Origin of the sequence: Burkholderia perseverans (assembly GCF_022870505.1) — a bacterium.
Classification (GTDB): Bacteria; Pseudomonadota; Gammaproteobacteria; order Burkholderiales; family Burkholderiaceae; genus Burkholderia; species Burkholderia plantarii.
This window is the reverse complement of the sequence record NZ_CP045093.1, coordinates 1,093,710-1,151,380: the sequence shown is the minus strand read 5'-3', so window position 1 is coordinate 1,151,380 and position 57,671 is coordinate 1,093,710. Positions and strand designations below refer to the sequence as shown.

The window sequence follows — 57,671 nt, the reverse complement described above, 5'->3', positions numbered from 1 at the left end:
GCGACGCCCGAGGAAGGTGCCGAGGCGAGCAGCCTGGCCTGGTCGGTCCGGCCGATGCTGGCCGCGGCGGTGGAGTGCGCGGCACGGCGCGGGGCGCGCCAGCTGATCGGCGTCACGTTCTGCAGCATCGAGCGGCTGTTCCGCCGGATCGGCGTGCATGCCCACCGGGCCGGGGCACCGGTGTCGATCGACGGGCGCATGGTGGTGGCGTGCTGGATCGACATCGACGCGCAGACGCTGGCCGCGCTCGACCTCGACCCGGCGCTCTGCGCGTCGCAACCCGAGGCGGCCTGAGGTTGCACGAGCGGCGCCGGGATGACCAGCCGCCGCGCCCGTCGCGTGGTCAGCGCAGTGCCGGCAGCATCAGGTCGAGATTCTGCACGGCCGCGCCCGATGCGCCCTTGCCGAGATTGTCGAACACGGCGGTCAGCAGCACCTGGCCGTATTCGTCGTTGACGAACACGCCGAACTCGATGTCGTTGGTGCCGTTCAGCGCCTGCGGGTCCAGCTGCGCGATCTCGCGGCTCGCCGCGAGCGGCAGCACGCGCGCATGACGCGCCCCCTCGTAGTGATGCGCGAGGCACGCATGCAGCCGCGCGCCGTCGACGCCGGCCGGCAGCAGCCGCGTCTCGAGCGGCACGCTCAGCACGATGCCCTGCCGATACGCGCCGTAGGCCGGTACGAACAGCGGCCGGTGCGCGAGCCCGGCATGCGCGCGGATCTCGGGCGGATGCTTGTGCGCGAGGCCAAGCCCGTAGAGGCGAAACGCCGGCGCCGTGCCGTCGGGCGCCTCGTGGGCCTCCACCGCCGCGCGGCCGCCGCCCGAATAGCCGGACACCGCGTGGATCGCAACCGGATAGTCGGCCGGCAGCAACCCGTGTTCGGTCAGCGGGCGCAACAGCCCGATCGCGCCGGTCGGGTAGCAGCCCGGATTGGTCACGCGGCGCGCGCCGGCGATCCGCGCCGGCTGCCCCTCCGTCATTTCCGGAAAGCCGTAGACCCAGGCCGGATCGGTGCGGTGCGCCGAACTGGCGTCGATCACGCGCACCGCGGGATGGCGGATGAAGCCGACCGCCTCGCGCGCGGCCGCGTCGGGCAGGCAGAGGATCGCGACGTCGCAGGCGTTGATCGCCTCCGCGCGCCGCGCGGGGTCCTTGCGCTCGTCCGCGGCCAGCGTCGCGAGCCGCAGATCGGTCCGGCCGCGCAGCCGTTCGTGGATCTGCAGGCCGGTCGTGCCCTGATCGCCGTCAATGAATACGATGGGTTGGCTCATGTTCGTCACGCTCCGAGAAAGGGCCCGCCGTCCGATCGACGGGATGCGCGATCATCGCCCGCACGCTAAACTTATAAAAGTTGAATTTCATCAACATGAGCTTCATTTTTTCTGAACGAAAAAATTCTTCGATGCGCGAAATCAGTCTTGATCGCCTGCGCACGCTAATCGCGATCGCCGATCTCGGATCGTTCGCCGCCGCCGCACAATCGCTGCATCTGGCGCCGCCCACCGTCAGCCTGCATGTCTCGGAACTGGAGGCGCGGATCGGCGCGCCGCTGCTGTCTCGCACGCGCGGCAACGTGCGGCCGTCGGCGATCGGCGAGGTGCTGATCGAGCGCGCGCGGCGGCTGCTCGCCGACGTCGAGGCCACGCTCGACGACGTGGAGCGGCAGGTGCAGGGGCTGGCCGGACGGGTGCGGCTGGGCGCGTCCACCGGCGCGTTCGCGCATTTGCTGCCGCAGGTGCTCGCGCGGCTGCGCCGCGACCATCCCGACATCGACGTGCAGATCGCGGTACTGACCTCGCGCGACACGCTCGAGCGGCTCACGCACGGCGCGCTCGACATCGGGCTGGTGGCGCTGCCGCAAGCCGCCGTGGCCGGGCTGACGATCGCGCCGTGGCGACGCGATCCGGTGGTGGCGTTCCTGCCGGCCGACTGGAGCGTGCCGCCCAGCGTGAGCCCGGCCTGGCTCGCCGCGCAGCCGCTGATCCTCAACGACGCCACCACGCGCCTGTCGCGGCAGACCGCCGAATGGTTCGCGGCCGGCGGCCACCAGCCGGCGCCGCGCATCGAACTGAACTTCAACGATGCGATCAAGAGCCTGGTGGCGGCCGGCTACGGGGCGACGCTGCTGCCGCACGAGGCCGGCGCGCCGCCGCCGGACGCGCGCATCGCGATGCGCCAGCTGCGCCCGGCGCTGTGGCGCGAACTCGGCATCGCGCATCGCACCGGCGCGGCCGAGCTGGCGACGCAGCATGTGCTCGACGCGCTGTGGGCGCTGCGGGCGGTTTGAGCGGCGGGATACCGGGCGTTCTTCATTCCATCGACCGGCTGACGCGACCCGCCTCCCTGCCGGCCGCCGCCCGCGAAGCGCCATGCCCGCGTGACTCATCCGGAGCCCGGCGCCGGCTCCGTCGAACCTCGACGACCAACCATCCGGCCCACGAAGCGCCACCCCGCGCACCAACCCGAACCATCCGCACCAATCCCGGTCGGCGTGCCGCGCCAACGGCGTGCATCGGCGGCGCCCCCGTTCGTGCCTTGCCGCCGCTTTGCCTCAGCCGGCAAGGCCGTCGCCCGACACCCCGCGCATGGCACGAGTCTTGATTGCTCTCTCATAACTTGTACACAAGAGGGAATACGAGATGCGTGGCTGGACGATTTCGGATTGGCTCGCCGCTTACCGCGATGGCGCCCGGCCCGCCGAGCTGCTCGGCGATCTGCTGGCCACGCTGCGCGACGACGACGCGGCCTGGATCTCGCGCGCGGCACCGGAGGTGCTGGCGCAGCAGCTTCAGCGGCTCGACGGCCTGCTCGCCGACGCGGGCGGCGACATCGGCCGCCTGCCGCTGTATGGCGTGCCGTTCGCCGCCAAGGACAACATCGACGTCGTCGGCTTCGAGACCACGGCGGGCTGCCCGGCATTCGCCTACCGGCCCGGCGCGCACGCCACGGTGGTCGAGCGGCTGGTGGCGGCCGGCGCGATCGCGATCGGCAAGACCAATCTCGATCAGTTCGCGGCCGGCCTGGTCGGCGTGCGCTCGCCCTACGGCATCCCGCCCAACGCGTTCGATCCGCAATACATTTCGGGAGGATCGAGTTCGGGCTCCGCCACGGTGGTGGCGCGCGGCCTCGTGCCGTTTTCGCTCGGCACCGATACGGCCGGCTCCGGCCGCGTGCCGGCCGGGCTCAACAACATCGTCGGCCTCAAGCCGACGCGCGGCGCGCTCAGCAACGTCGGCGTGGTCCCGGCCTGCCGCACGCTCGATTGCGTGTCGGTGTTCGCCACCACGGTGGACGACGCGCTGCGCGTGTACGACCTCACCGCGGCGCCCGACGTCCACGACGGCCTGTCGCGCACGGCGCCGGCCGACGCGCACGCGTGGCAGCTGCCGGCCGCGCCGCGCTTCGGGATTCCCGCCGAGCCGGAATTCTTCGGCGACGCGCTGGCCGAACGCGCCTTCCACGCGGCCATCGCGCAGCTGCAGGCGCGCGGCGCGAGCTGCGTGCCGCTCGATTTCTCGGTGTTCGACCGCGTCACGGCGCTGCTCTATCACGGCCCGTGGATCGCCGAACGCTACGCGGCGATCCGCGGGTTCGCGAAGGACCACGAGGCGCAGATCCACGCAGTCGTGCGCGACATCATCTTCAAGGCGCGCGACTTCTCCGCCGCCGACGCGTTCGACGGCATCTACCGGCTCGCCGACCTGAAGCGCGAAGCCAATGCGATGCTGGCGCGGTGCGACGCGCTGGTGGTGCCCACCGCCCCGACCCATTACCGGATCGCGGACCTGCTCGCCGATCCGGTCCGGCTCAACAGCAATCTCGGCAAGTACACGAACTTCGTCAACCTGCTCGACCTGAGCGCGATCTCGGTGCCGGCCAACCTGCGCGAGGACGGCCTGCCGTCCGGCATCACGCTGATCGGCGACGCGTGGCGCGAGCGCGCGCTGGCCGGCTTCGCGCAGGCGTGGCACCAGGACACCGGCCTGGCGCGGGGCGCCACCGGCCTGCCGATCGTCGCGGCCACCGCGCCCACCCACCCCGCCGCCGCGCCGGACACCGGCATGGTGCGCGTCGCGGTGGTGGGCGCGCACCTGCGCGGGATGCCGCTCAACCACGAGCTGACCTCGCGCCACGCGCGCTTCGTCGAGGCCACCGCCACCTCGCCCGACTATCGCCTCTACGCGCTCGCCGGCACCACGCCGCCGAAGCCGGGCCTCGCGCGCTCGCGCGGCGGCGCGTCGATCCAGGTCGAACTCTGGGATCTGTCGATCGCCGGCTTCGGCAGCTTCGTCGCCGGGATTCCCACGCCGCTCGGCATCGGCACGCTGACGCTCGCGGACGGGCGCCAGGTGAAGGGCTTCATCTGCGAGCCGCACGCGCTCGCCGATGCGCGCGACATCACCGAGTTCGGCGGCTGGGCCAGCTATCTCGCCAGCCAGTCCGGCGCGCCAGCCGCATCACGTTTCTGAGGCCGACGCATCATGTTCGATACCGTCCTGATCGCCAATCGCGGCGAAATCGCCTGCCGGATCGCACGCACGCTGAAGCGCATGGGCATCCGCTCCGTCGCCGTCCATTCCGACGCGGACCGCAACAGCCTGCACGTGAGCGCGGCCGACGTGGCGGTCCCGCTGGGCGGCAACACGGCCGCCGAAAGCTATCTGCGCATCGAATCGATCCTCGCCGCGGCGAAGCACACGGGCGCGCAGGCCATCATCCCCGGCTACGGTTTCCTGTCCGAGCATGCCGGCTTCGCGGCGCGCTGCGAGGCCGAGGGCATCGCGTTCATCGGCCCGACGCCGCGCCAGATCGAACAGTTCGGCCTGAAGCACGCGGCCCGCGAGCTGGCCGCGCTGGCGGGCGTGCCGCTCACGCCCGGCTCCGGGCTGCTGGCCGACGCGCGCGGCGCTCGCGAGGCCGCGGCGGCCATCGGCTACCCGGTGATGTTGAAAAGCACGGCGGGCGGCGGCGGCATCGGCCTGACCCGCTGCAACGACGAAGCGGAGCTGCTCGCCGCGTTCGACTCGGTGCAGCGGCTCGGGCAGGCGTTCTTCGCGAACGGCGGCGTGTTCGTGGAGCGCTTCGTCGATCACGCGCGACACATCGAGGTGCAGATCTTCGGCGACGGCCGCGGCAAGGTGGTGGCGCTCGGCGAACGCGACTGCTCGCTGCAGCGGCGCAATCAGAAGGTGGTCGAGGAAACCCCGGCCCCGAACCTGCCCGCGCGCGTGCGCGAGGCCTTGCTGGCCGCGGCCGAAAACCTGGGCCGCTCGGTGGCCTACCGCTCGGCCGGCACGGTCGAGTTCATCTACGACGCCGCGCGGCAGGCGTTCTACTTCCTCGAGGTCAACGCGCGCCTGCAGGTCGAACACGCGATCACCGAGAGCGTGACCGGCATCGATCTGGTCGAATGGATGGTCCGCACCGCGGCGGGCGAGCCGCCCGCGCTCGATCGCGCCGTCACGCCGCGAGGCGCCTCGATCGAGGTGCGGCTCTACGCGGAAAGCCCGCTGCGCAACTTCGCGCCGAGCCCGGGCACGCTCACCGAGGTCTCGTTTCCGGACGACGTGCGGGTGGACGGCTGGGTCGAGACCGGCACCGAGGTCGGCGCCCACTACGACCCGATGCTCGCCAAGCTGATCGTGCACGGCGAGGACCGCGCCGCGGCGATCGCCGCGATGGCGCGCGCGCTCGACGCCACGCGCCTGTCGGGCATCGCCACCAATCTCGACTATCTGCGCAGGATCGTCGCCAGCGACGGCTTCCGCGCGGGCGAGGTGTCGACGCGCCATCTGGACGCGTTCGACTACCGCCCCGCCGCGGTCGAGGTCATCGAGGCCGGCACCTATACGACGATCCAGGACTATCCGGGCCGCACCGGCTACTGGGACGTCGGCGTGCCGCCGTCGGGGCCGATGGACGACTGGGCGTTCCGGCTCGCCAACCGCATCGTCGGCAACCCCGAGCATGCGGCCGGCATCGAAACCACCGTACTCGGGCCCACGCTGAAATTCCACGGCGACACGCTCATCGCGCTGACCGGCGCGCCGACCCCGGCCACGCTCGACGGGCTGCCGGTCGCGTTCTGGACGCCCGTCACGGTGCGCGCGGGCCAGTTGCTGCGGATCGGCAAGGCGATCAGTGGCTGCCGCACCTATCTCGCGGTTCGCCACGGCTTCGACGTGCCGGTCTATCTGGGCAGCCGCGCCACCTTCGCGCTCGGGCAGTTCGGCGGCCACGCGGGCCGCACGCTGCGCCCCACGGACGTGCTGCCGATCGCCGATCCCGGCCTGCCCGCCACGGCCGATCTCGCCGCGATTCATGCGCCCCGCGCGCTGCCGGCCGAACACGTCCCCACCTACGGCGGCAGCTGGGAGATCGGCGTGCTGCACGGCCCGCACGGCGCGCCCGACTTCCTCACCGCCGAATCGATCGACACGTTCTTCGCCAGCGAGTGGGAGGTGCATTACAACTCGAACCGGCTCGGCATCCGGCTGAACGGGCCGAAGCCACGCTGGACCCGCTCGGACGGCGGCGAGGCGGGCCTGCATCCGTCGAACATCCACGATTGCGAATACGCGATCGGCAGCATCAATTTCACGGGCGACATGCCGGTGATCCTCACGCGCGACGGCCCGAGCCTCGGCGGCTTCGTCTGCCCGGTCACGATCGCCAAGGCGGAGCTGTGGAAGGTGGGCCAGGCGAAGCCCGGCGACCGGATCCGTTTCCGCGAGATGTCGTTCGACGAGGCGCTCGCGCTCGAGCAGCATCAGGATGCGATCGTACGCAGCGGTGGTGACGAACCAGCGATTGCGCCGGCGATCGCGCCAGCCGTCGCGCGCGGCTCGCCGATCCTGTTCGAGGCCGCGGCCGACGCCGAACGGCCCAAGACCGTGTTCCGCCAGGCCGGCGACAAGTACGTGCTCGTCGAGTACGGCGAGAACGTGCTCGACCTGAACCTGCGGTTCCGCGTGCATGCGCTGATGGAGGCGCTGCGGGCCGAGGCGTCGGCCGGCATTCACGAACTCGCGCCGGGCGTGCGCTCGCTGCAGGTGCGCTACGACAGCCGCGTGCTGGCCCAGCACGACCTCGTGGCGATCCTGGCGCGGACCGACGCAACGCTGCGCGACGTCAGTACGATGCGGGTGCGAAGCCGCATCGTTCATCTGCCGATGGCCTACGAGGATTCGGCCACGCTCGACGCGGTGGCGCGCTACCGGCAATCGGTACGCGATACGGCGCCCTGGCTGCCCAGCAACACCGGCTTCATCCAGCGCATCAACGGCCTCGACTCGGCCGAGGCGCTGCGCGACAGCCTCTATCGCGCCAGCTACATGGTGCTCGGCCTCGGCGACGTCTACCTGGGCGCGCCGTGCGCCGTGCCGGTCGATCCGCGCGACCGCCTGCTGACCTCGAAATACAATCCGGCGCGCACCTATACCGCCGAGGGCACGGTCGGCATCGGCGGCGTCTACATGTGCGTCTACGGCATGGATTCGCCGGGCGGCTACCAGCTCGTGGGGCGCACGCTGCCGATCTGGAACAGGTTCCCGAAGAACCGCATGTTCGTCGACGGCAAGCCGTGGCTGCTGCGCTTCTTCGACCAGATCCGTTTTTATCCCGTCACCGAGCGCGAACTCGACGCGCTGCGCGCCGATTTCCGCGAGGGCCGCGAGCCGGTGCGCATCGAGGAGGACGTCTTCGATCTCGGCGCGTACAACGCGTTCCTGCAGCGCATCGAGCCGGAGTTGCGGACGTTTCGCGCGGCGCAGCGGCAGGCGTTCGACGCCGAGGTCGCCCGCTGGGCGCGCAGCGCCGACGGCACCGACGCCGCCGATGACGCACCGGCCGCCGCCGCTCGCGACCGCGGCCATGACGCCGGGGCCGACACCGATGCCAACGCCGATGCCAATCTCGACGCGATTCAGGCCGACATCAGCGGCAACGTCTGGAAGCTGACGGCCGCGCCCGGCGACACGGTATCGGCCGGCGACACCTTGATGATCCTGGAGGCGATGAAGATGGAATTCCCGATCGTCGCGCCGCGCGACGGGACGATCAAGGACTTCCACTGCCGGCCGGGTATGATGGTCCACGCGGGTGCCCCGCTGGTATCGCTCGAGTAAACTTTCCCTTCTGCAATCGCCCAGGAACCAGACATGGTGGACAACCGCGCACCGGACGGACCGGTCAAGCACGCGAACAATCTGGCCGTGCAGATCTACACGCAGCTGAAGGCCGACATCTTCGACTTTCGCCTGCTGCCCGGCGACAAGTTCAGCGAAGGCGATATCGCGTCGCGCATGCAGGTGAGCCGCACGCCGGTTCGCCAGGCGCTGTTCTGGCTGCAGCGCGAGGGCTACGTCGACGTCTACTTCAAGAGCGGCTGGCAGGTTCGCGCGTTCGATTTCAAGTACTTCGAAGACCTCTACGAAATCCGCGTGATGATGGAGACCAACGCGATCGCGCGCATCGTCGACGAAGGGCTGGTGAGCCAGCTCGATCCGCTGCGGGCGATCTGGTGCGTGTCGGCGCGCAAGCGCGAGCAGGACGGCGTGAAGGTCGCCGCGTTCGACGAAGGCTTCCATGCCGGCATCGTCGCCGCGGTCGGCAACCACGAGCTGTCGCGCATGCATGCCGACGTCACCGAACGCATCCGCATCATCCGCCGGCTCGATTTCACCAAGGCGCCGCGGATCGCCGCCACCTACCAGGAACACGCGGCGATCCTCGACGCGATCACGGCCGGCAGCAGCGCCGCGGCGCAGAAGATGATCCGCTCGCACATCGCCGAGAGCCAGGCGGAAGTGAAGCGCATCACGCTCTACATGATGCAGACGGCGCGCGAGCGCTACAACGCGCGAGAGGAAGCGTGACGCTCACCGCAAACGGGCGCGCCGCACCATTTTGAAGTGAGCGCGCACCGAAGCGGCATCGCAACGGGTCCCGGCGGACCCGTTTATTTTTTTATTTCCGCGCCCGCGCTCGAATCTTCCTTCGTGGCACGAAAGCTGCTTCTTGCATCACGTCTTGTATCCAAGACCAGATACAACTTTCCACCACGAGGGACAATCCATGAAGAAGCGCGAGTTCTTGAAGGTCGCATCGGCAGTCGGGATGGCGGGGATGGCGGCCAAGGTGCCGTCGGCATTTGCCGAGAGCAGCGACAAAGGTCCGATCAAGGTCGGCATCCTGCATTCGCTGTCGGGCACGATGGCGATCTCCGAGACCTCGCTGAAGGACACCGCGCTGATGACGATCGCGCAGATCAACCAAGCCGGCGGCGTGATGGGGCGCCAGCTCCAGCCGGTGGTGGTCGATCCCGCCTCGAACTGGCCGCTGTTCGCCGAGAAGGCCCGCGGCCTCCTCACCCAGGACAAGGTCGCCGTCGTGTTCGGCTGCTGGACCTCGGTCTCGCGCAAGTCCGTGCTGCCCGTGTTCGAGGAACTGAACGGCCTGCTGTTCTATCCCGTCCAGTACGAAGGCGAGGAGATGTCGCGCAACGTGTTCTACACGGGCGCCGCGCCGAACCAGCAGGCGATCCCCGCCACCGAGTACCTGATGAGCGCCGAGGGCGGCGCCGCCAAGCGCTTCTTCCTGCTCGGCACCGACTACGTCTACCCGCGCACCACCAACAAGATCCTGCGCGCGTTCCTGAAGTCCAAGGGCGTGCAGGACGCCGACATCCAGGAGGTCTACACCCCGTTCGGCCACAGCGACTACCAGACCATCGTCTCGAACATCCGCACCTTCTCCCAGGGCGGCAAGACCTGCGTGATCTCCACCATCAACGGCGACTCCAACGTGCCGTTCTACAAGGAACTCGGCAACCAGGGCCTCAAGGCCACCGACGTGCCGGTGGTGGCGTTCTCGGTCGGCGAGGAGGAGCTGCGCGGCATCGACACCAAGCCGCTGGTCGGCAACCTCGCCGCCTGGAACTACTTCATGTCGCTGCGCAACCCGGAAAATACGACGTTCAAGGCGATGTTCGCGGACTGGGTGAAGAAGAACAACCTGCCCGGCGGCGCCAAGCGCGTCACCAACGACCCGATGGAGGCCACCTATGTCGGTATCCACATGTGGAAGCAGGCCGTCGAGAAGGCCAAAAGCGTCGACGTCGACAAGGTGCGCACGGCGATGGTCGGCCAGAAGTTCAACGCACCGTCGGGCTTCGTGCTGGAGATGGACGGCAACCACCACCTGCACAAGCCGGTGATGATCGGCGAGATCCGCGCCGACGGCCAGTTCAACGTGGTCTGGCGCACCAAGACCACGATCCGCGCGCAACCGTGGAGCCCGTACATCCCCGGTAACGCCGGCAAGCCCGACGTGGTCAGCTCGATCGGCGACTTCCTGCGCCGCCGCCGCGCCGCCGCGCTCGCGTAAAGCGCTCGCGAACGCACTGTCCCGGGGCCGCGCTGCATGCCTCCGCACGCCGCCGGTCCCGCGATGTCCTCGCTCGACGGATCCCTCCCATGACTCTGCGCTCCTTCACGCGCATGCTGCTGGTTTGCGCGGCATGCGCCCTCGGCAGCCCCGCCGCCTTCGCGCTCGAGGCCGCCGACACGGCCGCGCTGGCCGGCGACGACTTCGACGCGAAACTCGCCGCGATCGACCACCTCGCCGCGGCCGGCGACGCGCCCTCGGTCGCGCTGCTGCACGCGCTGGCCGACGGCGCCGCGCTCGCCACCGACAGCGGCAAGCTCCTGCTGCAGGCCGACGACGGCAGCACCCGCGACGCGCTCTCGGGCGCCGTGGTGCCGCCCGGCGACGCCCAGCCCGTCACGCTCAACAACCTGCTGCGCAGCAAGGTCGCCAACGCGCTGTCCGGCCTCGACCTCGCCTCGCCCGACCTCGCCACGCGCACGGCTGCCGTCGACGCGCTGCTGAAGAATCCCGACGCCTCCGACAAGCCGCTGATCGACCGCGCCCGCGCCAAGGAAACCGACTCGACGCTCAAGCGCCGGCTCGACGCGCTGTGGGCCATCGCCGCGCTGCACGACGCCGATCCCGCCAAACGCCTCGAAGCGGTGCAGCTGGTGGCCGCGCGCCACGACCTCGACATGATCGAGCAGTTGCGCCCGCTGGTGGCCAAGCAGGCCAACGGCGCCTATGCCGAACCCGATGCACGCGTGCGCGACGCGGCCCAGCAGGGGCTCGACGCGCTGCATGCGCTGCAGGAGCGCGGCGAGATCGCCAGCACGCTGTTCGCGGGGCTCTCGCTCGGCAGCGTGCTGCTGCTCGCCGCGCTGGGCCTGGCCATCACCTATGGCCTGATCGGCGTGATCAACATGGCGCACGGCGAATTCCTGATGATCGGCGCCTACGCCACCTACGTGGTGCAGACGCTGTTCCAGCGCTACGCGCCCGGCGCCTTCGACTGGTATCCGCTGGTGGCCGTGCCGGCCTCGTTCGCGGCCGCGGCCCTCATCGGCATCGTGCTCGAACGCACGGTGCTCCGGCACCTCTATGGCCGCCCGCTCGAGACGCTGCTCGCCACCTTCGGCGTGAGCCTGATCCTGATCCAGGCCACCCGCATGATCTTCGGCGCGCAGAACGTGCAGGTGGCCAACCCCGCCTGGATGAGCGGCGGCGTGACGGTGATGCAGAACCTGATCCTGCCGTACAACCGGATCGTGATCCTGGCGTTCTCGCTCGCCGTGGTGGCCGTCGCCTGGGGCGTATTGACGAAGACGCGGCTCGGCCTGTTCGTGCGCGCCGTTACGCAGAACCGCCGGATGGCGGCCTGCGTCGGCGTGAAGACCGCGCGCGTCGATTCCTACGCGTTCGCGTTCGGCGCCGGCATCGCCGGCCTGGGCGGCTGCGCGCTCTCGCAGATCGGCAATGTCGGCCCCGACCTCGGCCAGAACTACATCATCGATTCGTTCATGGCGGTGGTGCTCGGCGGGGTCGGCCAGATCGCCGGCACGGTGGTGGGCGGCTTCGGCCTCGGCCTGGTCAGCAAGGCGATCGAACCGTTCTGGGGCGCCGTGCTGGCCAAGATCGTCGTGCTCGTGATGATCGTGCTGTTCATCCAGAAACGCCCGCAGGGCATGTTCGCCCTGAAGGGCCGCAGCGCGGAGGCTTGACCTGATGACTTCGATCACCTCTTCCTCCCTTGCGCCGGCCACGGTGCCCACGCCCTCGCCCGCCGGCGCGCCCGGCTTCGCGCTCGGCCTGCCGCCGCGCGCGGCGCTGCTCTCGCGCCGCGCCTGGCTCGCGCTCGTCGCGCTGTGCCTCGCGATCGGCATCGGCGTGCCGCTCGCGGCGCTCGTCGCGCCCGAGTCGAGCGCGTTCCACCTCTCGGCCTACGCGATGACGATCGCCGGCAAGTTCATGTGCTACGCGATCGGCGCGCTCGCGCTCGATCTCGTGTGGGGCTACTGCGGGATTCTGAGCCTCGGCCACGGCCTGTTCTTCGCGCTCGGCGGCTACGCGATCGGCATGTACCTGATGCGCGAGATCGGCCACGACGGCGTGTACGGCAGCAACCTGCCCGACTTCATGGTGTTCCTGAACTGGAAGCAGCTGCCGTGGTACTGGAGCGGCTCCGATCATCTGATCGTCGCGCTCGCGCTGGTGGTGCTCGTGCCCGCCGTGGTCGCCTGGGTGTTCGGCTTCTTCACGTTCCGCTCGCGCGTGAAGGGCGTGTACCTGTCGATCATCACGCAGGCCATGACGTTCGCCGCGATGCTGCTGTTCTACCGCAACGAGACCGGCTTCGGCGGCAATAACGGCTTCACCGACTTCAAGCGCCTCGCCGGCTTCGGCATCACCACGCCCGGCACGCGCACGGTGTTGCTGCTGCTGACGTTCGCCACGCTGGTGCTCGCGTTCGTGGCCGCGCGCGCGATCGTCACCTCGAAGCTCGGCCGCGTGGTCACCGCCGTGCGCGACGGCGAAACGCGCCTGATGTTCCTCGGCTACAGCCCGCTCGCCTACAAGCTGTTCGTGTGGACCGTGTCGGCCGTGCTGTGCGGCATCGCCGGCGCGCTCTACGTGCCGCAGGTCGGCATCATCAATCCCGGCGAGATGTCGCCGGGCAACTCGATCGAGATGGCGATCTGGGTGGCCGTGGGCGGGCGCGGCACGCTGATCGGGCCGATCCTCGGCGCGTTCGCCGTGAACGGCGCCAAGAGCTTCTTCACCGCCTACTTCGCCGAATACTGGCTGTTCTTCCTCGGCCTGATCTTCGTGCTGGTGCCGCTCCTGATGCCGCGCGGCATCGTCGGGCTGGTCGAGTCCCTTCTGAAACGCGGAGCGCGCCGATGAGCCATAACGTGGCAACGCAGGATGACGCTGACCGTGAGCGGCGTGGCCTCGATGGGGCGCGTGGTCGAGCCGGGCACGATCGACACCTCGCACGGCACGATCCTCTATCTGGAAGACATCGAGGTCAGCTTCGACGGCTTTCGCGCGCTCAGGAAGCTGTCGCTGGCGATCGACGCGGGCGAGCTGCGCTGCGTGATCGGCCCGAACGGCGCCGGCAAGACCACCATGATGGACGTGATCACCGGCAAGACCAAACCCGACTCGGGCAAGGTGTTCCTCGGCCAGACCATCGATCTCGCGCGGATGAACGAGCCCGAGATCGCGCGCATCGGCATCGGCCGCAAGTTCCAGAAGCCGACCGTGTTCGAGGCGCACCCGGTGTGGGAAAACCTCGAACTGGCGATGAAGGCCGACAAGGGCTGGCTCGCCTCGCTGCGCGCGCGGCTCGATCGCGCGGCGCAGGCCCGCATCGAGGCCACGCTCGAACTGATCAAGCTCGAGGACAGCGCCTATCGGCTCGCCGGCGAACTCTCGCACGGCCAGAAGCAGCGGCTCGAGATCGGCATGCTGCTGATGCAGCAGCCCGCGCTGCTGCTGCTCGACGAGCCGGCCGCCGGCATGACCGATCACGAGACGATGGAACTCGCGCAGCTGCTCAACACGCTGCGCGGCACCTGCTCGATGATGGTGGTGGAGCACGACATGGAGTTCGTCGCGGCGCTGGCCGGCGAGACCGGGCGCGTGACCGTGATGGCCGAGGGCGCGGTGCTCGCGCAGGGCACGCTCGAGCAAGTCAAGCGCGACGAGGCCGTGATCGAGTCGTACCTCGGACGCTGAGACGCGCCATGCTGAAGATCGAATCGCTGAACCAGTACTACGGCGGCAGCCACATCCTGCGCGACGTGAACCTGAGCGCCGAGGCCGGCAAGCTGACCGTGCTGCTCGGGCGCAACGGCGTGGGCAAGACCACGCTGCTGCGCTGCCTGATGGGCGTGGTGGCCGCCAAGCGCGGCACCATTGCCTGGCAAGGCCGCACGCTCGACGCGCTCGCCCCGCATGCGCGCGTGGCGGCCGGCCTCGCCTACGTGCCGCAGGGCCGCGATATCTTTCCGCGCCTGACCGTGGAAGAGAACCTGCTGGTGGGCGCGGCCAGCCGCAAGGCGCCGTCGAAGGTGCCGGAGCGGATCTACCAGCTGTTTCCGGTGCTGAAGGACATGCGCGCGCGGCGCGGCGGCGACCTGTCGGGCGGCCAGCAGCAGCAACTCGCGATCGGCCGCGCGCTGATGAGCGAGCCGCAGCTGCTGATCCTCGACGAGCCGACCGAGGGCATCCAGCCGTCGATCATCCAGGACATCGGCCGCACGCTGCGGCAGCTCGTTGACGAGACCGGGATGACGGTGCTGCTGGTGGAGCAGTACTACGATTTCGCACGCTCGATCGCCGATCATTACTGGGTGATGAGCCGTGGCGAGATCGTGGCGGGCGGTGCCGGCAGCGAAATGGAGCAGCACGGCGTGCGCGAGATGATTGCGGTCTGAGCCGATCGCGGCCCGGCGCGCGTGCCGGGCTCCCCGCCCCCGGCACGATACCGAGGGCGGAGCGCATCCCGTTCAATGACCGCGCACGGTGCCGAACAGGTTCACGATCGTGATCCCCACGATGATCATGGCGATCCCGCCGACCGAGGCGAGGTTCGGCATCTGCTGATACCGGAACGCGGCGACGATCGTCACCAGCGTGATGCCGAGGCCCGACCACGCCGACGAGATCAGCGACATGGGCAGGCCCTTTTGCGCGTTGGCGAGGCAGGTGATCGCCACCCCGTAGCCGAGCACCACCAGCACGAGCGGCCAGGGCTTGGCGAAACCATCGCTCTCCTTGAGCGCCAGGGTGGCCGTGGCCTCGGCGACGATGCCGAGCACCAGGACGAAATACGCGGACATGACAGGACTCCGTTCGGTTGGCGGGTGAAGGCTCAGCGGCTCACGTCGACGATCTCGTCGGCATAGAAGCCGTTGAACCGCGCCCGCAGCGACACCGAATACGCCCCGACCGACTGGAACTCCAGCCAGTCGCCCTCGTTGATGTCGGCCGGCAGCGAGTACGGAAACGCGAGCCGGTCCATGCTGTCGCAAGTCGGGCCGAACAGCTGGAACGTGCCCTGTTCGCCGCCCTCATACGGTTCGCCATGGCGCCACACGCGCAGCGGGAACTGCAGCCATTGTTGCGCGGACAACAATCCACCGAAGATGCCGGCGCCGCAGAACACGTCCGCGTCGCGCCGCAGCAGCACGCGCGCGAACAGGGACATGCCGCCATACACGAGGCCGCGCCCCGCCTCGCAGATCAGGTCGAGCTGGCGCAATGCCGGCGACGCCTCGATCCGCGCGTTGATCGACGCGAGCAGCGCCGCCGTATCGCTGCGGCTGTTCAGGTAGACGCCGGGGAAACCGCCGCCGACGTCGAGGCTGCGCACGCGCGCGCCCACGCCGTCGGCGATGCGCTCGGCGTCCTGCAGCGCCGTCAGATACGGCGCCGATTCGACGGCCTGCGAGCCGACATGGAACGACAGCCCGACGCCCCAGCGCGTCGAGGCGCCGATCGTCTCGACCAGCGCCGCCGCGTCGCCCACGGCCGCGCCGTACTTCCCGCGCAGGTCGAACACCGCTCCCGATTCGGACGGCGCGTAGCGGACGTACATCATGATGTCGGCGTCGGACGACGGCAGCACGTCGCGCACCTTGCGCAGCTCGGTCTCGCTGTCCACCACGAACGCGCGCACGCCGTGGTTGCGGTAGGCCACGTCGATCGCATGGCGCGACTTGACGGGATTCATCAGGTATTGCGTCGCGCCGGGTACGGCGCGCGCGACCTGCGAGACTTCCTCGAGCGACGCGACGTCGAAGTGCGTGACGCCGCCGCGCGCGAGCGCGTCGAGCACCTCCGGCAGCGGGTTCGCCTTGACCGCGTAGAGGACCCGGCCGGCGAACTGCTCGCCGAAGAGCCGGGCGTTGCGGGTGATCCAGTCCCGATCGATCGTATAGAACGTATCGGGAGCATCCGTGCTGAAGTATTTGCCGAGATTCATCGCGCTGGCCCCAGGAATTGGAATTGGAATGTTTTCAACAGCAAGCTTCATGCCATTTTCCCGATTCCATGAAACCACCATTGAATCAAATCCAATATGGAATTCTTGTACACATGATGGAATCCCAAGTTGGGTGCAAAAATGGATTGACTGCCAATAAAGCGTGCAATACCGCACACGCTTGGTGCCATGTTTCAGTTCATTACTGTTCGTCAGGCTTGGTAATTAGCGAACCCAAGTGAATGATTGATGTCCCACACGACGTCTCGAAGTGATCCTCAAAACAAGCAAGAAGTTATCCTAACTACATGAATATTTAACAATTTGTGGCAATGCGCGGCCCGCATCGGCGGCCACCCCTCGCTGCCATGCGGCAGCTTCCGGTCCGGCGCGCAAGGCTCCCGGCCCTTTCCTGGCACACGCTTTGCTCTCAATGATTTCGATTGCGACGGACGATGCCTGACACGATCCATCGCACCGGCTGAACCTTGAGAGATCGAAAATGAGCAAAAATAATTTTTGCCGTTGTCCCGGCGCATTCCGGCCGTTCCTCACTGCGCACCACCCTCCCCCGACACTCGCCTCGACCGAATAGCGCATCGCTTCCGCGCATTCGTTCGCATTGGCATTCAGTAATCCGGCCCGCGTTTTCGCGTGTGGCCGCGGTTAATCTATTGACTCGACGAGATTCAGGTCATGGACTATTGCGCTTTTCATTCCGGGAATGCCGAGGCATTTCTCGACTCTCGAAATCTGTCATTCGCTTCATTGGAATCCGTCGCGAAACTCCAATACGACGACGTGAAATGCACGCTGGTCACCAGTTCGCCGGTGCATGGCGTGGCCAATGCCGCCAGCGACATCGACCTGATCTGCATTACCGCAGCCGACGACGATCGCGGCGCGATGGCCTCGCAGATCTATCACGACGGCCAGCACCTCGAAACCGTGGCATTCGCGACCGGCGACGTCGAGACCGCGATGCGCGCGCTCGCCGACTGCCGCGCCGCCGGCCCGCTCGACACCTTGCTGGCCTACCGGCGCTGGGACGCCACGCAGGCCGTATCGCGCAAGTATCTGGAGCGGATCGTGAGCGGCGTGGCGACCGATCGCGGCGTGCCGTACCTCGGCTCGCACACGGCGCTCGGCGGCATGTGGGCGGTGGCCGCCTTCGATGCGTTCCGCCAGTCCGCCGGCTTCGCGCTGCTCGCGCTGCGCTGCGGCGAGACGCGCGGCGCCGGCGCCTACGCCGCCAACGCACTGCTGCATCTGATGAACGCCATGCTGTCCCGGCGCGGCTGGACCGTATCGAACAAGAAGTGGACGCGGCTACGCTGGCGCCGCGCGGCCGGCTCGCTGCTGGCCGACGACGACACCGCCGCCATCGAGGCCATCGACACGCTGTGGCGCGACATGCTGCCGGCCTGCACGGCCGGCCTCGGCGAAGCCGACGCGGCGCGGCTCGTCGCGCTGGTCGAGCTTGCCGACGCCGATTTCGGCTTCGACGAAGCCTACGCCACGCTGCGCCCGACACTGCGCCAGCCGGAGCGCGCGCCGTTCCTCCCCGGCAGCCACGTGGTGCTGCGGCAGGACGGCCGCGCCGCCCTGCTGCCCGGCTTCGAGACGCCCGCATCGCTGACGGCGCAGGCCCGCGATCTGGCCGCGGTGTCGCCCGAGCTGGCCCGACATCTGCTGGCGGGCGCGCGCGCCGGCGTGATCGGTTTTTCGCTGACGGACTCCCTTTCCTGAGTGGATCGCCATGACTGCCATGCCCCCCGCCTCCCCGCCGATCCGCTGGTTTCCGAAGCTGGCCGCCGGCCAGCTCCGCCCCGGCGCGCCCCTTGCCGAAACGCTCGCCTCGGTCGCCTGGCTGCTGATGACCGAGCTGCAGGCCTACATCGAGGACCTGGAAGGCGCCGCCGACACGCCCGACGTCGTCGACGTGCTGCGCATCAAGATCGCCGAGCTGCTGCTCGACATCGACTACCGCCTGTCCGGCGCCATCGCGCCGGACGAACTGCACGCGTTCGCGCTGTGCGCCGAATACGGCCTCTCCGACGTCGCGATGCTGCCCGGCGCCGAGGCCGTGCGCCGGCTCGGCGGCGGCGCGGCAGACGAGGTGCATGACGAGCACGATGGCCACGGCGCGGCGGCACTGATCGACACGCTGCGGGCCGCACTCGCCGCGTTCCCGGGCGAACTGTTCAACCCGCTGCTGCCGGGTACGCAAGGCCAGGTGCTGCGCACGCTGCGCGCCTGGGACAAGCTGTGCCGGCTCACCGGCCAGGACGCCTCGTTCCTCGCCCCGCTGATGAGGTCGCTATGAACGGCCCCGCCGATCTCCCGCGCGCCGCCGCGCTCGCGCGCAAGACCTCGTTCACCGAGCGCTACGGCGCGCTGTTCGGCCGCGAGCAGGGGCTGATGCTGCGCATGGCCGGCCTGACCGCGGCCGAGCACTCGGCCGACGGCGCCTGGATCACCGACGACACCGGGCGCCGCTGGCTCGATTTCGGTTCGTTCGGGCTGCATCTGCTCGGCCATCGCCACCCGGTCGTGGTCGAGGCGCTCGGCGCGCAGCTCGGCCGGATCGGCCTGTCGAGCCGCATCCTCGCCAACGAGCAGGCGATCCGCGCCGGCGAGGCACTGGTGGCCGGCGTGGGCCGCCCCGGCAACGGCGTGCTGTTCGCGAACAGCGGCTCGGAGGCGATCGAGGCCGCGCTGAAGCTCGCGCGCATGCAGACCGGCCGGCGCAGGATCCTCGCCCTCACCCATGCCTATCACGGCCGCACCGCCGGCGCGCTCGCGATCAGCTACGGCTATCGCGGCCACGACGCGCTGATGCATGGCGAGGACGCCGTGTTCGTCGACGCGGGCGATCTCGACGCCGCCGAGGCCGCGCTCGCGAACGGCGACATCGCCGCCGCGATCTGCGAGCCGGTGCAGGGCGAAGGCGGCATCCGCCCGGTGGATGCCGGCTTCCTCGATGCGCTGGCGGCGCTGTGCCGCCGCCACGACACGCTCGTGATCCACGACGAGATCCAGTCGGGCCTCGGCCGCGCCGGCGTGCTGTGCTGCGGCTCGCCGGCCGACATCGTGGTGTTCGGCAAGACGCTCGGCGGCGGCCTGTACCCGGTGGCCGCGGCCGTCTACGACACCAGCCGGTTCGGCGCGCCGGCCCGCGACCCGGTCGTGCATGCCTCGTCGTATGCGGGCAGCGCGCTGGCCGGCGCCGTGGTCCAGGCCGTGCTGTCGGTGGTCGCCGACGCGGCGTTCCTGGCTCGCGTCGAACAGCTCGGCGCGCTCGCGCTCGGGATCCTGCGCAAGCGGCTGGCCGGTTGCCCCGCCGTCGTCGAGATCCGCGGCCGCGGGCTGATGCTCGGCGTCGAGTTCGACTCCAGCCGCCCGGTCGCGCAGACGCTGATCGAGGCGGCCCACCGCGACGTGCTGATCGCGTTCTGCCTGAGCGCGACCAACGTGCTGCGCGTGTATCCGAGCGCGCTCACCGCCCCCGACGAACTGGTGGCCGGCCTGCAGCGCTTCTGCGATGCCGTCGAGGCCGCCGTTCGCCTGACCCATTCCTGACGGAGCGACCCATGCCCCAAGTTCTCAACAGCGTGTTCCTCGGCCGCTTCGAGCGCGCCGACGTGTGGCCGATCCTCGCCGATTTCGCGCGCTATCCCGACTTCATGCCGGACGTGCTCGAGGTCCAGGTGCCGCCCGCGGCCGGCAGCGAGATGCACAGCACCTGGCGCGTGCTGCTCAACGGCAGCGAACTGACCTGGACCGAGGCCGACCGGCTGGTCGAGCACGAGCGGATCGAATTCCACCAGACCGACGGCGACCTCGAGACCTGGTACGGCGAATGGGTGCTGGTCGAGCGCGACGACGGCCTGCACGTGGACCTGAGCGTGACGTTCGATATCGGCATCCCGTCGCTGGCCGACGTGCTGCATCCGATCGGCGAGCGCGCGATCCGCGCCAACAGCCAGCAGATGCTGGCCGGCATCCGCGATCGCCTCCACGCCCGGCACGCGGCGGCCCTCGATGCGCAGCGCTGAGATGGAGACGCTGATCGTGACGGGCGCGAGCGGCGCGCTCGGCCAACGCTTCGTGGGCGACTGGCTGCACGCGCATCCCGACGGCCGCGCAATCGTGCTGGTCCGCTCCGAGGCCGCGGCGCGCGCCTGCGAGGCCGCCTGGCCGCCGGCACGGCGCGGCGCGGTGTGCTTCGTGCAGGGCGACCTGCTCGACGCGGCCTCGATGCGCGAGGCCGCCGATTCGCTGGCGCCGGTCGGGCGCGCGGTGGCGGTCCATCTCGCGGCGGACGTCGCCTGGCACAAGTCCTTCGACGAGATGCGCGAGATGAACGTGGAAGGCACGCTGCGCTTCGCCGGCTTCGTCGAGCGCGTCGCGCGCGAGCCCCACTTCGTCTACGTCTCGACCGCGTTCACGCGCCTGCACGACTGGGTCTATCGCAACGGCTACGAGGAAAGCAAGGCGGCCGGCGAGCGGGCGCTGCGCGAGCGCTTCGCGGCGACCATGCCGATCTCGCTGTTCAGCTGCAGCCTCGTGGTCGGCGACAGCGTCGACGGCGCGATCGGCCGCTTCCACGGCCTGTATCCGCTGATCCGCTTCATCGCCTCGCTGGCGCCGCCGTTCCTGGTCGGCAATCGCGACGGCCTGATGGATATCGTGCCGATCGACTGGGTGGCGAGCGAGCTCGTGCAGCTGACGCTGCGCTGCGCGGCCGGCGCGGCGCCGGCGGACGTGGTCGCGGCGGCCGGCGACGCGCGGCTCTCCTACGAGCGGATCGTCCGGCTCATCGAGTCGCGCCTCGACGTTGCGCGCCACGCCGCCGGCCTGCCCGCGCTCGCGCCGGTGCCGATCCTGCGCATGCGGCAGTGGGCATTCCTCAAGCGTTCGCTCTCGACCTGGCGCCCCGAGGGCATTTCGACGGGCGACTTCCGCTACTTCGAGCGGCTGCTGCAGATCTACGGCGTCTACGCGGAGAGCGAGACGGTGCGCGCGCCGCTGAACACCACCTGCGCCGCGCCGGACGGCGAACGGTTCCTGCCGCTCGCCGTCGATTACTGGCTCGCGCACGCGTCCGACGCGCAGGCCGGCCTGAAACGCCAGCTCGCCGCCGGCGTGGCCTGAGCACGGCCGCCATGCATTCCATGGGAGAACCCTCGATGAACCAGTCGCACCCGGCGTCCTCGCCGGACGCCACCGCCGCCGCTGCCCGCCCCGCGCGACGCGGCACGCTCGCGGCCGCCGGCGCGCATCTCGCCGCCGACCTGAAGGCGCTCGCGCCGCTGCACTGCGCGCGGCAGATCGCCTGGCAGTGGATCGTCACCGGCGCCGCGATCGCGATCGCCGAGCGGGCCGGCTCGATCCCCGTCACGGTGCTCGCGCTGATCGTCATCGCCACGCGCCAGCACGCGCTGCTGGTGCTGATGCACGACGCCTCGCACTACCTGCTGAGCCGCGACAAGCGCCGCAACGACCTCATCGCGAGCCTGCTGCTGACGTTTCCGCTCACCATCAGCACCTCGCGTTACCGCGCGCATCACCTGGCCCATCACCGCCATCTGAACACGCCCGACGATCCCGACTACGCCGACGCGTTCGCGCCGCCCAGCCGCGCGCATCTGTGGCGCGCGCTGCTGCGCGACGTGACGGGCCTGTCCACGCTCCAGTCGCTGCGCAGCATGGACAGCTTCGGCGTGTTCGGCCTGTTCGGCCGGCACGACCGGACCAGCCGGATCGAGCGGCGCGCCTTCATCGCGTTCGCGGTGGTGGTGGCCGGCCTCGCCACGCTCGCGCATGCGTGGCTCGGCATCGTGCTGTACTGGCTCGCGCCGATGGTGTTCTTCCTGCCGCCGATCCTGCGCATCCGCAGCCTGTCGGAGCATGCCGGGCTCGCCGCGCGGCCGGTGCAGAACGATGCGCGCAGCGTCGCGCCGGGGCTGCTCGAACGAATGCTGTTCGCGCCGTGCAGCATCAACTGCCACTGGGAACACCATCTGTTCCCGCAGGTGCCGAGCTACCGGCTGCGCGCGCTGCAAACGCGGCTGGCGGCGCAGTTCCCCGACTCCGCCGCCGCGCGCCGCACGCACGGCTACCTGCTGGGCCGGGCATCGATGCTGGCGGAGCTGTACCCGTCGCCGTCCGTCGTCCGCCGTTTTCCCTGACACGGAGCGCGTCCGCCATGATCCTGACCGGCCCCGAAATCCATCGCATGCTCGACACCGGAAGCCTGGTGATCGAGCCGTTCGATGCGCGCCATCTCGAAGTCAATTCGTATGGCTGCCATCTCGGCCCCACCCTGCTCGAATACCGCGATTCGCGCATCGATCCGCACGGTCCGCTCGACGTGATCGAGCACACGATCCCCGACGAGGGCTTCGTGCTGCAGCCGAACAGCTTCTATCTCGGCGCCACCGCCGAGCGGATCGGCGGCGTCGATTTCGCCAGCGAGCTGTACGCCAACCTCTCGACCGCGCTGTGCGGCATGTTCATTCAAACCAGCGCCCCGCTCGGCCATACCGGCGCGGTGATCTGCTGGACGCTCGAAATCGTCGTCACCCAGCCGGTGCGCGTCTATGCCGGCACCAAGGTCGCGAAGGTGTGCTTCTGGTCCAACCTGGGCGTGTCCACGCCCTACACGGGGCGTTATCGGGGTTCCGATAACGTCGTTGCATCGAAAATCATTCAGGATCACAAATGATATTGACCGGTACCGAGATCGAACAGCGCGTGCAGGCGGGCGACATCGTCATCCATCCGTTCCTGCCGGACAACGTGAACCCCAACAGCTACAACTTCCGCCTGCACGAACGGATGAAGGTGTACGAGGACGGCGTGATCGACGTGCGCGAGGAGGCCCCGACGCGAGAGATCGTGATCGGCCCGCAGGGCTACGAGCTGGAGCCGCGCAAGCTGTACCTGGCCGCGACCGTCGAGACCATGGGCAGCACGCGCTTCGTGCCGACCTACGCGGCGCGCTCGTCGATCGCGCGGCTCGGCATGTTCATCAACCTGTCGGCGCCGCTCGGCGACATCGGCTTCGTCGGGCGCTGGACCATCCAGCTGTTCGCGTTGAACCGGATCCGCGTCTACGCCGGCATGAACATCGGACAGATGATGTTCTGGCGCGTGCAGGGCGAGATCAAGCTCTACACGGGCAAGTACCAGGGCGCGACCGAGGCGTTCGCGTCGCGGATCTTCCTCGATTACCGGCAGGCCGCGTCGGCCTCGCCGGTCCCGCCAGCCGCGGCGCCCGAGCTCGAGCCCGACGAGGCGGCCCACGCCGCGCACGCCGCCACCGGCCTGCCGGCCTGAGCCGCGCCGGCGCCCCTTCACCCGATCCTGCCAGCCTCATGACCAGCAAATACGACACCCTGAACGCGCTCGGCCGGCACCTGCCGGTGCCCACCCTGACCGCGCTGTCCGACGCCGATTTCCGGATGCTCTGGCGCGACTACGACGAGCGCGCGGCCGCCATCGCCGAGCTGCTGCGCACCGTGCAGGTGACCGCGGCGGCCTTCCTCGACCAGCACATCGCGCGCATCGAGGCGCTCGCCGAACTCGAATGGAACGAGCACGCCGACCACCACCTGCGCCGGCGCCTCGACGAGGCCGGGCTCGCGAGCGACACGCGGCTCGCCGTGCGTTCCTCGGCCAGCGTGGAGGACGGCGCGCACCACAGCTTCGCCGGCATCTTCTCGACCCGGCTCGACGTGCGGGGCCTCGACGCGCTGAAGGCCGCGATCCTCGAGGTCTGGCGCTCGGGCGTCTCGCGCGCGGCGATCGTCGAGCGCGTGCGCGCCGGCAACGCCGGCATGCGGATCGGCATGACCGTGATCCTGCAGCGCATGGTCGAGGCGCGCGTGGCCGGCGTCGCGTTCAGCGCCGACCCCGTGACCGGGAAGCCGGAGACCTGGATCGAGCTGGTCGAATCGCTCGGCGACGCGATGGTGTCCGGCGCCGAAAAGGGCCGCGCCGCCCGGCTCACCGAGGACGGCCAGCTCCACGCGGCCGGCCTCGAGGCGCACCATCCGCTGCTGCTGGAGGTGGCCGCGCTCGCTCGCGCGGCGGCCGACGCGATCGGCATGCCGGCCGACATCGAATGGGCCGCCGATGGCGAACGCCTGTGGCTGCTGCAGGCGCGCCCGATCACCACCGTGGCCGGCGCCGGCGACGCGGGGCCATGCTTCGAATGGGTGCCGCTCTATGCCTCCGACGACGACGCGCTGACCGCCTTCCGCCCGCTGCCCGCGTTCGCCCAGTACTTCCGCTCCAAGCGCAAGCCGCTCGCGGATTTCGCCGCGCAGCACGGCGTGCCGGCCGGCAACGCGATGCTGGTCCGCGCCAACCGCGCCGGCTTCGCCAGCGCGCGCGAAGCGCGCGACGCCTGGCTCGCGCAGTTCACGCTGCCCACGGTCGTGCTCGACTTCTCCGACGCCGTGCGCCAGCAGATCCTGCCGCGCGAGGCCCTGCCGGGCCGGCTCGACGAACTGCTCGGCGAAGCGGCCAGCAACTTCGTGGTGCGCGAATTCGTGGCCGGCGACAGCGGCCTGATCACCCAGGCCTGCGAGGACGGCTCGGTGGTCTGCGAGTGGTCCGCCGACGGGCTGCTCGCGATCAATCGCGGCATCGCCACCACCTCCACCGCCACGCTATCGGGCGGCGCGACGCCCGGCGTCGACGACGCGCCGCGCCTGTTCGCCATCACCCACGAGGCGGTCGACCGGTTCGGTCCGATCCAGCTCGAATGGGTGCGCACGCAACGAGGCCTGCACCTGATCGACTTCTCGCCGCTCGCCACGCTCGCCGTCCTTGACGAGGACGACGAGTTGCGCATCATCTCCCCCGGTTTCGCCGACGGCCTGCCGGTGGTGGTCGGCACCGACAGCCATCTGGAGGACGTCAGCGTGTCGGCCACGGTGTCCATCAACGCGATCCCCAGCGCCGAATCGCTCGGCCCGGCGCTGGCCCGGCTCGAGGCCGACCTGCGCGAGCATGACGGGCAGGCGATCGTCGTGTCGCCGCGGCCCTACGCGGCGCTGGCCGCGCTGATCCCGCATGCGCGCGGCTTCGTGTTCGAGCAGGCCTCGATGCTGTGCCACCTGTCGATCCTGCTGCGCGAGCACGGCGTGCCGGCCGTCGAATCGGCCCGCCTCTACCACCTTGGCCTGTCCGGCGCGCGCGTGACCTTCGCCGCCGCGCAGGCCGCCTGAGCGGAACCGATCGCCATGACCACGCCCGCCGATCTCAGCCTGCTGCTGTTCGACGCGAACGCGCCCGTTTCCACCGCGCCGTCCGCGCTCGTCGCGATCGCCGAACTGGCCGCGCCGCTCGCGCGGCACGGCGACAACGGCCTGTTCATCCCGAGCGGCACGCTGCAGCTGCTGAGCCTCACGACCGCGAACCGCCGCGAGGTGGCACATCACCCCGCCGGCTTCGACTTCCAGATCTTCAACGCGGCCCAGCGGCGCCGCACGCACGCCTCGCGCACGCGGCTCGGCGAGCTGGATCCGGCGCTGGCCGGCGCGCTGCCGTGCGTGGAATTCGCACTGATCCGGCGCGACGCGCAGGTCGGCGTGTACCGCTACCTCCACGAGGGCGAGGCCGGCGCGCTGTTCCTGCACCTGCTCGACCTGCCGCCGTTCGACCCGCTCGTCTGGGCGCAGGCGAGCGCCGCCGCGCAATGTGCCGGCGAGGCTGCCGCGGCGGTACGCGCGCTGCTCGGCGACGACTGCTGGTACACGCGCTGGCATCCGGAGATGGAGCTCGAACGCAAGTTCACCTCGCGGCGCATCCCCGACATGTGGCGCCTGGCGACGGCGTTCCATGCCGCCGTCGGCGAAGGCCGCCTCGACGATCTGGTGCTCGAGATCGATCGCGATTTCCAGACCATGGACTACGAATCGCACATCTTCGACGTGATCGGCGACCCCGCCGAAGCGGGCTATATCGCGTTCATTCCGCAGGCCGACGGCCTGATGGCGGTCAAGCGCAAATGGTTCGTCGAGAACGCCGAACTGCGCCGCGAGGACTTCATCACCAACCAGGCGATCGCGTTCGCGTCGATCGGCGAGCACGCGCGCGCCATGACGCCGGCCACGGTGCGGCGTCTGCAGCCGTTCCGCCGGACCCGGATCGACGTGAACCTCGAATCGCTCGCCACCGGCAATGGCTTCGGCGTGTATTTCGACGTCTGCCTGAGCCTCGACGGGCGCGCCGGCTTCGCCCAGATCGAGGTCGAGTATTGCCGCAGCCGGACCTTCAAGCCGCTGCGCGAGATCGAGCGCGACTTCGAACGGATCTCCGGCGTGGTCGAGCAATTCCTCGCGCGCCACGAGCCGGGCTTCCGGCACGACCTCTATTCGAAACTCGACTTCGCGCGCGAAGTGAGCGCGCTCGCCGCGTGACCGCCCCCGGAGCCTCGACATGCCGTCCATGACCGCCACCCCAGTCATCCTGCTGGGCAGCTGGAAGTTTCGCCACGACACGCCGTTCGACGGCGATGACCCGCCGCTGCTCGCGATCGAGCCCGGCAGCCTGATGCACGGCGCGGCCACCTCGGTCGCCGACCTGCGCGGCGCGCGGCGCGTGGTGGCGCGCTGGCGCGGCGACGGCAACGCGGGCGAAATAGAAGCCGCCGCGCCCCACGAGGCGAGCCTCGATTGCAGCAACCTGCACGGCCAGCGCATCCCGCTCGCGATCGCCGTGCTGTCGGACACGCAAGTCGAGATCACCCATCTGCTCACGCGCCTCGACACGCATCGCGCCACCTTCGTGCGCCCGCCCCACGCGATCGCGCAGCCGGCCGGCCGCGGTGCGCTTCCCGACGCGCTGCTGCGGGCCTTCCGCGCGAACCGGCTTGCCGTCAACAACTGGGAATGCCGCTACGCCTTCAGCGACACCGTCTTCGAGGAGCGCTTCGAATTCGCGAACCTCGACGCGCCACGCGCGCTCGGCGAGGCCTGGTACGGCACGCTCGATTCGGGCCGCGCCGCGCCGTTCGTCGCGCAGAGCGGCGACGAGTTCCGCCTGCTCGACCACGACGTCACCGCGTGCCGCGAGATCCCGGCCGGCGAGGTCTGGGTCGAGCACTGGAGCCGCAAGCGCAAGGAGGAATTCGAGCTGTCGCTCGCCCAGGTGTTTCGCGCCGCGCCCGATGCGCGGCAGCCCGCGAGCCGCGTCGAGGCGCGCATCGAGGCGCCGTTCGCGGAGTCGCTCGCGAGCGTCGTGGACCGGCCGCTGCAGGCGATCGGCGGCTACCGCCGCGTCGCGTTCTCGACCGAATGCGAATCGACGCGCAGCGGGCATATCTTCAGCGTCGTGTTCGAGACCTGTGTCGCGAGTCACGCGAACGAGGCCGACCCCTCGGCCCCCGCGCACACCTCGCGCGGCAGCCTGCGCTTCCAGAAGACGCGCGGCGAAGCCGATCCCGCCACGATCGCCGACGAACTCGCCGAACTCTCCGCGATCGTGCATCGCTTCCTGCATTCCCGGCATCTCGTTGCCGAACCGGCCCGGCCGATGCTTGCGTTCCTGCAGGCCGCCGGCGCCGACCGATCCATCCCGTGAGGCCACCCATGCGAACCGTGCTGCTGTCCAATCAACGCTATACGCTCGAACTCTCGCCGCACCACGCCGACCCGGCGCTGGTGACGCGACTCACGCAATTCCTCTCGCCCTACTTCAGCGAGCCCGCCTCGCACGGCGAAGCCGTGCCCGAGATCGACCTGCGGCTCGCGCTGCACGCGCCCGATGCCTTCGAGGCGGCCTGGATCGCGCGCTGCACCACGCCCGCCATCATCCGCGAGACCACCGCGCCCGGCTTCACGCTGCGCGTGCTCCTCGCGCGCGAGGATGGCGTCCTGCTCGCCTGGGATCCCGAGCTGCGCGTCGGCTACCGGATCGAGCCGGCGCGCCGCCAGGTCGATTTCTACGGCGCCGCGAACGCGTTCATCCACCTGATCGAACTCGTGCGCTACTACGGCCTGCTCGTCGAGCAATGGAAGGGCACGGCCATCATGCATGCCTCCGCGGTGGCCACGCGCGCGGGCGAGATCATCGCCATCGGCGGCGTGAAGGGCGCCGGCAAGACCACCACCATGCTCGACCTCGTAGCCTCCGGCGAGTATCTCTACTTCTCGGGCGACAAGCTGCTGCTCGACGTCGTGGACGGCCGCGTGCGCGCGCGCGGCTGGCCCGACTATCCGCACGTCGGGGTCGGCACGCTGCGCTCGCATCCCGAGCTGGCCGAGCAACTGGGGCTCGCCGCCGTCGCCGCCGATCCGGCCGTCGCCGATACCGACAAGCGCCTCTGCCCGCCCGAGGCGATGCGCCGGGCGCTCGCGGCGAGCGACGCCGGCACCGGCTGGCTCGCGTCGGTCTGCCTGCCCGAGGTGAGCGCGCCCGGGCCGTTCCGGATCGACGCGCTCGGGCCGGCCCCGATCGCGGCCGCGCTGCGTGCCCCGGGCCTGTTCGAATGGCCGCACCGCTTCATCACCTCGACCTGGCACGGCCTGCCCGCCGCCGTGGCGAGCGTGGACTTCAGCGACACGATCCCCGCCGCGCTCGCCGAAGCGATCGCCGGCGTGCGCTGGGAGTCGCGTCTCGGCCTGCCGCGCCTGTCCGTCCTCAGCTAGCCCGGGAGATCCACGATGTCGATCCAGTCAGGCCTTCGCATCGCGCTCGTCGCGCCGAGCGGCTCGGGCAAGAGCACGACCGCCGCCCTGCTCCGGCAGGCGTTCGAGGCGGCCGGCAGGCGCGTCGAGATACTGAAGCTCGCCACGCCGCTGTACGCACTGCAACGCGCGTTCTACGACGCCGCGTGCCGTGACGTCCACGACGGCGCCCAGGACCAGCGCCTGCTCGAGCAGATCGCCACCGAGCTGCGCCGCATCGACGGGCAGAGCCTCGTGAAGAACTTCGCGCGGCGCCTCGATCGCTGCGAGGCCGACATCGTCATCAACGACGACCTGCGCGACGACGCCACCGACTGGCCCTATCTGCGCCAGCAGGGGTTCGCGATCGTCAAGATCGCCACCTCGCCGGCGCTGCGCGCGATGCGGCTGCACGGCCGCCACGACCTGTCGATCGTCGAGAACAGCCCGCTCGACCAGCAGATGAGCCGGATCCGCGCCGACTACGTGGTGCCCAACAACGGCACGCTCGAGGTGCTGCGCGGCCACGTCGACGCGCTCGCCGGCTGCCTGCTCGATACCGCCGCGCGGGCCGCCGCATGAGCACGTCGCGCTCACGGCTCGTGTGGCTGCTGATCGACGGGCTGTCGTGGCGGCTGGTCCGGATGCTGGCCGCGCGGCGCCCCGGCTCGACCCTGACGCGCTGCCTGCTCGGCGGGCGCGCGATACCGCTGCAGCCGCTCTCGCCGAACTGCCAGACGCCGCCTTCGCTGTTCTCGATCTTCAGCGGCACCGACGTCGCCCGGCATGGCCTGACCGGCTACCTGCTGCCGGCGCCCACGCCCGTCGATCCGCTCGCCGTCGCGGACGGATTCACCGCGTGGCCGCGCGAGATCCCGATGGTCTGGGACCGTTGGGCCGCCGGCTCGACGCGCTTCCGGCTGTGCGCCGTGCCGTTCGTGCAGCCGGAACGGCTGGGCGCGTCGCTGGTGGGCCGCACCGACGTGTACGGCGGCAGCTTCTCGGTCGCGCCCGACACCGTGCGCGACGGCGGGCGCCTGTCGATTCCCGCGCTCGACATCGACCTGCGCGTCGAGGCCGGTGACGACGGCATCACGCTGCACGATCCGCGCTCGGCCGCGCCGCCGCGCCATCTGGCGATGGACCGTGGCCTCGCGCTGCCGCTCGGCGCGCACGTGCCGCATGGCAACGCGTTCCGGGCCATTGCACTGCATGCGATGCGGATCGACGGCGAGCCCACCCTGATCAGCTTCGGCTACCGCGCCGTCGACGTGCAGGGCGCGCCGGCGGGATCGCGCGCGATGCACGGCGGCGCCGCGTTCGCCACTGGCGACCCGGGGCGCCTCTACGGCAGCGGGCGGCTTGGGCGGCGCCTCGACGAAGGCGGCACCGGCGCGGCCGAGCACGCGCTCGTCGCGCTGATGCGCGTCGTGCATGACAGCTTCGCGGCCGACGTCGTCGCGGCCGTGCGCGCCGCCGATGCCGATTGCGTGATCGGCTACGATCCCGCCATCGATCTGCTCTCGCACCATCTGCTCAAGTACCTGGCGCCGTGCCGGCCCGACCAGCCGTGGGCGCCGCTCGGCGAGGCCCTGTTCGACGTCGCGCTCGGCTGGATCGACGAACTGATCGACGCCTGCCTCGCCGCCTCGCCCGAGCCGCTGCGCTGCATCGCGCATTCCGATCACGGCATGGTGCCCATCCATCACGACCTGTTCCCGAACGCCTGGTTCGAACAGGCCGGCGTGCTGATTTACGACGACGCCGGCCGGCCCGACCTCGCGCGCTCCGCCGCGCTGTTCCACCCCGCCGAGAACGGCCTCGTGATGCTGCATCCGGGCCGCCTCGCGGCATGCGGCTTCGATCCCGAGACGCTGATCGAGGCGTGGGGCGCCGCGCTGCCCGAATCGATGCGCGACGGCTGGCATCGTCTCGAAGGACCGGCAGCCGCGTCCGGCGAGCTGCCCGGCATCGAGGGCTGGTTGATGCGATGCTACTGGCAGGCGCCCGCCGGCACGCGGCTGCGCTTCGCACGCGCGACGCCATTCGTGCAGCCGAGCCGCAAGGGCGGCGACCACGCCGTCTGGTCGCGCGATCCGTGGCTGCAGGGCATCCTCGTCGATGCCGGCGGCGAGCCGGTCGGCCTTCCCGACCAGCCCGCGCTGAACCTGCCCGACATCGTTCCCCTCGTCTGCCGGGACGGCATGCCGAGCCCCTGACAGACGCCGCTTCGCTCCACATAGCCAAGACATCAAAGGAATACCGGCAATGATTGATACGCTCCTCTGTGACATCGACGGCACGCTGCTGCATCGCGGCGCGGCGCTTCCCGGCGCGGCCGCCGCCTTGCGAGCCGCGCGCGATGCCGGGCTCGGCATCCGCCTGCTCACCAACATCACCGCGAAGACGCCGCGCGAGCTGGCCGCGCAACTGGGCGAGGCCGGCATCGAGGTCGACGCCGGCGAGATCCTGACCGCCACCACCGCCTGCGTCGGCCACCTGCTGGCCCAGCCCGGCAAGCGCTGCCACCTGATCGTTCCCGACAGCGCGCGGGCCGCGTTCGACGCGGTCGCCATCGACGACGTGCAGCCCGACTTCGTCGTGATCGGCGACATCGGCGACGCGTTCGACTACGCGACGCTGAACCGGGCGTTCCGCATGCTGCGCGGCGGCGCCTCGCTGATCGCGCTGCAGAAGAACCTGTTCTGGTTCGACGTGGAAGGCGAGCGGCTCGATTGCGGTGCGTTCGTGGTCGGGCTGGAGGCCGCCGCCGGCACGCAGGCCGTCGTGACCGGCAAGCCGTCGCCCGTGTTCTTCGAGGCCGCGTTGCGCGAACTCGGCGCCGGCGCGCAGCACGCCGTCGTGATCGGCGACGACATCGCCACCGACATGGCCGGCGCGCGCGCGATCGGCGCCCACGCGCTGCACGTCAGGACCGGCAAGCATCGTCCCGAGTGGCTCGAGCAGCATGCCGGGTCGATCGACAGCGTGCTGGACAGCATCGCCGATCTGCCCGCATGGCTCGATCGATTCGGCGCGCGTCGCGTTTGAACCCGCTTACCTGTCCTGTCCGTCACGGAACCCGCAAATGACGATCATTGCGCAAATCTCCGATGTTCATGTCCGGCCCGAGGGCGTGCTGTATCAGGACACCGTCGATTCGAACACCATGCTGGAACGGGCGATCGCGAGCCTCAACGCGCTCGTGCCGCGCCCCGACCTGGTGCTCGTGACGGGCGATCTGACCGATGAAGGCAAGCCGGAGGAATACGCCATGCTGCGGCGCCTGCTCGCGCCGCTGGCGATCCCGTTCGCCGTCATGCCCGGCAACCACGACCATCGCGACAACCTGCGCAGCGCGTTTGCCGATCACGCATATCTGCCGGCGCAGGGGCCGCTGCATTACACGATTGATGTCGGCGCGGTGCGGATCGTCGCGCTCGATACGTCGGTGCCGGGATGGCATCACGGCGAGCTGGATTCGCATGCGCTCGACTGGCTCGATGCGCAGCTGCGGGATTGTCGCGACCGGCCGACCCTGGTGGCCATGCATCATCCGCCGTTCGATACGGGGATTCCGTATCTGGACATTTATGGGCTGCGTGACATCGATCGGTTTGCGGCGACGCTGGCGGCGCATTCGCACGTCGAGCGCGTGGTCGCCGGGCATGTGCATCGCTCGATGCAGACGCGCGTGGGTAATGTGCCGGTGGTGACGTGTCCCAGTACCGTTACGCAGATCGCGCTGCGTACGCTGCCCGATGCGGAGCCGGCTTCGTATCTCGAGCCGCCGGCGTTTTTGCTGCATTACTGGGCTCACGGGAAGCCTTCGATTTGCCATTTGAGTTATGTGGGGCGGTTTGAAGGACCGTATCCGTTTGCTTGATTTGCTGGAGGGGGACGTGATCGACTGCTTCCGACGGCGCGAACCAGTCCTCGACGGTGCGACGCGCGGAAAGCGGGCACTTGCGAACCTCGAGCCAATTGGAAGTCCCCGAATAGGGACAACCCTCGAATTGAGATTCGGAATGAGAAAAACGGAGTCATCTTTCATTCTTATATGGACGCCCGCATGATTTTGACCGAGCGACCCATGTCCAGATCGCGCCGGTGGCGCGAAACGTCGGAATCGTTATTCAAAATCATTAATCACTTCCCTAGTGCCGCCAAAGGAAGATCCCCGTCATTTTGATCGCGACGACCATCCAATCAAATGACGATCGATATTAAGTAACCAGATAATATAACCACGCGCACGACGCCATTCCCAACGCCCCCCCAAGCCACACAACGCTCCCCACGCGATCAAACGATTTACAATCGATTCAATTTACTTCCACCGATGCCGTTAAATACCAAGTGAATGACTGCGCGCACCGCAGCATCGTTACGTTTTATCGAACGATAAAGAGGAGGAGACAGGGTAATGGAACGTTTTCGATTGAAGGCGCGCCTTTGGCTCGCGATTGCCGCGATGTGCATCGGGCTCATGGCAATCGGCTTGTGGGGCGCGTTCAAGACGCGCGACACCATGATTGCCGATCGTCAGACGGAACTTCAAAGTGTCGTGAGCATCGCGTACACCATCCTCGATCGATATAACGGTCTGGCGGCGGCGGGCACGATGTCGCTTGACGACGCACAGCGCAATGCCATGGCGGATCTGCGCGCCATGCGCTACAACGGTTCCGGCGGCTATCTCGTCGTTACCGATGCCCACGCGAAAGTGGTCATGCACGGTTTGCGGCCCGAACTCGAGGGCAAGGACATGAGCGGCTTCACCGATCCGCAAGGCCGCCACGTGTTTCAGGACGGTGCGGATCTGGCCGAAAAACAGGGGGAAGGTTTCGTCGACCTGCAGTTCCTGAAACCGGTGACCAACAAGATGGCGCCGAAAATCAATTTCGTGCGCCTGTTCAAGCCGTGGGATTTGACGATCATCACCGGGGTTTTCATCGACGATATCGACACCGCGTTTTATGCAACCCTGGCGCGCTTCGTCGGCGCCACGCTGATTCTGTGTTTCGGCGTGACGCTGATCGTCGGCGCGGTCGCCCGCAGCATCCTGCGCGAGCTGGGGGGCGAACCGGCCTATGCCGCGCAGATCGCCTCGCGCATCGCCGACGGCGATCTCGATGTGTCGGTGATCACGCACCAAGGCGATCAGACCAGCCTGCTTGCCGCCATGCAGCGCATGCAGCAACGGCTCGCGCATTCCATCATGCAGATTCGCAGCGGCGCCACGCTGATTGCCTCGGTATCCAACGAGATTGCCGCCGGCAATGCCGATCTGTCGCGCCGGACCGAGCAGCAGGCCACCGCGCTCGGCGAAACGGCGTCGAGCATGGAACAGATCACCGCGACCGTGAAGCAGAACGCCGACAACGCGAAGCAGGCCAGCAAGCTGGCGCTCGACGCGTCGGAAACGGCGGCGCGCGGCGGTGAAGTGGTCGATCAGGTGGTCGAGACGATGCGCGGCATTTCCCAGTCGTCGGACCAGATCGGCGACATCATCGGCGTGATCGAGGGCATCGCGTTCCAGACCAACATCCTCGCGCTGAACGCGGCGGTCGAAGCCGCCCGCGCCGGTGAAGGCGGCCGGGGCTTCGCGGTGGTGGCCGGCGAGGTCCGCAGCCTCGCGCAACGCTGCGCGGCCGCCGCGCGAGAAATCAAGAACCTGATCGAGGAATCGGCCCAGAAAATAGAAGGCGGCTCGCAGCACGTCGGCCGCGCGGGCGACACGATGCGGGAGATCGTGCATGCGGTGCGCCGCGTCACCGCCATCATGGGCGAGATCAGCACGGCGTCGATCGAACAAAGCTCGGGCATCGAGCAGGTGAACATCGCCGTGGCCGACATGGATCAGACGACGCAACAGAACGCGGCGCTGGTCGAGCAGGCCAGCGCGTCGGCCGACATCCTGAAAACGCAGACCAACCAGCTTGCCGCGGCGATTTCCGTGTTTTCGTTGCCGGCCTGAGGCTCAGTACGCCGCCCGCCGGGCCATGCAGATTCGTCCCGCAGATACGACAAGGGCCTCCGAAGAGGCCCTTGCATTCATCACTCGTTTTCGTCGAAGTAATGGCCGAACTTGACCTGCTTGGTCCGGATATATCGCTCGTTCTCGTCGCGCATCGGCACCGGCAGCGCCACGCGCTCGCAAACGGGAATGCCGTGCGCGACCAGCGTGTCGAATTTCTTCGGGTTATTGCTCATCAGCCGCACCGAGGTGACGCCGAGAATCCGCAGGATCGCCGCGGCCGAATCGTATTCGCGCGCGTCGTCGGGCAGGCCGAGATCGCGGTTCGCCTCGACCGTATCGCGCCCCTGCTCCTGCAGCGCGTAGGCGCGAATCTTGTTGCTCAGGCCGATGCCGCGCCCTTCGTGGCCGCGCAGGTACAGCAGGACGCCGCGCCCTTCGGCAACGATATTGCGCAGTGCAAGGTCGAGTTGTTCGCCGCAATCGCAGCGATACGAGCCGAACACGTCGCCCGTCAGACACTCCGAATGCAGCCGCGTCAGCACCGGCTGTTGACCGGCAACGTCGCCCACCACGAGTGCCAGATGTTCGGCCTGGCTGCCGTCGACACGAAATGCATGAGACATGAACACGCCATAACGCGTCGGCAGCGATGCCGACGCGACGAGCGTCACGGGCTCGTCGGCCGGATGCTCGTCGGCCGGGGGTGATACGGGATGCGAAGACATGGAAAACATCGGGAATTCGGAGTTAAGGAATGTTCGGAGTGGCGCGCAGGCGGAGTTTACCGCTAATCTACGTTATGCGTTCTGCACCGCTTCCGTGGTGCGCGAACGTCTCTATACTGGTTCCCTCGGGCCCGTCTGGCGCCCGGTTTCCGGAGATCGTATGAGCACAACCGTCGCGAATATTCTCAAATCAAAGCCCGAGGCCGGCCGAACGGTGTACACGATCGGCAAGGACGAATCCGTCTACGACGCGCTGAAACTGATGGCCATCAAGAGCGTCGGCGCGCTCGTCGTGACGCAAGGCAACGACATCGTCGGCATCGTCACGGAGCGCGACTACGCGCGCAAGGTCGTGCTGCTCGAGCGCTCGTCGAAGGCGACGCGCATCGAGGAAATCATGACCGTGAAGGTGCGCTACGTCGAACCCTCGCAGACCAGCGACCAGTGCATGGCGCTGATGACCGAGCACCGCGTGCGCCACCTGCCCGTGCTCGACGGCGGCAAGCTGCTGGGCGTGATCTCGATCGGTGACCTGGTGAAGAGCGTGATCGCCGATCAGCAGTACATGATCAGCCAGCTCGAACACTACATCCACGGCACGCCGATCGACTCGGGCGCCGAATAGGCCGAGCCCGCCGTCCTGCCCCGTCAGGCAAGCGACCCAGGCAAGCTGTCGCGACTCCGTCGTGCGCCGCACCGGCGCAAAAAATGCCCAAACGCATCGCGTCCGGGCAAAGCCGCCGTTGTGCGGCGACGGAGGTCCTGTGAGGTGGTACTCGCCCGGCGGTTCTCGCCCGGGCCTCAGACCTGATCTGTCGAATTCGTGACGAGGCGGCGCCTCGCCACGTCGTCATGCTGGCTCGGGGCCGCTTCGCCGGTTCGCGAACCGCTGGCGGCCTGTCGCTTGATGATCGACTTAGTGGCCGAAATAGACACTGTCGATCGGGTTCGGCGCGGCCACCGCGCGGCGGCCCGATTGCGAACCGGCCACCGGCTGCACGCCGTAGCCGCTGGTGTCGGCGTGCGTCAGCGTCTGCTGCGACTGCTGCACGCGCGCTTCCGCGGCCTGGATGTCGTTCGGGTACCGCGCGTCGCTGGCCACCGGGTCGTAGCCATGCTGTTCGAGTTGAACCAGATCCGCGCGGACGTCCGCGCGCGTCAGCGGCTGCGAGTTCGATTGAGCGAACGACGCGACCGGAGCGGCAAGGATCGAAGCGACGACAGCAGCATAAACGAGCGATTTCATGATGTTACCTCCGAGATGTTTTGGTTTTGTCCACCTCAGGCATCGATGTCTGTCTGAAGCGAATGACTGAAGTCTAGGCTCGGATTGTCACAGGGAAAACCCTTAGTTTGAACATACACCGTTGCATGGACAGCAACGATGAGGGCATGAATCCAGCCTGCCTCGCCTCAGTTTCTTCATACGAGTAACAATACTGACAAATGGCTGACCGATCGCTCGTGCCGTTGCACGGCGCGGCGGCGGCCTGAGGAGCCGTCGCTTCCCCGGCATGCCATGCCTACCGCCGCCCCTTGATCAAGACGCCGATACTGCCGGCAATCGCCGCCACCCCCGCACCGCGCCGTTCGAACGCACTCGCGAGAAATCGCGTCGCCGTCTTCCCGGCACCGCCTCTCGCAGCACCGATGCGGACATCAACGAAAAAAGGCGCCCGAAGGCGCCTTTTTGCTGACTGCCCAGGAGGCAGCCGTCACGCTTAGAAGCGGTGACGCAGGCCGACCGTTGCCGTCGTCTGGTTGATGCCCGACGAACCGTTCGTCGCGAACGCGTCGCCGTTGTAGATCGACGCCGTCGTGCCGCTTGCACGCTGGTACACGGCTTGAGCGTAGACGTCGGTGCGCTTCGACAGCGAGTAGTCGGCTTGCAGGCCAACCTGGTTCCAATGCACGTCGTTCGTGCCGAGACGGCCGTTCGAGTACGTGTAGGCAACGCCCAGACCCAGAGCCGGCGTCAGGTTGTACTTGCCGTTGACTTCGTAGTTGTCGATGCGAACGTTGCCGCCGGTGACGGTGTCGTCCAGACGCGCTTGCGTCCATGCCGCGCCGACCTGTGCCGGGCCGAATGCATAGCCTGCGGCTGCGCCGTAGGTGCGGACACGGCCTTGGTTGCCGAACGCGTTGGTGTCAACCGCGCCACCCGTGTTGTTGGTCGCTGCCGGGTTGTTCAGCTGCGAGTAGGCACCCGCCAGCTTCAGGCCCTGGAACTGGTACGACACGCCGCCGCTGTAAGCACGGTTGTTGCCGAAGTTCGTGTTGTTCGAGAACGCATACGTGCCGCCGAATTGCAGGCCGGCGTAGTTCGCGCTCGTGAACTTGATCGAGTTGTTCGTGGCGTAGCCGCCGTTCGTGCTCAGGTTGTCGAGGTTACCGACGTGGGCGAAGTACGTGCCGCCCCACGAGCCGGTTGCCGTCAGCGGAGCCAGATAGTCCTGCACGGAATCGTACTGACGACCCAGCGTGACAGTGCCGTATTGGCTCGACAGACCGACGAACGCTTGACGGTTGAACATGCCGCCGTCGTTCTGGAAGCGGCCGTTACCGAGGTTGAAGCCGCTTTCCAACGTGAAGATTGCCTTCAGGCCACCGCCGAGGTCTTCCGAACCACGCAGACCGAACAGGCTTTGGTCGATGCCCGTGCCTTCCGACCAGCGCGACTTGCCGGCAACGTTGCTTTGGTACGTGATGCCCGCGTCGAGCACGCCGTACAGCGTGACGCTGCTTTGCGCGTGGGCGACGGTTGCGAACGATGCTGCAGCGGCTGCAACGATCAGAGTCTTTTTCATTCGTGGAGCTCCCTTCATTTAAAAAGAGGCAGGCCTTGCGACCTTGTTTCATAAACGGTCTGCAACCGCCCGGAAGCGCCACCTCACTTCTCTCGTGGCGCGCCCGGATGGTTGGCCGTTCTGGGAATCGTGAGTTTAGGGGTGGACCCTAGGGTCGCCACGCGCGAATAAAGAAATAACTTTTTCCGAAACCAGAAATAATGGAAATGGTAGTCTTCGTTAAGCCTTTGTTTTGACTTGTTTTTTTGGACGCTTGACGGCACTTTTTTGGCACGCTCGCGGCAGGCATTCCTTTATGTCACCGTCTTGACGGTTGCAAAGAAACAACATCAGACAGCCGGCAAGGAATGCCGATCCGGTAATAAATACCTTTTTCATCCCCAATTTGGTGCATTTCCGGCACCGACGCCGCGAGAAAACGTTTTCGCGCGCGCACACCCCATCCATCGATGGCGGACGACCATCCAACGTCACGTTCGTTACAACGGCTGTCATGCTTCTCGCGTAGCGCCGCGCTAACGTAGCGAGGCTTGCCCTGTCGGGCGGCGAACCCGATCCTTCCGGAGTCTCTCGATGCATCGTCGCGATTTCCTTCGAGCCATTGCCATGGCCGGCGCCGCCTGCGCCGGTGGCCTGCCCTTCTCCACGAACGCGCAGCCCGCGCCGCCGGGGCCGCCTCCCTCGCCAGCGGGCCGGCCGCCGCCACCACCGCCGCCGGTAGGCGAGCGGCCGAACCGCGCGCCGCCGCCACGGCGTCATGACCGCCGCCCGCCGCCGCCGCGTGGACGCCGCTATGTCTGGGCCGACGGCTACTGGGACTGGCGCGGCGGCCGATACGTGTGGGTGCCGGGGCGTTGGGTACTCGCGCGTCCGGGCCGGCGCTGGGTGCCCGGCGCGTGGCGGCGGGAAGGCCCGGGCTGGGTCCTCGTGCCGGGCGGGTGGCGATGAGGTGACGACAATCAGCCAGGACAGCCCCGCCGCGCTGCACGGCCGGGCCAAGGCTGCGGCCGGTGCCTCGGTCGAGGATCGATGCCGGCCGCGCAACACACTATATATATAGCGTGTTGGAACCGACGCCGAGCCGCGCTGTCGAAGCGGCCCCTTTCTTTCCCCCGGAACCACCTTGCATCCAGCCGCCCGGCCACGGCGCCCACCATTCATCCGGGCCGCATGTTACTTACGGGTTACCGCGCATTTCCTGCCATCGGAAAGCTTCGTCGGCACGCCGTAGCCGACGGGCCGCCATTTTCCAGGCAGACCGCCGTGTCGTCGACAACCCTGGATCGGCGGCCGCCACGGCCTCGACAACGCTTTCACGCCACCGGACACCGGCCGACCAGCCGCCATCACGCGCCAATACCGCGCCGCACATGGTCCGCATGCCGCAGCACCAGGCCACGCGCGATATGACCACGTATTAATGCCGGTAAACAACGCCGGGATCCGACTTGCTATGGTCCACCGGAATCCGCCCGTCTCGACGTGGCCGCGGCTTGCGTTCCCCGGATCGCCCGATCGGGATGGCGCGCCGCCCGGCAGACCGCGTCGGGACGGCGTCGTCGACACAACAGTTTCTCCGGCAAGCAAACGATGGAAAGCAACCAGATGCTGGCACTCGCGATGGAGCACCATGGCGCGGGCCGGCTCGGCGAAGCGCGCGAGCTGTACGAACGCGCGCTGGCAGGCGCCGTGGACGAGGCGAACGTGATGTTTCGCCTCGGCGTGCTGAACCTGCAATGCGGTGCCCACGAGGCGGCGCTCGGCTGGCTCGACCGCGCGCTGGCCCGTGCGCCCGACAACCTCCGCTACCACCTCGCGCGCGGGCACGTGTTCACCGCCGCGCAATGCTTCGCCGAGGCGATCGACGCCTATCAGCGGGCGCTGGCGCTCGACGCCCGCTCGGTCGATGCGCTGTTCGCGCTGGCCACGACCTTGCAGGCCGTGGCGGAGACCGCCGCCGCCGTCGAGGTCTACGCCGCGCTGCTGGCCATCGATCCGGCGCACGCCGACGCCCTCAACAATCTCGGCAACTGCCACCGCCAGCAGGGCGACGCGCCCGCCGCCGAAGCCGTCTACCGGCAGGCCGTCGCGCTGCATCCGGGCGACGCCAACGCGCTGACGAACCTCGCCACGCTGGTGCTGGCGGCCGGCCGGACCGGCGAGGCCGTGGCGCTGCTCGAAGCCGCGGTACAGGCCGCCCCCGACTGGCCATGCGGCCTAGCGAACCTCGGCGTCGCGCTGCATCGCGGCGGCGACTTCGCGGGCAGCGCGGCGCGGCTCGCGCGCGCCCTGGAACTGGACCCGGCCTTCCCCGAAGCCGACTACAACCTGGCCAACGCGCTGCATGCGCTCGGCCGGCGGCCCGAGGCGCTGCTCCACTACCGGCGCGCGATCGAACAGGCGCCCGCGCATGCCGACGCCTGCAACAATCTCGGCATCGTCCATCGCGAATCGGGGCAGCTGCACGAGGCGGCCGACGCGTTTCGCGCCGCGATCGCGCTGCGGCCCGATTTTCTCGCCGCGCTCAACAACCTCGCCGTGGTGCTGCGCACGCTCGGCGCGATGGACGAGGCCGAGGCGCATCTGCGCCGCGCGCTCGCGGTCGATCCGCACCATGCCGTCACGCACAACAATCTCGGCAACGTGCTGAAGGACCAGGGGCGCCTGGACGAGGGCATCGACAGCTATCGCCGCGCGCTCGCCGGCGATCCCGACAACGTCCTCGCGCACGGCAACCTGGTCTATGCACTGTCGTTCCAGGCCGACCAGCCCGGGCCGATCCTCGAGGAATGCCGCCGCTGGTCGGCACGGCATGAAGCGCCGCTGCGCGGCGCGCGCCAGCCGCATCCGAACGACGCGACGCCGTCGCGGCGGCTGCGCATCGGCTACGTGTCGCCGGACTTCCGCAACCACTGCCAGACGCTGTTCACGCTGCCGCTGCTCGCGCATCACGATCACGGAAACTTCGAGATCTTCTGCTACGCGAGCGTCGCGCGGCCCGACGACCTGACCCGGCGCCTCGCCGCGCATGCCGACGTCTGGCGCGACGTGAGCCGGCTCGACGACGAACAGCTCGCCGGCACGATTCGCGACGACCGGATCGACATCCTGATCGACCTGAGCATGCACATGGCCGACAGCCGGCCGCTGCTGTTCGCGCGGCGCCCGGCGCCGGTGCAGATCGCGTGGCTGGCCTATCCGGGCACCACCGGCATCGACGCGATCGACTACCGGCTGACCGACCCGTGGCTCGATCCGGCCGGCGCCGATGCCTGGTACACCGAGCGCTCGATCCGCCTGCCCGATTCGTTCTGGTGCTACGACCCGCTGGCGGATACGCCGGCCGTCAACGCGCTGCCCGCCCTCGCCAACGGCTATCCGACCTTCGGCTGCCTGAACAATCCGTGCAAGCTCGGCGACGCCTCGTTCCAGCTATGGGGTGCCGTGATGCGCGCGCGGCAGGACGCCCGGCTGATCCTGATGGCACCCGAGGGCTCGGCCCGCGCGCGCCTGCTCGACAAGCTGGCGCGGCACGGCATCGCGGCCGAACGGGTCGCGTTCACGCCGTTCCGGCCGCGCGCCGACTATCTGCAGACCTATCACCGGATCGATATCGGGCTCGACACGATCCCGTACAACGGCCACACCACGAGCCTCGATTCGTACTGGATGGGCGTACCGGTCGTCACGCGGATCGGCGACACGGTGGTGGGACGCGCCGGCCTGAGCCAGTCGACGAACCTGGGGCTGGGCGAGGTGGTGGCCGACAGCGACGCGCGCTTCGTCGAGATCGCCGTCGAGCTGGCGCGCGACCTGCCGCGGCTCGGCGCGATGCGGGCGAGCCTGCGCGAGCGGCTCGCGGCCTCGCCGCTGATGAATGGCCCGCGCTTCGCGGTGCATATCGAGGCCGCGTATCGCGAGGCGTGGCGGCATTGGTGCGACGAGGCACGCAGCGTCGGATAACGTGCTTGACCGCGCGTCGGCATCCACCGTCGCGCGACTGAAGCCGGGCTGCGGTCCGGTTCAATAAGCGCGAACATCGCCCGAGACACGCATACGACGACGAACCGGGGCTGAACCGCTCCGCGAGGCACGGCGATCTTGCCGATACGGCGCCGCCGCCGCTCCTTTGCATCGGCACGAAACAGCAGCCGCGCGGGCACGCCCGTGGCGCCCCGCTTCGCCGCGTGAAACGCCCGCCGCTCCTCACCCACGAACCACCGATAACCCGCCACCCGCCGTGGTTATTTTCATATATCGCGATATCCCGATATATGATTCGTTCGACGACGATACACGCGGAGCCCGTTGCTCCACCGACTTTCATCCATGACGCTCGACATCGACGCGATTCACAAGGCGCTCGCCAATCCGGTCCGCCGCGACATCCTGCTCTGGCTCAAGGAGCCCCACCGGCATTTTCCGGAGCAGGTCCACATGTCGCTGCAGGAAGGCGTGTGCGCGGGCCAGATCGACGCGCGCTGCGGCCTGTCGCAATCGACCGTGTCGGCCCACCTCGCGACGCTGCAGCGCGCGGGGCTGGTGCAATCCTCGCGGTTCGGCCAGTGGGTGTTTTTCCGGCGCAACGAAACGGTGATCCGGGCGTTTCTCGATCAGTTGCAAACCAACCTGTAACGGCGTTGCCGAGCCAGGACCGCGTCCGCGGAACGGTTCGTCCGGCATCCTCATTTTCGATAGATAAGGAATCCTTCATGCCTACCCTGTTCGATCCGCTCGTCATCGGCGATCTGACGCTGCGCAACCGCGTCGTGATGGCGCCGCTCACGCGTGCCCGCGCCAGCGAAGGCCGCGTGCCGAACGCGCTGATGGCGCATTACTACGCGGAGCGCGCCTCCGCCGGCCTGATCCTCACCGAAGCCACGGCCGTCACGCCGCAGGGCGTCGGCTACGCGAACACGCCCGGCATCTGGTCGGACGAGCAGGTCGAGGGCTGGAAGCTCGTGACGAAGGCGGTCCACGACGCGGGCGGCCGGATCTTCATGCAGCTGTGGCACGTCGGCCGGATCTCGGACCCGGTGTTCCTGAACGGCGACCTGCCGGTGGCGCCGAGCGCGATCGCCGCGGGCGGCCATGTGAGCCTGCTGCGTCCGGAACGCCCGTTCGTCACGCCGCGCGCGCTCGAACTCGACGAAATCCCCGGCATCATCGCCGCCTATCGCAAGGGCGCCGAGAACGCGAAGCTGGCCGGCTTCGACGGCGTGGAAGTCCACGGCGCGAACGGCTACCTGCCCGACCAGTTCCTGCAGGACGGTACCAACCACCGCACCGACGCCTACGGCGGCTCGATCGAGAACCGCGCGCGCTTCCTGCTCGAAGCCACCGACGCCGCGATCGAGGTGTGGGGCGCGCAGCGCGTGGGCGTCCACCTGTCGCCGCGCGGCACCGCGCATACGATCAGCGATTCGGACCCGGCCGCGACCTTCGGTTACGTCGCGCGCGAACTGGGCCGCCGCAAGGTCGCGTTCCTCTGCGTGCGCGAGCCGCTCAGCGACGACCGCCTCGCACCGCGCCTGAAGGCCGAGTTCGGCGGCCCCGTGATCGCCAACGACAGCTTCACGCTCGACACCGGCAAGGCCGTGGTCGCCGCCGGCGAGGCCGACGCGGTGGCCTGGGGCAAGCTGTTCATCGCGAACCCGGACCTGCCGCGCCGCTTCGAACTCGACGCGGTGCTGAACGCGCCGGTGCCGTCGACGTTCTACGCGGATGGCGCGACCGGCTATACCGACTACCCGTCGCTCGAAAACATCGCCTGACGCAGTAGCACGCCTGCCGCACGTGAGGCTTCACGCATGCGGTGGGCGCATGGCCATGCCGATGCCGGCATGGCCATGTCGTTTCGGCGCGCCCCCGCGTCGCCGGCTTTCCGCCCATCCCCCGCCCTACACCGCCCCCGCGCCGAGCCGCGACGGATACGCCGACGCGTGCCGCTGCGCCATCCACATCGCGCGATAACGCCCCTCGGTCCTCAGCAGTTCCTCGTGCCGACCCTGCTGCACGAGCCGCCCGCCATCGATGACGAGAATCCGGTCGGCGCCGACGATCGTCGACAGCCGGTGCGTGATCACGATCACGGTGCGGTCGCGCACCAGCACGTCGATCGCCTGCTGGACCGCCAGCTCGCTTTCCACGTCGAGCGCGGAGGTCGGTTCGTCGAGACAGACGATCGGCGCGTCCTTCAGCAGCGCCCGCGCGATCGAGATGCGCTGCCGCTCGCCACCCGACAGGCGCCCGCCGATCTCGCCGAGCCGGGTCTGCCAGCCCTGCGGCAGCCGCGCCACGAAGTCCTCGCAGCGCGCCGCGCGCGCGACCGCCAGCACGTCGGCGTCGCTCGCGTCGGGGCGCGCCATCCGGATGTTGGCCAGCACCGTGTCGTCGAACAGGTAGACGTCCTGGAACACCACCGAGATCAGCGCGTTCCGCGCGGCCTCCGGAATCTCGCGCAGGTCCACGCCGCCGATCCGGATCGCGCCGCGCTGCGGATCGGCATGACGCAACAGCAGGCGCATCACGGTGCTCTTGCCGGAGCCGGACGGCCCGACCAGCGCCGTCATGCCGTGCATCGGCAGCGCCATGTCGAAATCGGCGAGCGCGTCGGCCTGCCCGCGCGCGTAGCGAAATCCCACGCCCTCGAAAGCGAGGTCGAAGCGCGTCGGCACGCGCGGCGCGCCGCGCAGCGGCAGCGGCTCGATCGCCGACAGCGCCGCGATCCGCGCCAGCGCCGCCGCGATCAGCTCGAGCAGTTTCGCGTAGCTGACCAGCGTCGCCATCGGCTCGGAAAAACGCGCGACGGTCACCATCACGGCGGCCACCACGGCAAGCTCGAGCGTGCCGTTCACGACCCACGTCAGGCCCGCGGCCACCACCAGCTGCAGCCCGAGTTCGACGAGGCTCGCGATCGCGAGGCCGGGGCTGGCCTCGCGGCGCAGCGCCGCCAGCTGGACGTCGTGGACGCGCCGGAACCCTTCGTCGAGCCGGCTCGCGCGGGCCAGGTCGACGCGCGCGGCGCGCAGCGCCGGCAGGCCCTGCATGAACTCGACCACGTCGGCATCGAGGCGCCGGTCCGCGTCGGCCAGGGTCCGCGCGCCGCGCGCGAGCGCCGGCCGGCGCCACCGGTAACTCAAGCCGATCAGCGGAAACATGATCAGCAGCATCAGGCCGATCCGCCAGTCGATCAGCAGCGCGGCGAGCGCGACCACGCAAGGCGTCACGCTCGCCACCAGGATCAGGTTGGCGAGCGCGATCGTGTAGTTGAGGTTCTCGTCGACGCTGCCGAGCAGCAGCGCGTTCAGCTCGCCCGAGCGCGAATCCTGCAGCGTCTCGAGCGGCATGCGGCGCAGGCGTTCGCCGAGCTTCACGCGCAGCGCGTGCGTGGCGCGCGCGAGCCGGCCGTTGAATTCGAAGCCCTGGGCACGCCAGCGCAGCATGGCCGTGACGAGCGTCAGTGCGCCCAGCGCGGCCAGCCAGCCGAACACCGTCGCCGCCGGGCGCCGGCCGGCGACGGCCTCGAACAGCGGGAACAGGCAGGCGAAGCCGAGCCCCTGCGTGAACGCGGCCACGGCGAGCCCGATCAGGCTGCGGTTCAGCGCGCCGGCGTGGTCGCCGGCGGCCTCCAGCAGGCGGCGGTAGGCGGCGCGCCACGCGGCCGGACGCTTCGCTTCGATGCGGACGTCACTCATCGCCGGCCTCCTGTCGGCTCCGGTCCGCCGGCTCCCCGGTTTCCTCGGACTCCTCAGGTTCTGTTTCGCCGCGCAGCCTCCAGCGATGCGCGCGCTCGTGGCAGCGCCACAGTCGCGCATAGACGCCGCCCAGCGCCATCAGCCGGCCGTGCCGCCCGTGTTCGACCAGCTCCCCGCCGTCGAACACGAGGATCTGGTTGGCATGGCGGATCGTGGCCAGCCGGTGCGCGACGATGATCACGGTCTTGCCGCGCATCAGCCGCGACAGTGCCTCGATCAGTTCGGCCTCGGTCTCGGGGTCCGAGAACGCCGTCGCCTCGTCGAGCACGAGGATCGGCCGGCGCTGCAGGATCGCGCGCGCGATCGCGATGCGCTGCTGCTGGCCGCCCGACAGGAACACGCCGCGCTCGCCGGCCGGCGTGTCATAGCCGTCCGGCAGCCCGGCGATGAAGTCGTGGGCCTGCGCGGCGCGCGCGGCGGCCACCACCTCGTCCAGCGTCGCGTCGGGCGAGCCGAGCCGGATGTTGGCCGCGATCGTGTCGGCGAGCAGGAAGCTGTCCTGAAACACGAACGCGACCTGCGCCATCAGCGTGTCGGTGCTGATGTCGCGCACGTCCACGCCGCCGATCAGCACGCGCCCGGCGTCGACGTCGCGAAAGCGCGGGATCAGCTGCGCGACCGTGGTCTTGCCCGCGCCGGACGAGCCGACCAGCGCCGTGGTGGTGCCGGGCGCGGCGTGGAAGCTCACGTCGCGCAGCGCCGGCGCGCCATGACCGTAGCCGAACCGGACGTGCTCGAAGGTCACGCTCGCGTCGCGCGGCACGCGGCCGTCGGCGGGCTGGCTCATGGCCGGCAGCGCCATGATCTGCCCGATCCACGCCACGCTCAGCTTCGCCTTCTCGACCATGTGATGGAGCGCCATCATCGGCAGCACCGCCTCGGCCACGCCGGCCCCGATCAGCAGCGCGCCGATCCAGGTCGCGAAGTCGAGCGACCCGCGCAGGCACAGCACGGCGCCGAACCCCGCCAGCACGAACAGCCCCGGCAGCGGATTGAGCAGCGCCGACGACAGCCGCGCGGCGGCGCCGGCGCGGCGGTACCAGCCCGTCAGCACTTCCAGATAGGCATCGAGTGCCTGCTGATAACGGCCGAACGTCGCGTAGCCGATATCGAAGGTCCGCACCACCGGCATCGCCTGCACGAACTCGACGACGGCCGCGCTCACGCGCTCGCGCGCCGCGTGGTAGGCGCGCCCGATCTCGACCGAACTGCGCATCGCGAACGACAGCACGCCGCCGCCCGCCACGATCATCGCGACCACGCAGAGCGCGAGACGCCAGTCGAGCCAGGCCAGCGCGGCCAGCATCGCGACCGGCGCGACGAACGCGCGTGCGTAGAACGGCGTGCTGTCGGCCACGAACACGTGCAGCGCCTTCACGTCGTCATGGACGACCTTGGCGAGCGCGGTGGCGCCCGTCTGCTGCACCGTGCCGAGCGAGACGCGGGCCACGTGATCGACCAGCTCGCGGCGCAGGATGGTTTCGAGCCGGAACGCCGCGCGATGCGACTGGCCGAAGCTGGCGAGCCGCGCGAAATAGGCGCCGGCCAGGCACAGGCAGGCGACCAGCACGGCGTCGAGCGGCCAGGCCCGGGGCGCCTCGCCGACGCGCCGGATGGCCCAGGCCAGCGACAACAGGAAGCCCACGCCGAGCAGGGCGGCAAGCGACGACAGCGCCATCGCGAAACGGATCTGGCCGCGCACCGGGCGCATGATGCGCCAGGCGCCCGGCGGCGGTGGTGGCGGCGGCTCGTGCGTCGCTGGGCGATGCGGGGATGAAGACGGATCCGGCAGATTTGACATGGTCGTTCCCGATGGATGGAACCGCAGGAGAGGGACAGCGAGGCAGGCGGACGGCGTGAGCCGGGCCGGTGCGACAAGATTCGGCGTCCTGACGATATCGAAGCGGTTTCGTGTCGCAAAGAGCGCATATCGACGCGATCGATCGGCGGTTCGCGGGCGCGCCGCCTCACGGGCGATGGCCGACGCGCGGGCCATCGCTTCGCGCGACGCGTCGGCGGCCCGGCGCGCCGACGCGCCGACGCGCGAATGGCAGGCACCGGCCTCACGCCCGAGAACACGCCACGCCGTTGCCAGCAAGCCTCCCACGGCGTCTCATATTTTTATCCGGATATTATTGACCACCTATTTATACCCGGGTATAAATTACAACTTGCCTCGACTCCCCCGCTTCCCACCATGCTCCCCATCGACCTGAACGCCGGCGCCCTCGCCCCCGTCGCCGCCGAAACCGGCCACACCACGCTGCGCGTCACCGGCACGATCCCGCGCGAACTGCGCGGCCAGCTCGTGCGCAACGGGCCGAACCCGCTCACCGGCCGCTTCGCGGGCCACGACCTGCTGTCGTGGTGGCCCGAGGCCGCGATGCTGCATGCGATCGATTTCGCCGACGGCCGCGCCACCGCCTACCGCAACCGCTGGCTGCGCACGCGGCGCTGGGCCGAGCATCACGCGCCGGCGCTCGTCGACGCGATGCCCGACACGAATCCGAACGTCAACGTGATCCGCCACGCCGGCACGACGCTCGCGCTGGCCGAAGGCGGCATGCCGCTCGCGATCTCGCCGGCGCTGGAGACGATCGGGCCCGCCGACCGCCACCCCGCGTTCGCCGACGGCATGACCGCGCATCCGAAGCGCGACCCGCTCAGCGACGAGCTGATCGGCTTTCGCGCGCATTGGGCCGCGCCGTACCTGCGGTATCGGGTGGCCGCGCCGGACGGCGCGACGCGCGTGGACCTCGAGATCGAGCTGCCGCGCGCCGCGATGATGCACGACCTCGCGATCACCGCGACGCACAGCCTGCTGCTGGACCTGAACGTGGTCTACGACTTCGCGATGCTCGCGCGCGGCCATCGCATGCCGCTGCGCTGGGACGACGGCCGGCCGGCACGCATCGGCGTGCTGCCGCGCCATGGCGGCGCGGTGCGCTGGTTCGAGGTGGCACCGTGCTTCATCCAGCACGTGATCAACGCCTACGACGTGGACGACGGCACCGGCGCGGGGCCGTCGCGGATCGTGCTCGATGCGATCCGCTATCCGTGGTTCCTGCGGCTCGCGCCGGATGGCAACGGCTTCGACGCGAACCCGCCCGGCCAGCCGTGGCGCTATACGTTCGATCTGGCGCGCGGCGCGGTGCAGGAAGCGCCGCTGCTCGATGCCGCGCTGGAGCTGCCGCGCATCGACGAACGGCGCACCGGCCGCGCCTATCGCTTCTTCCATGCGGCCGAGCAGCCGCGCCTCGACGAGATGCGCGGCATCGTCCGCGTCGACGTGCGCCGCGGCGAGATCGTGCGCCACGCGATCGCGCCCGGCGACCAGAACAGCGAGCCGGTGTTCGTGCCGCGTCCCGGCGCCGCCGCAGACGACGAGGAGGATGGCTGGGTGCTGGCCTGCGTCTGGCGCGCGGCCACCGATACGAGCGACGTGATCGTGCTCGACGCCGCCGCGATCGACGCCGCGCCGCTGGCCACGGTCCATCTGCCGGTGCGGATTCCGGCCGGCTTTCACGGCGCGTGGCTGCCTTCCGCCGAATGAGAAACGGCCCGGCCGCATGAGCCCCCTCAAGCGCTCACGCGGCCGGGCCGCGGTCGGACCATCAGTCGGATCATCCGCCGGACCTTGGCGGCGGCATCATCGACACCACCGCGCCCGGCCGACCCGATCCGCCCGGTTCAAGCTCAGTTCGACGACAGTTCCCGCATCACCCGATACAGGTCCGACTTGCCCTCGAAGCCGATGCCCGGCAGGTCCGGCATCGTGATGTAGCCGTTCTCGACCTTCACGCCGTCGGGGAAGCCGCCGAACGGCTGGAACAGGTCCGGATACGATTCGTTGCCGCCGAGTCCGAGCCCCGCCGCGATGTTCAGCGACATCTGGTGGCCGCCGTGCGGGATGCAGCGCGAACGCGACCAGCCGTGCTGGTGCAGCATGTCGAGCGTGCGCAGGTATTCGACCAGCCCGTAGCTGAGCGCGCAGTCGAACTGCAGCCAGTCGCGGTCGGCGCGCATGCCGCCGTGGCGGATCAGGTTGCGCGCGTCCTGCATCGAGAACAGGTTCTCGCCGGTCGCCATCGGCTTGTCGTAGTAGTTGCGCAGCGTGGCCTGCAGTTCGTAGTCGAGCGGGTCGCCCGCTTCCTCGTACCAGAACAGGTCGTATTTCGAGAGCGCCTTCGCGTACTGGATCGCGGTGTCCAGATCGAAGCGGCCGTTCGCGTCCACGGCCAGGCGCTGGCCGTCGCCGAGTACGCTCAGGATCGAGTCGATGCGGCGCAGGTCCTCGTCGAGCGACGCGCCGCCGATCTTCTTCTTGACCACCGTGTAGCCGCGGTCGAGATAGCTGCGCATCTCGTCCTTGAGCTTGCCGTGGTCCTGGCCCGGGTAGTAGTAGCCGCCCGCCGCGTAGACGAACACCTTGCGGTCCGGCGTGCCCGTGCCGTAGCGCTCGGCCAGCAGCTGGAACAGCGGCTTGCCGGCGATCTTCGCGACCGCGTCCCACACCGCCATGTCGATCGTGCCGATCGCCACCGAGCGCTCGCCATGGCCGCCCGGCTTCTCGTTCTGGAACAGGGTGGCCCAGATGCGGTGCGCGTCGAGATTCTCGCCGCTGTCGTCGACGAGCGAGGCCGGATCGGCCTCCATCACGCGCGGGATGAAGCGCTCGCGCATCAGCATGCCCTGGCCGTAGCGTCCGTTCGAATTGAAGCCGTAGCCGACGACGGGCTTGCCGTCGCGGATCACGTCCGTGATCACCGCGACGAGGCTCAGCGTCATCTTGCTGAAGTCGATGTACGCGTTGCGGATCGGGGAGCTGATCGGGAGGGTCTGTTCGCGGATTTCAACGATTCTCATGGAGGGGTCCGAAGTTCTGGCCCGCCGACGGCCGGCGGCTGCACGAGACGCTAGGTTAGGCGCGGACCCAGGCCTTATGATTCACTGAAACTCACTTCTTTATTCACTTTGAGTGAAAACCGAACTCGCCTCCCAACTCGAATTCTTCGTGCTGCTCGCGCGCCACGGCAACCTGTCGGCGGCCGCGCGCGACATGAACCTGACGCCGCCCGCGGCCACCAAGCGGCTGATGCAGCTGGAGGCGCGGCTCGGCGTGCGGCTCGTGAACCGCACCACGCGCAGCATCAGCCTGACCGCCGAGGGCGAAACCTACCTGCACTACGCGACGCGGATCCTCGCCGACGTGCGCGAGATGGAGGAAGCGGTGGCATCGAGCCGCTCGGCGCCGCGCGGGCTGCTGCGCGTGAACGCCACGCTCGGCTTCGGCCGCACCACCATCGCACCGCTCGTCTCCGAGTTCGCGCGGCGCCATCCGCACGTGGAGGTGCAGCTCGACCTGACCGACCGGCCGATCGACCTCGTGGACAGCGGCGTGGATCTGGCGGTGCGCTTCGGCGAGCTGCCGGACCGGCGCCTGAACGCGCGGCGCGTGATGTCGAACCGGCGCTTCCTGTGCGCCTCGCCGCGCTATCTGGAGCGGCACGGCACGCCGCTCGCGTTGACCGACCTGGCCGCGCACCACTGCATCCTGCATCGCCAGAACGACGATGCGCACGGCGTCTGGAAGCTGATGCGCGACGGCCACGCGGAGAGCATCAAGGTGACCGGGATGCTGTCGAGCAACGACGGCGACATCGTGCTCGGCTGGGCGCTGGACGGCCACGGCATCCTGCTGCGCTCGGAATGGGATCTCGCCAAGTACCTGGAGAGCGGCCGGCTGCGCGTGGTGCTGCCCGAGTACGTGCAGCCGTCGGCCGACCTGTTCGTCTATTACGCGGACAAGCGCAACCAGTCGGCGCGCGCGCGTGCGTTCATCGACTTCCTCGTCGAGCGGTTCCGGCGCGGCGCGGCGGCGCTGCCGCTCGGCTGAGGGCATGGCGGCCTCGCCAATGAAGACGCCCTCGCGGCAAGCCGGGAGGGCGTCGTGAATTACACGCGGCCAGACAGCGGCCGGCGGATCAATCCGTCATGATCAGTCGCGATTGGCCTGCAGCACCGTCAGCGCGGTCATGTTGATGATGCGGCGCACCGTCGAGCTGGCCGTCATGATGTTGACGGGCGCGTTCACGCCGAGCAGGAACGGCCCCACCGCCACGTTGCTGCCCGCGCTCGTCTTCAGCAGGTTGTAGGCGATGTTGCCGGCGTCGACGTTCGGGCACACCAGCAGGTTGGCCGCGCCCTTGAGCCGCGAATGCGGCAGGAAGCGCTGGCGCAGCGTCTCGTCGAGCGCGCAGTCGCCGTGCATCTCACCCTCGATCTCGAGGTCCGGCGCGCGCTCCTTCACGAGCTCCAGCACTTCGCGCATCTTCGCGCCCGAGGCCGAGCTGCCCGAGCCGAAGTTCGAGCGCGACAGCAGCGCGACCTTCGGCGAGAGGTTCAGCCACGCCATCTGCGAGGCCGCCGCGATCGTGAATTCGGCGATCTGGTCGGCGTTCGGGTTGTCGTTGATGTGCGTGTCGACCAGCGCGACGGTGCGCTTGTCGAGCAGCAGGATGTTCATCGCGCCGTAGGTGCGCGCGCCGCGCGCCTTGCCGATCGTCTCGTCGACGAAGCGCAGGTGGTCGTGATAGGCGCCCACCGTGCCGCAGATCATGCCGTCCGCATCGCCGAGCCGCACCATCATCGCGCCGATCAGCGTCAGGCGCCGGCGCATTTCCACGCGCGCCATCTCCTTGGTGATGCCGTCGCGGCAGCGCAACTCCCAATAGGTCGTCCAGTACTGATGGAAGCGCTCGTCGTACTCGGGGTTGGTCACCTCGACGTCCTCGCCGAGCTTCAGCCGCAGCCCGAACTTCTCGATCCGTGCGAGCAGCACCTCGGGCCGGCCGATCAGGATCGGCCGCGCCAGCTTCTCGTCGACGATCACCTGCACCGCGCGCAGCACGCGCTCCTCCTCGCCCTCGGCGAACACGATGCGCGTCTTCGCGCCGTCGCGCACGAACTGCTTGGCCGCCGAGAACAGCGGCTTCATGAACGCGCCCGAGTGGTAGACGAACTGCTGCAGTTGGTCGGCGTAGGCGGCGAAATCGTCGATCGGACGCGTGGCCACGCCTTCCTCGATGGCCGCCTTCGCCACCGCCGGCGCGATGCGCAGCAGCAGCCGCGAATCGAACGGCTTCGGGATCAGGTACTGCGGCCCGAACGACAGGTCGTAGGCGCCGTAGGCGGCGGCCACCGAATCGTTCGGCTCTTCCTCGGCGAGGCCCGCGATCGCGTGGACCGCCGCGATCTCCATGCGCCGCGTGATGGTGGTGGCGCCCACGTCGAGCGCGCCGCGGAAGATGTACGGGAAGCACAGCACGTTGTTGACCTGGTTCGGGAAATCCGAACGGCCGGTGGCGATCACCACGTCGTCGCGCGTGGCGTGCGCGATCTCGGGGAAGATTTCCGGCGTCGGGTTCGCGAGCGCGAGGATCAGCGGGTTCTTCGCCATCTTCGCCAGCATCGGCGCCTTCAGCACGCCGCCCGCCGACAGGCCGAGGAACACGTCGGCGCCCTCGATCACGTCGTCGAGCGTGCGCGCCGGGGTGTCCTGCGCGAAGCGCGCCTTGTCCGGGTCCATCAGCGTGGTGCGGCCCTGGTAGACCACGCCGTCGATGTCGGTCGCCCAGATGTTCTCGATCGGCAGGCCGAGGTCGACCATCAGGTCGAGGCAGGCGAGCGCGGCCGCGCCGGCGCCCGAGGTCACCACCTTCACCTGCTTGATGTCCTTGCCGACCACCTTCAGCCCGTTGATGAACGCGGCGCTGACGGTGATCGCGGTGCCGTGCTGGTCGTCGTGGAAGACCGGGATCTTCATGCGCTCGCGCAGCTTGCGCTCGACCGTGAAGCACTCGGGCGCCTTGATGTCTTCCAGGTTGATGCCGCCGAAGGTGGCCTCCAGGCTCGCGATGATGTCGACCAGCTTGTCCGGGTCGGTCTCGGTGATCTCGATGTCGAACACGTCGATGCCGGCGAACTTCTTGAACAGCACCGCCTTGCCTTCCATCACCGGCTTCGAGGCCAGCGCGCCGATGTTGCCGAGCCCGAGCACGGCCGTGCCGTTGGTGATGACGCCCACCAGGTTGCCTCGGCTCGTGTAGTTGAACGCGTTGGCCGGGTCCTCGACGATCTCCTCGCAGGCCACCGCCACGCCCGGCGTGTACGCGAGCGCGAGGTCGCGCTGCGTGACGAGCGGCTTGCTGGCGGTCACGGAAATCTTCCCCGGCGTGGGGTACTGGTGGTATTCCAGGGCGGCCTGGCGGTCGGTCTTGTTCATCGTCTCCCTCGGGTTGGCTGCGCCGGGCCTGTCCCGGCGGCGATCTGAGGAAGCGATTCTAGGCAGCCGCTAAAGGCGCGCCATTTTGAATTAGTATGGGCGCATCACCTTTTCATGATGACCCGGGATCCCGCCACAGTGGCTTTCGATACGGACGAAGTGATCCGGCGCCTCAGCACCCGCCTGAAGATTCGCCACCTGATCCTGCTGCTGCAGATCCGCCAGCACGGCTCGCTCACGCGCGTGGCCGAGCAGATGGCGAGCAGCCAGCCGGCCGTCACGAACGCGCTGGCCGAACTCGAAGGCATGTTCGGCGGCCCGCTGTTCGACCGCACGCCGCGCGGCATGACGCCGACCGCGCTCGGCAAGGTGGTGCTGGCGCGCGCGCAGGCGATGCTGCACGACCTCGAGCACCTCACGCGCGACATCGAGGCGGTGGTGGCCGGCCACGCCACGCGCATCCACATCGGCGTGATCCCGTTCATCTCGGGCAAGACGCTGGCCGCCGCGATCCGCCGGACCCAGGCCGACGTGCCGCAGCGGCTCACCATGACGATCCACGAAAGCACCAGCGAGACGCTGATCGCGCAGTTGCGCGAGCACCAGCTCGACGTGGTGATCGCGCGCGCCACCGCCACCGTCGATCTGGCCGACCTGCGCTTCGAGGTGGTCCACCAGCAGCGGCCGCGGCTGATCGCGAGCCGGCGCCTCGCCGCGCGGCTCGCCCGCAGCGCGCTGAACTGGCAGAAGCTCGTCGAGCTCGACTGGATACTCGGCGCGCCGCACACGCCGATCCGCGAGCAGATCTCCGACCTGTTCCTGCGCGCCGGCGCGTCGCCGCCGGTGCCGATCGTCGAGAGCTACTCGTCGCGGCTGATCGGCGAGATCCTCGCCTCGAACGAGAACGCCGTGTCGATCGTGCCGGCCGACATCGCCGAGGAACTCGTGCATATCGCCGGCGTGGCGATCGTGCCGTATTCGCTCGACTGGACGCTGCCGCCGGTGGCGATCCTCACGCGCGGCGGGCCGCCGCGTGAAGTGGACACGCTGCTCGCGCGCGCGCTGCGGGCGCAGTATCAGGAAACCGAGGCGCGGCGCCCGGCCTGAGCGGCCCACTTCTCCCATCCCCCGCCGCACCAACGAAAACGGGCTGCCTGAGACATCAGGCAGCCCGTCGAGGGTCGCGATGCGCGCCGGTCGAGCCGGCGCCGCGCGCTTACTTGGCCTTTTCAGCCGTGTTCGAGATGGCGTTGCCGCCGCTCGAAATATCCTGGCCGGCACCGGCGATCGTGTTGCAGCCTGCGAGCGCGGCGGTCAAAACCAGCAGAACTGCGGCAATCGAACGAGTCATCGTGATTCTCCTTGGAAATTTGCCCGCACGAAACGAGCGCATCGTACCTTGTCGAACGGCCTGCGCCCCCGCTGGAGCGGGGACCGGTCCCGATTATACAAACGCGCCACGAGGCCGCCAGTAACTGATTGTAGTGCGTGGCGGAGAAGGTACATCACCTGCCAGGGGCTGCGGCGGCTTGACTTCGGCTCGCGACCGACTATTATACGCATCGCGTATATTTTGATATCGAGCCCGCGATGACCGCTCCCCAGCAAGCCTTCCTGCGCGACGCGATGCGTCGCCTCAACATGACCCGCGAAGCGTTCGCGAACCGTATCGGTGTGAGCCGCCGGGCACTCGACACCTGGCTGTTGCCCGACGACTCGCAGGAATCGCGCTCGATGCCCGAGATCGTCGAGCGCTACGTGACGGAAATCGTCACGCGTGCCTCGGACGAGACAAAGTATACGCAAAGCGTAGATACTTCATCGCTCGCGAGCCAGATCCTGTTCGAGGGCCGCCCGCAGCTGCTGTCCGTCGACCAGTTCTCGCGCGATTCGGTGGAAGCGCTGTTCCGCGTGGCCGACCTGATGCAGCCGATCGCGCGCCGCCGCAAGATCTCGCGCGTGCTGGAGGGCGCCGTGCTCGGCAACCTGTTCTTCGAGGCCAGCACGCGCACGCGCGTGTCGTTCGGCGCCGCGTTCTGCCGGCTCGGCGGCTCGGTCTGCGACACCACCGGCTTCACGTTCTCGTCGATGGCCAAGGGCGAATCGATCCACGACACCAGCCGCGTGATGGCCGGCTACGTCGATGCGCTGGTGATCCGCCACCCCGAGCAGGGCTCGGTGGCCGAGTTCGCGCGCGCGACCAACCTGCCGGTGATCAACGGCGGCGACGGCCCCGGCGAGCATCCGAGCCAGGCGCTGCTCGATCTCTACACGATCCAGCGCGAGTTCTCGCGGCTCGGCAAGATCGTCGACGGCTCGCACATCGCGTTCGTGGGCGACCTCAAGTACGGCCGGACCGTCCACTCGCTCGCCAAGCTGCTGGCGCTCTATCGCGGCATCCGCTTCACGCTGGTCGCGCCGGCCTCGCTGGAGATGCCGCGCTACATCGTCGAGCAGATCGCGAAGAACGGCCACGTGATCGAGGAGACCACCGATCTGGCGCGCGGGCTGGCCGGCGCGGACGTGGTCTACGCCACGCGGATCCAGAAGGAGCGCTTCGCCGACGAATCGTTCGAGGGCTACACGCCCGATTTCCAGATCAACCAGGCGCTGGTCGACACCGTCTGCCAGCGCGACACGCTGATCATGCACCCGCTGCCGCGCGACAGCCGGCCCGGCGCCAACGATCTCGCCACCGACCTGAACCACGATCCGCGGCTCGCGATCTTCCGCCAGACCGACAACGGCATTCCGGTGCGCATGGCGGTGTTCGCCGTGCTGCTCGGCGTCGATCACCTCGTGCAGCACTCGATGCGCGACGCGACGTGGCGGTCGCCCGCCTACCTCGGCCCCGAGGACGCGGTGTTCCACGGGATCGACTGAACGGCGCGGCCGGGCGTGCCGCCGCCGGTGGGCGCTCCTTGCGGCGAAACGGGTATGGGCAGGCCTTGCCGCGATTGCCTATAACGGAAGCGCGGAAGTCCTCGTCCGCGCCCTCCGCCGCTCCGCGCGGCGGCCCTTCGCTTTCCCGCACCGTGCCCACGCCATGACCGATCACACCACGCCGATT

Annotated in this window: 48 protein-coding genes (2 of these 48 cut by a window edge); 37 read left to right on the top strand and 11 right to left on the bottom strand. The window is 69.1% G+C overall.

All coding sequences use genetic code 11. The features are described 5' to 3' along the window. On the top strand, window positions 1–294 hold the 3' portion of the coding sequence (locus BpN12_RS04800) for an acyl-homoserine-lactone synthase (protein ID WP_246794155.1). The gene continues 318 nt to the left of window position 1, outside the view; 294 of the gene's 612 nt are visible here — the last part of the coding sequence; the start codon falls outside the window, past its left edge; it ends in the stop codon at window positions 292–294. Between the two features lie 49 nt (window positions 295–343). Here the strand turns inward: BpN12_RS04800 and argC are convergent, their stop codons facing one another. Next, window positions 344–1,273, bottom strand: a complete 930-nt coding sequence (gene argC / locus BpN12_RS04795) for an N-acetyl-gamma-glutamyl-phosphate reductase (RefSeq protein WP_246794154.1) — start codon at window positions 1,271–1,273, stop codon at window positions 344–346. Between the two features lie 131 nt (window positions 1,274–1,404). Here argC and BpN12_RS04790 point away from each other — a divergent pair, with 131 nt between their 5' ends. The 9 genes from BpN12_RS04790 to urtE all read left to right on the top strand — a co-directional run bounded on the left by BpN12_RS04790 (window position 1,405) and on the right by urtE (window position 14,812). Beyond that, the gene (locus tag BpN12_RS04790; RefSeq protein ID WP_246794153.1) at window positions 1,405–2,289 is read left to right on the top strand and encodes a LysR family transcriptional regulator; all 885 of its coding nucleotides are present in this window, start codon (window positions 1,405–1,407) and stop codon (window positions 2,287–2,289) included. Between the two features lie 352 nt (window positions 2,290–2,641). Next, the gene (gene atzF / locus BpN12_RS04785) at window positions 2,642–4,471 is read left to right on the top strand and encodes an allophanate hydrolase (RefSeq protein WP_246794152.1); all 1,830 of its coding nucleotides are present in this window, start codon (window positions 2,642–2,644) and stop codon (window positions 4,469–4,471) included. 12 nt (window positions 4,472–4,483) lie between these two features. After that, entirely contained in the window at window positions 4,484–8,128 is a 3,645-nt protein-coding gene (uca, locus tag BpN12_RS04780; RefSeq protein ID WP_246794151.1) for an urea carboxylase, read from the top strand. 33 nt (window positions 8,129–8,161) lie between these two features. Continuing rightward, window positions 8,162–8,878, top strand: coding sequence for a GntR family transcriptional regulator (locus BpN12_RS04775; protein ID WP_246794150.1), 717 nt, complete (start codon window positions 8,162–8,164; stop codon window positions 8,876–8,878). Between the two features lie 199 nt (window positions 8,879–9,077). After that, window positions 9,078–10,388, top strand: a complete 1,311-nt coding sequence (gene urtA / locus BpN12_RS04770; protein WP_246794149.1) for an urea ABC transporter substrate-binding protein — start codon at window positions 9,078–9,080, stop codon at window positions 10,386–10,388. A gap of 89 nt (window positions 10,389–10,477) precedes the next feature. Further along, window positions 10,478–12,091, top strand: a complete 1,614-nt coding sequence (gene urtB / locus BpN12_RS04765; RefSeq protein ID WP_425306287.1) for an urea ABC transporter permease subunit UrtB — start codon at window positions 10,478–10,480, stop codon at window positions 12,089–12,091. A gap of 4 nt (window positions 12,092–12,095) precedes the next feature. Further along, window positions 12,096–13,274 (top strand): urea ABC transporter permease subunit UrtC, encoded by a 1,179-nt coding sequence (urtC, locus tag BpN12_RS04760; RefSeq protein ID WP_246794148.1) that lies wholly within the window; start codon window positions 12,096–12,098, stop codon window positions 13,272–13,274. 21 nt (window positions 13,275–13,295) lie between these two features. Continuing rightward, window positions 13,296–14,111 (top strand): urea ABC transporter ATP-binding protein UrtD, encoded by an 816-nt coding sequence (gene urtD / locus BpN12_RS04755; RefSeq protein WP_246794147.1) that lies wholly within the window; start codon window positions 13,296–13,298, stop codon window positions 14,109–14,111. An 8-nt stretch (window positions 14,112–14,119) separates the two neighbouring features. Then, entirely contained in the window at window positions 14,120–14,812 is a 693-nt protein-coding gene (gene urtE, locus BpN12_RS04750; RefSeq protein ID WP_246794146.1) for an urea ABC transporter ATP-binding subunit UrtE, read from the top strand. A gap of 72 nt (window positions 14,813–14,884) precedes the next feature. On the opposite strand, the gene BpN12_RS04745 is transcribed toward urtE, so the two are convergent. Both BpN12_RS04745 and BpN12_RS04740 read right to left on the bottom strand, forming a co-directional pair. Next, window positions 14,885–15,217 (bottom strand): DMT family transporter, encoded by a 333-nt coding sequence (locus BpN12_RS04745; RefSeq protein WP_198254271.1) that lies wholly within the window; start codon window positions 15,215–15,217, stop codon window positions 14,885–14,887. Between the two features lie 32 nt (window positions 15,218–15,249). Further along, window positions 15,250–16,362, bottom strand: coding sequence for an alanine racemase (locus BpN12_RS04740; protein ID WP_246794145.1), 1,113 nt, complete (start codon window positions 16,360–16,362; stop codon window positions 15,250–15,252). Between the two features lie 696 nt (window positions 16,363–17,058). On the opposite strand from BpN12_RS04740, the gene BpN12_RS04735 reads away from it, so the two are divergent. The 17 genes from BpN12_RS04735 to BpN12_RS04655 all read left to right on the top strand — a co-directional run bounded on the left by BpN12_RS04735 (window position 17,059) and on the right by BpN12_RS04655 (window position 35,025). Next, window positions 17,059–18,111, top strand: coding sequence for a DUF6001 family protein (locus BpN12_RS04735; protein WP_246794144.1), 1,053 nt, complete (start codon window positions 17,059–17,061; stop codon window positions 18,109–18,111). Between the two features lie 10 nt (window positions 18,112–18,121). After that, a complete protein-coding gene (locus tag BpN12_RS04730; RefSeq protein WP_246794143.1) occupies window positions 18,122–18,688 on the top strand; it encodes a DUF6031 family protein in 567 nt (188 codons plus the stop codon). Beyond that, a complete protein-coding gene (locus BpN12_RS04725) occupies window positions 18,685–19,944 on the top strand; it encodes an aspartate aminotransferase family protein (RefSeq protein WP_246794142.1) in 1,260 nt (419 codons plus the stop codon). The genes BpN12_RS04730 and BpN12_RS04725 overlap by 4 nt, the downstream gene beginning before the upstream one ends. A gap of 11 nt (window positions 19,945–19,955) precedes the next feature. Continuing rightward, window positions 19,956–20,420 (top strand): type II toxin-antitoxin system RatA family toxin, encoded by a 465-nt coding sequence (locus BpN12_RS04720; RefSeq protein WP_198254282.1) that lies wholly within the window; start codon window positions 19,956–19,958, stop codon window positions 20,418–20,420. A 1-nt stretch (window position 20,421) separates the two neighbouring features. Continuing rightward, window positions 20,422–21,519, top strand: coding sequence for an SDR family oxidoreductase (locus BpN12_RS04715; RefSeq protein ID WP_246794141.1), 1,098 nt, complete (start codon window positions 20,422–20,424; stop codon window positions 21,517–21,519). Between the two features lie 35 nt (window positions 21,520–21,554). After that, window positions 21,555–22,556, top strand: coding sequence for a fatty acid desaturase family protein (locus BpN12_RS04710; RefSeq protein WP_246794140.1), 1,002 nt, complete (start codon window positions 21,555–21,557; stop codon window positions 22,554–22,556). 17 nt (window positions 22,557–22,573) lie between these two features. Next, complete coding sequence (locus BpN12_RS04705) at window positions 22,574–23,092, top strand: dCTP deaminase (RefSeq protein ID WP_425306286.1); 519 nt, start codon at window positions 22,574–22,576, stop codon at window positions 23,090–23,092. Further along, the gene (locus BpN12_RS04700; RefSeq protein WP_246794138.1) at window positions 23,089–23,706 is read left to right on the top strand and encodes a dCTP deaminase; all 618 of its coding nucleotides are present in this window, start codon (window positions 23,089–23,091) and stop codon (window positions 23,704–23,706) included. The genes BpN12_RS04705 and BpN12_RS04700 overlap by 4 nt, the downstream gene beginning before the upstream one ends. 38 nt (window positions 23,707–23,744) lie before the next feature. Beyond that, on the top strand, window positions 23,745–25,604 hold the full coding sequence (locus BpN12_RS04695; RefSeq protein WP_246794137.1) for a PEP/pyruvate-binding domain-containing protein: 1,860 nt from the start codon (window positions 23,745–23,747) through the stop codon (window positions 25,602–25,604). Window positions 25,605–25,619: 15 nt separating this feature from the next. Then, a complete protein-coding gene (locus BpN12_RS04690) occupies window positions 25,620–26,798 on the top strand; it encodes a hypothetical protein (protein WP_246794136.1) in 1,179 nt (392 codons plus the stop codon). Window positions 26,799–26,817: 19 nt separating this feature from the next. Further along, window positions 26,818–27,960: a hypothetical protein gene (locus tag BpN12_RS04685; RefSeq protein WP_246794135.1), complete on the top strand. Its 1,143-nt coding sequence runs from the start codon at window positions 26,818–26,820 to the stop codon at window positions 27,958–27,960. Window positions 27,961–27,968: 8 nt separating this feature from the next. Next, window positions 27,969–29,027 carry a hypothetical protein gene (locus BpN12_RS04680; RefSeq protein ID WP_246794134.1) on the top strand — a complete coding sequence of 353 codons (1,059 nt, stop codon included), beginning with the start codon at window positions 27,969–27,971 and terminating at the stop codon, window positions 29,025–29,027. Window positions 29,028–29,042: 15 nt separating this feature from the next. Further along, window positions 29,043–29,627, top strand: coding sequence for a hypothetical protein (locus tag BpN12_RS04675; protein ID WP_246794133.1), 585 nt, complete (start codon window positions 29,043–29,045; stop codon window positions 29,625–29,627). Next, on the top strand, window positions 29,624–31,264 hold the full coding sequence (locus BpN12_RS04670) for an alkaline phosphatase family protein (protein WP_246794132.1): 1,641 nt from the start codon (window positions 29,624–29,626) through the stop codon (window positions 31,262–31,264). Before BpN12_RS04675 ends, BpN12_RS04670 begins: the two co-directional genes overlap by 4 nt. Window positions 31,265–31,313: 49 nt before the next feature. Next, entirely contained in the window at window positions 31,314–32,096 is a 783-nt protein-coding gene (locus BpN12_RS04665; protein WP_246794131.1) for a TIGR01458 family HAD-type hydrolase, read from the top strand. A 37-nt stretch (window positions 32,097–32,133) separates the two neighbouring features. Continuing rightward, the gene (locus BpN12_RS04660; protein ID WP_246794130.1) at window positions 32,134–32,931 is read left to right on the top strand and encodes a phosphodiesterase; all 798 of its coding nucleotides are present in this window, start codon (window positions 32,134–32,136) and stop codon (window positions 32,929–32,931) included. Between the two features lie 540 nt (window positions 32,932–33,471). Next, window positions 33,472–35,025, top strand: a complete 1,554-nt coding sequence (locus tag BpN12_RS04655; RefSeq protein ID WP_246794129.1) for a methyl-accepting chemotaxis protein — start codon at window positions 33,472–33,474, stop codon at window positions 35,023–35,025. 80 nt (window positions 35,026–35,105) lie between these two features. Here the strand turns inward: BpN12_RS04655 and ribA are convergent, their stop codons facing one another. After that, the gene (ribA, locus tag BpN12_RS04650) at window positions 35,106–35,762 is read right to left on the bottom strand and encodes a GTP cyclohydrolase II (protein WP_246794128.1); all 657 of its coding nucleotides are present in this window, start codon (window positions 35,760–35,762) and stop codon (window positions 35,106–35,108) included. Window positions 35,763–35,913: 151 nt separating this feature from the next. Here ribA and BpN12_RS04645 point away from each other — a divergent pair, with 151 nt between their 5' ends. After that, a complete protein-coding gene (locus BpN12_RS04645; protein WP_246794127.1) occupies window positions 35,914–36,378 on the top strand; it encodes a CBS domain-containing protein in 465 nt (154 codons plus the stop codon). 291 nt (window positions 36,379–36,669) lie between these two features. Here the strand turns inward: BpN12_RS04645 and BpN12_RS04640 are convergent, their stop codons facing one another. After that, the gene (locus BpN12_RS04640; RefSeq protein WP_246794126.1) at window positions 36,670–36,999 is read right to left on the bottom strand and encodes a DUF4148 domain-containing protein; all 330 of its coding nucleotides are present in this window, start codon (window positions 36,997–36,999) and stop codon (window positions 36,670–36,672) included. Window positions 37,000–37,474: 475 nt separating this feature from the next. Continuing rightward, a complete protein-coding gene (locus tag BpN12_RS04635; protein WP_246794125.1) occupies window positions 37,475–38,560 on the bottom strand; it encodes a porin in 1,086 nt (361 codons plus the stop codon). Window positions 38,561–39,133: 573 nt separating this feature from the next. On the opposite strand from BpN12_RS04635, the gene BpN12_RS04630 reads away from it, so the two are divergent. The 4 genes from BpN12_RS04630 to BpN12_RS04605 all read left to right on the top strand — a co-directional run bounded on the left by BpN12_RS04630 (window position 39,134) and on the right by BpN12_RS04605 (window position 44,334). After that, the gene (locus tag BpN12_RS04630; RefSeq protein WP_246794124.1) at window positions 39,134–39,508 is read left to right on the top strand and encodes a twin-arginine translocation signal domain-containing protein; all 375 of its coding nucleotides are present in this window, start codon (window positions 39,134–39,136) and stop codon (window positions 39,506–39,508) included. Window positions 39,509–40,150: 642 nt separating this feature from the next. Beyond that, window positions 40,151–42,523 carry a tetratricopeptide repeat protein gene (locus BpN12_RS33285; RefSeq protein ID WP_280529127.1) on the top strand — a complete coding sequence of 791 codons (2,373 nt, stop codon included), beginning with the start codon at window positions 40,151–40,153 and terminating at the stop codon, window positions 42,521–42,523. A gap of 366 nt (window positions 42,524–42,889) precedes the next feature. Next, a complete protein-coding gene (locus tag BpN12_RS04610) occupies window positions 42,890–43,195 on the top strand; it encodes an ArsR/SmtB family transcription factor (RefSeq protein WP_246794123.1) in 306 nt (101 codons plus the stop codon). 77 nt (window positions 43,196–43,272) lie between these two features. Next, window positions 43,273–44,334: an alkene reductase gene (locus BpN12_RS04605; protein ID WP_246794122.1), complete on the top strand. Its 1,062-nt coding sequence runs from the start codon at window positions 43,273–43,275 to the stop codon at window positions 44,332–44,334. A gap of 126 nt (window positions 44,335–44,460) precedes the next feature. On the opposite strand, the gene BpN12_RS04600 is transcribed toward BpN12_RS04605, so the two are convergent. Together BpN12_RS04600 and BpN12_RS04595 are read right to left on the bottom strand one after the other, a co-directional pair. Then, complete coding sequence (locus BpN12_RS04600) at window positions 44,461–46,257, bottom strand: ABC transporter ATP-binding protein (protein ID WP_246794121.1); 1,797 nt, start codon at window positions 46,255–46,257, stop codon at window positions 44,461–44,463. After that, window positions 46,250–48,028, bottom strand: coding sequence for an ABC transporter ATP-binding protein (locus tag BpN12_RS04595; RefSeq protein ID WP_246794624.1), 1,779 nt, complete (start codon window positions 48,026–48,028; stop codon window positions 46,250–46,252). Before BpN12_RS04595 ends, BpN12_RS04600 begins: the two co-directional genes overlap by 8 nt. A gap of 486 nt (window positions 48,029–48,514) precedes the next feature. On the opposite strand from BpN12_RS04595, the gene BpN12_RS04590 reads away from it, so the two are divergent. Then, window positions 48,515–49,870, top strand: coding sequence for a carotenoid oxygenase family protein (locus tag BpN12_RS04590; protein WP_246794120.1), 1,356 nt, complete (start codon window positions 48,515–48,517; stop codon window positions 49,868–49,870). A 143-nt stretch (window positions 49,871–50,013) separates the two neighbouring features. On the opposite strand, the gene BpN12_RS04585 is transcribed toward BpN12_RS04590, so the two are convergent. Continuing rightward, window positions 50,014–51,183 (bottom strand): mandelate racemase/muconate lactonizing enzyme family protein, encoded by a 1,170-nt coding sequence (locus BpN12_RS04585; RefSeq protein WP_246794119.1) that lies wholly within the window; start codon window positions 51,181–51,183, stop codon window positions 50,014–50,016. A 112-nt stretch (window positions 51,184–51,295) separates the two neighbouring features. On the opposite strand from BpN12_RS04585, the gene BpN12_RS04580 reads away from it, so the two are divergent. After that, entirely contained in the window at window positions 51,296–52,213 is a 918-nt protein-coding gene (locus BpN12_RS04580; RefSeq protein ID WP_246794118.1) for a LysR family transcriptional regulator, read from the top strand. Window positions 52,214–52,315: 102 nt separating this feature from the next. Here the strand turns inward: BpN12_RS04580 and BpN12_RS04575 are convergent, their stop codons facing one another. Continuing rightward, a complete protein-coding gene (locus BpN12_RS04575) occupies window positions 52,316–54,601 on the bottom strand; it encodes an NADP-dependent malic enzyme (RefSeq protein WP_246794117.1) in 2,286 nt (761 codons plus the stop codon). A 138-nt stretch (window positions 54,602–54,739) separates the two neighbouring features. Here BpN12_RS04575 and BpN12_RS04570 point away from each other — a divergent pair, with 138 nt between their 5' ends. Continuing rightward, window positions 54,740–55,708: a LysR family transcriptional regulator gene (locus BpN12_RS04570; RefSeq protein WP_246794116.1), complete on the top strand. Its 969-nt coding sequence runs from the start codon at window positions 54,740–54,742 to the stop codon at window positions 55,706–55,708. 109 nt (window positions 55,709–55,817) lie between these two features. On the opposite strand, the gene BpN12_RS04565 is transcribed toward BpN12_RS04570, so the two are convergent. Further along, window positions 55,818–55,952, bottom strand: coding sequence for an entericidin A/B family lipoprotein (locus tag BpN12_RS04565; RefSeq protein ID WP_042627551.1), 135 nt, complete (start codon window positions 55,950–55,952; stop codon window positions 55,818–55,820). A gap of 239 nt (window positions 55,953–56,191) precedes the next feature. On the opposite strand from BpN12_RS04565, the gene BpN12_RS04560 reads away from it, so the two are divergent. Further along, complete coding sequence (locus BpN12_RS04560; protein ID WP_246794115.1) at window positions 56,192–57,484, top strand: aspartate carbamoyltransferase; 1,293 nt, start codon at window positions 56,192–56,194, stop codon at window positions 57,482–57,484. A 163-nt stretch (window positions 57,485–57,647) separates the two neighbouring features. Next, a protein-coding gene (locus BpN12_RS04555; RefSeq protein WP_246794114.1) for a hypothetical protein crosses the window boundary here: on the top strand, window positions 57,648–57,671 show its 5' portion. Its footprint extends 135 nt past the window's final position; only the first 24 of its 159 coding nucleotides appear in the window; its start codon is at window positions 57,648–57,650; its stop codon lies off the right edge, out of view.

Excerpts from the sequence above, each read along its gene's own strand:
- urtB (WP_425306287.1), top strand. The coding sequence starts at position 10,478 with ATGACTCTGCGCTCCTTCACGCGCATGCTGCTGGTTTGCGCGGCATGC.
- BpN12_RS04690 (WP_246794136.1), top strand. The coding sequence starts at position 25,620 with ATGACCACGCCCGCCGATCTCAGCCTGCTGCTGTTCGACGCGAACGCG.
- BpN12_RS04685 (WP_246794135.1), top strand. The coding sequence starts at position 26,818 with ATGCCGTCCATGACCGCCACCCCAGTCATCCTGCTGGGCAGCTGGAAG.
- urtE (WP_246794146.1), top strand. The coding sequence starts at position 14,120 with ATGCTGAAGATCGAATCGCTGAACCAGTACTACGGCGGCAGCCACATC.
- BpN12_RS04575 (WP_246794117.1), bottom strand. The coding sequence starts at position 54,601 with ATGAACAAGACCGACCGCCAGGCCGCCCTGGAATACCACCAGTACCCC.
- BpN12_RS04725 (WP_246794142.1), top strand. The coding sequence starts at position 18,685 with ATGAACGGCCCCGCCGATCTCCCGCGCGCCGCCGCGCTCGCGCGCAAG.
- ribA (WP_246794128.1), bottom strand. The coding sequence starts at position 35,762 with ATGTTTTCCATGTCTTCGCATCCCGTATCACCCCCGGCCGACGAGCAT.
- BpN12_RS04670 (WP_246794132.1), top strand. The coding sequence starts at position 29,624 with ATGAGCACGTCGCGCTCACGGCTCGTGTGGCTGCTGATCGACGGGCTG.
- urtD (WP_246794147.1), top strand. The coding sequence starts at position 13,296 with ATGACGCTGACCGTGAGCGGCGTGGCCTCGATGGGGCGCGTGGTCGAG.
- BpN12_RS04700 (WP_246794138.1), top strand. The coding sequence starts at position 23,089 with ATGATATTGACCGGTACCGAGATCGAACAGCGCGTGCAGGCGGGCGAC.
- BpN12_RS04655 (WP_246794129.1), top strand. The coding sequence starts at position 33,472 with ATGGAACGTTTTCGATTGAAGGCGCGCCTTTGGCTCGCGATTGCCGCG.
- argC (WP_246794154.1), bottom strand. The coding sequence starts at position 1,273 with ATGAGCCAACCCATCGTATTCATTGACGGCGATCAGGGCACGACCGGC.
- BpN12_RS33285 (WP_280529127.1), top strand. The coding sequence starts at position 40,151 with ATGGAAAGCAACCAGATGCTGGCACTCGCGATGGAGCACCATGGCGCG.
- uca (WP_246794151.1), top strand. The coding sequence starts at position 4,484 with ATGTTCGATACCGTCCTGATCGCCAATCGCGGCGAAATCGCCTGCCGG.
- BpN12_RS04630 (WP_246794124.1), top strand. The coding sequence starts at position 39,134 with ATGCATCGTCGCGATTTCCTTCGAGCCATTGCCATGGCCGGCGCCGCC.
- BpN12_RS04695 (WP_246794137.1), top strand. The coding sequence starts at position 23,745 with ATGACCAGCAAATACGACACCCTGAACGCGCTCGGCCGGCACCTGCCG.
- BpN12_RS04665 (WP_246794131.1), top strand. The coding sequence starts at position 31,314 with ATGATTGATACGCTCCTCTGTGACATCGACGGCACGCTGCTGCATCGC.
- BpN12_RS04585 (WP_246794119.1), bottom strand. The coding sequence starts at position 51,183 with ATGAGAATCGTTGAAATCCGCGAACAGACCCTCCCGATCAGCTCCCCG.
- BpN12_RS04775 (WP_246794150.1), top strand. The coding sequence starts at position 8,162 with ATGGTGGACAACCGCGCACCGGACGGACCGGTCAAGCACGCGAACAAT.
- BpN12_RS04590 (WP_246794120.1), top strand. The coding sequence starts at position 48,515 with ATGCTCCCCATCGACCTGAACGCCGGCGCCCTCGCCCCCGTCGCCGCC.
- BpN12_RS04730 (WP_246794143.1), top strand. The coding sequence starts at position 18,122 with ATGACTGCCATGCCCCCCGCCTCCCCGCCGATCCGCTGGTTTCCGAAG.
- urtC (WP_246794148.1), top strand. The coding sequence starts at position 12,096 with ATGACTTCGATCACCTCTTCCTCCCTTGCGCCGGCCACGGTGCCCACG.
- BpN12_RS04705 (WP_425306286.1), top strand. The coding sequence starts at position 22,574 with ATGATCCTGACCGGCCCCGAAATCCATCGCATGCTCGACACCGGAAGC.
- BpN12_RS04600 (WP_246794121.1), bottom strand. The coding sequence starts at position 46,257 with ATGAGTGACGTCCGCATCGAAGCGAAGCGTCCGGCCGCGTGGCGCGCC.
- BpN12_RS04710 (WP_246794140.1), top strand. The coding sequence starts at position 21,555 with ATGAACCAGTCGCACCCGGCGTCCTCGCCGGACGCCACCGCCGCCGCT.
- BpN12_RS04790 (WP_246794153.1), top strand. The coding sequence starts at position 1,405 with ATGCGCGAAATCAGTCTTGATCGCCTGCGCACGCTAATCGCGATCGCC.
- BpN12_RS04720 (WP_198254282.1), top strand. The coding sequence starts at position 19,956 with ATGCCCCAAGTTCTCAACAGCGTGTTCCTCGGCCGCTTCGAGCGCGCC.
- BpN12_RS04740 (WP_246794145.1), bottom strand. The coding sequence starts at position 16,362 with ATGAATCTCGGCAAATACTTCAGCACGGATGCTCCCGATACGTTCTAT.
- BpN12_RS04735 (WP_246794144.1), top strand. The coding sequence starts at position 17,059 with ATGGACTATTGCGCTTTTCATTCCGGGAATGCCGAGGCATTTCTCGAC.
- BpN12_RS04640 (WP_246794126.1), bottom strand. The coding sequence starts at position 36,999 with ATGAAATCGCTCGTTTATGCTGCTGTCGTCGCTTCGATCCTTGCCGCT.
- BpN12_RS04595 (WP_246794624.1), bottom strand. The coding sequence starts at position 48,028 with ATGCGCCCGGTGCGCGGCCAGATCCGTTTCGCGATGGCGCTGTCGTCG.
- BpN12_RS04610 (WP_246794123.1), top strand. The coding sequence starts at position 42,890 with ATGACGCTCGACATCGACGCGATTCACAAGGCGCTCGCCAATCCGGTC.
- BpN12_RS04680 (WP_246794134.1), top strand. The coding sequence starts at position 27,969 with ATGCGAACCGTGCTGCTGTCCAATCAACGCTATACGCTCGAACTCTCG.
- BpN12_RS04675 (WP_246794133.1), top strand. The coding sequence starts at position 29,043 with ATGTCGATCCAGTCAGGCCTTCGCATCGCGCTCGTCGCGCCGAGCGGC.
- BpN12_RS04745 (WP_198254271.1), bottom strand. The coding sequence starts at position 15,217 with ATGTCCGCGTATTTCGTCCTGGTGCTCGGCATCGTCGCCGAGGCCACG.
- BpN12_RS04645 (WP_246794127.1), top strand. The coding sequence starts at position 35,914 with ATGAGCACAACCGTCGCGAATATTCTCAAATCAAAGCCCGAGGCCGGC.
- BpN12_RS04635 (WP_246794125.1), bottom strand. The coding sequence starts at position 38,560 with ATGAAAAAGACTCTGATCGTTGCAGCCGCTGCAGCATCGTTCGCAACC.
- urtA (WP_246794149.1), top strand. The coding sequence starts at position 9,078 with ATGAAGAAGCGCGAGTTCTTGAAGGTCGCATCGGCAGTCGGGATGGCG.
- atzF (WP_246794152.1), top strand. The coding sequence starts at position 2,642 with ATGCGTGGCTGGACGATTTCGGATTGGCTCGCCGCTTACCGCGATGGC.
- BpN12_RS04660 (WP_246794130.1), top strand. The coding sequence starts at position 32,134 with ATGACGATCATTGCGCAAATCTCCGATGTTCATGTCCGGCCCGAGGGC.
- BpN12_RS04605 (WP_246794122.1), top strand. The coding sequence starts at position 43,273 with ATGCCTACCCTGTTCGATCCGCTCGTCATCGGCGATCTGACGCTGCGC.
- BpN12_RS04715 (WP_246794141.1), top strand. The coding sequence starts at position 20,422 with ATGGAGACGCTGATCGTGACGGGCGCGAGCGGCGCGCTCGGCCAACGC.
- BpN12_RS04565 (WP_042627551.1), bottom strand. The coding sequence starts at position 55,952 with ATGACTCGTTCGATTGCCGCAGTTCTGCTGGTTTTGACCGCCGCGCTC.
- BpN12_RS04560 (WP_246794115.1), top strand. The coding sequence starts at position 56,192 with ATGACCGCTCCCCAGCAAGCCTTCCTGCGCGACGCGATGCGTCGCCTC.